The organism is Curtobacterium sp. BRB10 (assembly GCF_031844325.1).
Lineage (GTDB): Bacteria > Actinomycetota > Actinomycetes > Actinomycetales > Microbacteriaceae > Curtobacterium > Curtobacterium poinsettiae_A.
In genome coordinates this window covers 55,934-109,982 of record NZ_JAUZVA010000001.1, presented here as the reverse complement: position 1 = coordinate 109,982, position 54,049 = coordinate 55,934, and the positions used below count along the sequence as shown (strand labels likewise).

60 protein-coding genes (2 of these 60 cut by a window edge) are annotated in these 54,049 nt (G+C 71.3%); 34 read left to right on the top strand and 26 right to left on the bottom strand.

The window, feature by feature from the left end:
• The 7 genes from Q9R26_RS00575 to Q9R26_RS00545 form a co-directional block, all read left to right on the top strand.
• A protein-coding gene (locus tag Q9R26_RS00575) for a hypothetical protein (protein ID WP_209134215.1) crosses the window boundary here: on the top strand, positions 1–149 show its 3' portion. It extends 166 nt beyond the left edge of the window; only the last 149 of its 315 coding nucleotides appear in the window; its start codon lies off the left edge, out of view; the stop codon is at positions 147–149.
• A gap of 9 nt (positions 150–158) precedes the next feature.
• Positions 159–734: a DUF6286 domain-containing protein gene (locus Q9R26_RS00570; protein WP_311226260.1), complete on the top strand. Its 576-nt coding sequence runs from the start codon at positions 159–161 to the stop codon at positions 732–734.
• Positions 731–1,294 (top strand): hypothetical protein, encoded by a 564-nt coding sequence (locus tag Q9R26_RS00565; RefSeq protein ID WP_311226259.1) that lies wholly within the window; start codon positions 731–733, stop codon positions 1,292–1,294. Before Q9R26_RS00570 ends, Q9R26_RS00565 begins: the two co-directional genes overlap by 4 nt.
• 98 nt (positions 1,295–1,392) lie before the next feature.
• Positions 1,393–1,566, top strand: coding sequence for a CsbD family protein (locus Q9R26_RS00560; protein WP_311226258.1), 174 nt, complete (start codon positions 1,393–1,395; stop codon positions 1,564–1,566).
• A gap of 77 nt (positions 1,567–1,643) precedes the next feature.
• Positions 1,644–2,729 (top strand): Asp23/Gls24 family envelope stress response protein, encoded by a 1,086-nt coding sequence (locus Q9R26_RS00555; protein ID WP_311226257.1) that lies wholly within the window; start codon positions 1,644–1,646, stop codon positions 2,727–2,729.
• Entirely contained in the window at positions 2,726–3,142 is a 417-nt protein-coding gene (locus Q9R26_RS00550) for an MFS transporter permease (protein ID WP_311226256.1), read from the top strand. Before Q9R26_RS00555 ends, Q9R26_RS00550 begins: the two co-directional genes overlap by 4 nt.
• Positions 3,143–3,227: 85 nt before the next feature.
• On the top strand, positions 3,228–3,803 hold the full coding sequence (locus tag Q9R26_RS00545; RefSeq protein ID WP_311226255.1) for a gamma-glutamylcyclotransferase family protein: 576 nt from the start codon (positions 3,228–3,230) through the stop codon (positions 3,801–3,803).
• On the opposite strand, the gene Q9R26_RS00540 is transcribed toward Q9R26_RS00545, so the two are convergent.
• The 4 genes from Q9R26_RS00540 to Q9R26_RS00525 form a co-directional block, all read right to left on the bottom strand.
• A complete protein-coding gene (locus Q9R26_RS00540) occupies positions 3,779–4,768 on the bottom strand; it encodes an NAD-dependent epimerase/dehydratase family protein (RefSeq protein ID WP_311226254.1) in 990 nt (329 codons plus the stop codon). The genes Q9R26_RS00545 and Q9R26_RS00540 overlap by 25 nt on opposite strands.
• Complete coding sequence (locus Q9R26_RS00535; RefSeq protein ID WP_311226253.1) at positions 4,765–7,479, bottom strand: alpha/beta fold hydrolase; 2,715 nt, start codon at positions 7,477–7,479, stop codon at positions 4,765–4,767. Before Q9R26_RS00535 ends, Q9R26_RS00540 begins: the two co-directional genes overlap by 4 nt.
• On the bottom strand, positions 7,476–8,549 hold the full coding sequence (locus Q9R26_RS00530; RefSeq protein WP_182064995.1) for a 3-oxoacyl-ACP synthase III: 1,074 nt from the start codon (positions 8,547–8,549) through the stop codon (positions 7,476–7,478). The genes Q9R26_RS00535 and Q9R26_RS00530 overlap by 4 nt, the downstream gene beginning before the upstream one ends.
• A gap of 69 nt (positions 8,550–8,618) precedes the next feature.
• A complete protein-coding gene (locus Q9R26_RS00525; RefSeq protein WP_209135636.1) occupies positions 8,619–9,797 on the bottom strand; it encodes a RimK family alpha-L-glutamate ligase in 1,179 nt (392 codons plus the stop codon).
• A gap of 89 nt (positions 9,798–9,886) precedes the next feature.
• Between Q9R26_RS00525 and Q9R26_RS00520 the strand changes: the two genes are divergently transcribed.
• On the top strand, positions 9,887–10,369 hold the full coding sequence (locus tag Q9R26_RS00520; RefSeq protein ID WP_311226252.1) for a RimK/LysX family protein: 483 nt from the start codon (positions 9,887–9,889) through the stop codon (positions 10,367–10,369).
• Between the two features lie 117 nt (positions 10,370–10,486).
• Here Q9R26_RS00520 and Q9R26_RS00515 read toward each other — a convergent pair whose 3' ends face one another.
• On the bottom strand, positions 10,487–11,380 hold the full coding sequence (locus Q9R26_RS00515; protein ID WP_311226251.1) for an alpha/beta hydrolase-fold protein: 894 nt from the start codon (positions 11,378–11,380) through the stop codon (positions 10,487–10,489).
• Complete coding sequence (locus Q9R26_RS00510) at positions 11,377–11,967, bottom strand: TetR/AcrR family transcriptional regulator (protein WP_311226250.1); 591 nt, start codon at positions 11,965–11,967, stop codon at positions 11,377–11,379. The genes Q9R26_RS00515 and Q9R26_RS00510 overlap by 4 nt, the downstream gene beginning before the upstream one ends.
• A 23-nt stretch (positions 11,968–11,990) precedes the next feature.
• Between Q9R26_RS00510 and Q9R26_RS00505 the strand changes: the two genes are divergently transcribed.
• A complete protein-coding gene (locus Q9R26_RS00505; RefSeq protein WP_311226249.1) occupies positions 11,991–13,232 on the top strand; it encodes an MFS transporter in 1,242 nt (413 codons plus the stop codon).
• Here the strand turns inward: Q9R26_RS00505 and Q9R26_RS00500 are convergent.
• The gene (locus Q9R26_RS00500; RefSeq protein WP_311226248.1) at positions 13,138–13,491 is read right to left on the bottom strand and encodes a YciI family protein; all 354 of its coding nucleotides are present in this window, start codon (positions 13,489–13,491) and stop codon (positions 13,138–13,140) included. The genes Q9R26_RS00505 and Q9R26_RS00500 overlap by 95 nt on opposite strands.
• 216 nt (positions 13,492–13,707) lie before the next feature.
• Between Q9R26_RS00500 and Q9R26_RS00495 the strand changes: the two genes are divergently transcribed.
• The 6 genes from Q9R26_RS00495 to Q9R26_RS00470 all read left to right on the top strand — a co-directional run bounded on the left by Q9R26_RS00495 (position 13,708) and on the right by Q9R26_RS00470 (position 18,503).
• Positions 13,708–14,028: a hypothetical protein gene (locus tag Q9R26_RS00495; RefSeq protein WP_311226247.1), complete on the top strand. Its 321-nt coding sequence runs from the start codon at positions 13,708–13,710 to the stop codon at positions 14,026–14,028.
• Positions 14,025–14,333, top strand: a complete 309-nt coding sequence (locus Q9R26_RS00490; protein ID WP_311226246.1) for a transcriptional regulator — start codon at positions 14,025–14,027, stop codon at positions 14,331–14,333. Before Q9R26_RS00495 ends, Q9R26_RS00490 begins: the two co-directional genes overlap by 4 nt.
• A gap of 82 nt (positions 14,334–14,415) precedes the next feature.
• Positions 14,416–15,690 carry a sensor histidine kinase gene (locus tag Q9R26_RS00485; protein ID WP_311226245.1) on the top strand — a complete coding sequence of 425 codons (1,275 nt, stop codon included), beginning with the start codon at positions 14,416–14,418 and terminating at the stop codon, positions 15,688–15,690.
• Entirely contained in the window at positions 15,672–16,403 is a 732-nt protein-coding gene (locus Q9R26_RS00480) for a response regulator transcription factor (RefSeq protein ID WP_311226244.1), read from the top strand. Before Q9R26_RS00485 ends, Q9R26_RS00480 begins: the two co-directional genes overlap by 19 nt.
• A 145-nt stretch (positions 16,404–16,548) precedes the next feature.
• Positions 16,549–17,430, top strand: coding sequence for an ABC transporter ATP-binding protein (locus tag Q9R26_RS00475; protein WP_027465984.1), 882 nt, complete (start codon positions 16,549–16,551; stop codon positions 17,428–17,430).
• Positions 17,427–18,503 carry an ABC transporter permease gene (locus Q9R26_RS00470; RefSeq protein ID WP_182064980.1) on the top strand — a complete coding sequence of 359 codons (1,077 nt, stop codon included), beginning with the start codon at positions 17,427–17,429 and terminating at the stop codon, positions 18,501–18,503. Before Q9R26_RS00475 ends, Q9R26_RS00470 begins: the two co-directional genes overlap by 4 nt.
• Before the next feature lie 78 nt (positions 18,504–18,581).
• On the opposite strand, the gene Q9R26_RS00465 is transcribed toward Q9R26_RS00470, so the two are convergent.
• From Q9R26_RS00465 to Q9R26_RS00455, 3 genes are all read right to left on the bottom strand, one after another.
• Entirely contained in the window at positions 18,582–18,812 is a 231-nt protein-coding gene (locus Q9R26_RS00465; protein ID WP_071245067.1) for a helix-turn-helix transcriptional regulator, read from the bottom strand.
• The gene (locus Q9R26_RS00460; protein ID WP_182064979.1) at positions 18,812–19,423 is read right to left on the bottom strand and encodes a hypothetical protein; all 612 of its coding nucleotides are present in this window, start codon (positions 19,421–19,423) and stop codon (positions 18,812–18,814) included. The genes Q9R26_RS00465 and Q9R26_RS00460 overlap by 1 nt, the downstream gene beginning before the upstream one ends.
• Positions 19,424–19,500: 77 nt before the next feature.
• Entirely contained in the window at positions 19,501–20,532 is a 1,032-nt protein-coding gene (locus Q9R26_RS00455) for a putative sulfate exporter family transporter (RefSeq protein ID WP_311226243.1), read from the bottom strand.
• A gap of 56 nt (positions 20,533–20,588) precedes the next feature.
• Between Q9R26_RS00455 and Q9R26_RS00450 the strand changes: the two genes are divergently transcribed.
• From Q9R26_RS00450 to Q9R26_RS00435, 4 genes are all read left to right on the top strand, one after another.
• A complete protein-coding gene (locus Q9R26_RS00450; RefSeq protein WP_311226242.1) occupies positions 20,589–21,272 on the top strand; it encodes a hypothetical protein in 684 nt (227 codons plus the stop codon).
• The gene (locus Q9R26_RS00445; protein ID WP_311226241.1) at positions 21,269–21,934 is read left to right on the top strand and encodes a hypothetical protein; all 666 of its coding nucleotides are present in this window, start codon (positions 21,269–21,271) and stop codon (positions 21,932–21,934) included. Before Q9R26_RS00450 ends, Q9R26_RS00445 begins: the two co-directional genes overlap by 4 nt.
• 101 nt (positions 21,935–22,035) lie before the next feature.
• Positions 22,036–22,857: an alpha/beta hydrolase gene (locus Q9R26_RS00440; protein ID WP_311226240.1), complete on the top strand. Its 822-nt coding sequence runs from the start codon at positions 22,036–22,038 to the stop codon at positions 22,855–22,857.
• Between the two features lie 146 nt (positions 22,858–23,003).
• Entirely contained in the window at positions 23,004–23,348 is a 345-nt protein-coding gene (locus Q9R26_RS00435; RefSeq protein ID WP_182064974.1) for a hypothetical protein, read from the top strand.
• 97 nt (positions 23,349–23,445) lie between these two features.
• Here the strand turns inward: Q9R26_RS00435 and Q9R26_RS00430 are convergent, their stop codons facing one another.
• Positions 23,446–24,825: an MFS transporter gene (locus tag Q9R26_RS00430; protein WP_311226239.1), complete on the bottom strand. Its 1,380-nt coding sequence runs from the start codon at positions 24,823–24,825 to the stop codon at positions 23,446–23,448.
• Between the two features lie 198 nt (positions 24,826–25,023).
• Positions 25,024–25,194: a hypothetical protein gene (locus tag Q9R26_RS00425; RefSeq protein WP_164941189.1), complete on the bottom strand. Its 171-nt coding sequence runs from the start codon at positions 25,192–25,194 to the stop codon at positions 25,024–25,026.
• Between the two features lie 169 nt (positions 25,195–25,363).
• Here Q9R26_RS00425 and Q9R26_RS00420 point away from each other — a divergent pair, with 169 nt between their 5' ends.
• The 4 genes from Q9R26_RS00420 (at position 25,364) to Q9R26_RS00405 (ending at position 28,019) form a co-directional block, all read left to right on the top strand.
• Positions 25,364–26,143: a 5-oxoprolinase subunit PxpA gene (locus tag Q9R26_RS00420; protein WP_311226238.1), complete on the top strand. Its 780-nt coding sequence runs from the start codon at positions 25,364–25,366 to the stop codon at positions 26,141–26,143.
• A complete protein-coding gene (locus Q9R26_RS00415) occupies positions 26,140–26,772 on the top strand; it encodes an allophanate hydrolase subunit 1 (RefSeq protein ID WP_182064971.1) in 633 nt (210 codons plus the stop codon). Before Q9R26_RS00420 ends, Q9R26_RS00415 begins: the two co-directional genes overlap by 4 nt.
• Entirely contained in the window at positions 26,769–27,653 is an 885-nt protein-coding gene (locus Q9R26_RS00410; RefSeq protein WP_311226237.1) for a biotin-dependent carboxyltransferase family protein, read from the top strand. The genes Q9R26_RS00415 and Q9R26_RS00410 overlap by 4 nt, the downstream gene beginning before the upstream one ends.
• 63 nt (positions 27,654–27,716) lie before the next feature.
• A complete protein-coding gene (locus Q9R26_RS00405; RefSeq protein ID WP_311226236.1) occupies positions 27,717–28,019 on the top strand; it encodes an antibiotic biosynthesis monooxygenase family protein in 303 nt (100 codons plus the stop codon).
• Between the two features lie 52 nt (positions 28,020–28,071).
• Here Q9R26_RS00405 and Q9R26_RS00400 read toward each other — a convergent pair whose 3' ends face one another.
• The 4 genes from Q9R26_RS00400 to Q9R26_RS00385 all read right to left on the bottom strand — a co-directional run bounded on the left by Q9R26_RS00400 (position 28,072) and on the right by Q9R26_RS00385 (position 31,151).
• Entirely contained in the window at positions 28,072–28,254 is a 183-nt protein-coding gene (locus tag Q9R26_RS00400; RefSeq protein ID WP_182064968.1) for a hypothetical protein, read from the bottom strand.
• 62 nt (positions 28,255–28,316) lie between these two features.
• On the bottom strand, positions 28,317–29,378 hold the full coding sequence (locus Q9R26_RS00395; protein WP_311226235.1) for a DUF2891 family protein: 1,062 nt from the start codon (positions 29,376–29,378) through the stop codon (positions 28,317–28,319).
• A complete protein-coding gene (locus Q9R26_RS00390; protein ID WP_311226234.1) occupies positions 29,365–30,447 on the bottom strand; it encodes a DUF979 domain-containing protein in 1,083 nt (360 codons plus the stop codon). The genes Q9R26_RS00395 and Q9R26_RS00390 overlap by 14 nt, the downstream gene beginning before the upstream one ends.
• Positions 30,444–31,151 carry a DUF969 domain-containing protein gene (locus Q9R26_RS00385; protein ID WP_182064966.1) on the bottom strand — a complete coding sequence of 236 codons (708 nt, stop codon included), beginning with the start codon at positions 31,149–31,151 and terminating at the stop codon, positions 30,444–30,446. The genes Q9R26_RS00390 and Q9R26_RS00385 overlap by 4 nt, the downstream gene beginning before the upstream one ends.
• 97 nt (positions 31,152–31,248) lie before the next feature.
• Between Q9R26_RS00385 and Q9R26_RS00380 the strand changes: the two genes are divergently transcribed.
• Positions 31,249–31,893, top strand: coding sequence for a GntR family transcriptional regulator (locus Q9R26_RS00380; protein ID WP_311226233.1), 645 nt, complete (start codon positions 31,249–31,251; stop codon positions 31,891–31,893).
• A 70-nt stretch (positions 31,894–31,963) separates the two neighbouring features.
• Here Q9R26_RS00380 and Q9R26_RS00375 read toward each other — a convergent pair whose 3' ends face one another.
• Together Q9R26_RS00375 and Q9R26_RS00370 are read right to left on the bottom strand one after the other, a co-directional pair.
• Positions 31,964–32,542: a TetR family transcriptional regulator gene (locus tag Q9R26_RS00375; RefSeq protein ID WP_311226232.1), complete on the bottom strand. Its 579-nt coding sequence runs from the start codon at positions 32,540–32,542 to the stop codon at positions 31,964–31,966.
• A 56-nt stretch (positions 32,543–32,598) separates the two neighbouring features.
• On the bottom strand, positions 32,599–33,108 hold the full coding sequence (locus Q9R26_RS00370; RefSeq protein ID WP_311226231.1) for a hypothetical protein: 510 nt from the start codon (positions 33,106–33,108) through the stop codon (positions 32,599–32,601).
• Between the two features lie 198 nt (positions 33,109–33,306).
• Between Q9R26_RS00370 and Q9R26_RS00365 the strand changes: the two genes are divergently transcribed.
• The 4 genes from Q9R26_RS00365 to Q9R26_RS00350 all read left to right on the top strand — a co-directional run bounded on the left by Q9R26_RS00365 (position 33,307) and on the right by Q9R26_RS00350 (position 37,638).
• A complete protein-coding gene (locus tag Q9R26_RS00365) occupies positions 33,307–33,846 on the top strand; it encodes a hypothetical protein (protein ID WP_311226230.1) in 540 nt (179 codons plus the stop codon).
• Between the two features lie 567 nt (positions 33,847–34,413).
• The gene (locus Q9R26_RS00360) at positions 34,414–35,880 is read left to right on the top strand and encodes a DUF6421 family protein (protein WP_311226229.1); all 1,467 of its coding nucleotides are present in this window, start codon (positions 34,414–34,416) and stop codon (positions 35,878–35,880) included.
• On the top strand, positions 35,877–36,560 hold the full coding sequence (locus Q9R26_RS00355) for an SDR family NAD(P)-dependent oxidoreductase (protein WP_311226228.1): 684 nt from the start codon (positions 35,877–35,879) through the stop codon (positions 36,558–36,560). The genes Q9R26_RS00360 and Q9R26_RS00355 overlap by 4 nt, the downstream gene beginning before the upstream one ends.
• A gap of 4 nt (positions 36,561–36,564) precedes the next feature.
• The gene (locus Q9R26_RS00350) at positions 36,565–37,638 is read left to right on the top strand and encodes a low specificity L-threonine aldolase (protein ID WP_311226227.1); all 1,074 of its coding nucleotides are present in this window, start codon (positions 36,565–36,567) and stop codon (positions 37,636–37,638) included.
• Positions 37,639–37,677: 39 nt separating this feature from the next.
• On the opposite strand, the gene Q9R26_RS00345 is transcribed toward Q9R26_RS00350, so the two are convergent.
• On the bottom strand, positions 37,678–39,171 hold the full coding sequence (locus Q9R26_RS00345; RefSeq protein WP_311226226.1) for a CitMHS family transporter: 1,494 nt from the start codon (positions 39,169–39,171) through the stop codon (positions 37,678–37,680).
• Between the two features lie 153 nt (positions 39,172–39,324).
• Here Q9R26_RS00345 and Q9R26_RS00340 point away from each other — a divergent pair, with 153 nt between their 5' ends.
• A complete protein-coding gene (locus Q9R26_RS00340) occupies positions 39,325–41,034 on the top strand; it encodes a sensor histidine kinase (RefSeq protein ID WP_311226225.1) in 1,710 nt (569 codons plus the stop codon).
• Positions 41,031–41,693 carry a response regulator gene (locus Q9R26_RS00335; protein WP_311226224.1) on the top strand — a complete coding sequence of 221 codons (663 nt, stop codon included), beginning with the start codon at positions 41,031–41,033 and terminating at the stop codon, positions 41,691–41,693. Before Q9R26_RS00340 ends, Q9R26_RS00335 begins: the two co-directional genes overlap by 4 nt.
• Before the next feature lie 88 nt (positions 41,694–41,781).
• Here Q9R26_RS00335 and Q9R26_RS00330 read toward each other — a convergent pair whose 3' ends face one another.
• Positions 41,782–43,029 carry an endo-1,4-beta-xylanase gene (locus Q9R26_RS00330; protein ID WP_311226223.1) on the bottom strand — a complete coding sequence of 416 codons (1,248 nt, stop codon included), beginning with the start codon at positions 43,027–43,029 and terminating at the stop codon, positions 41,782–41,784.
• Positions 43,030–43,207: 178 nt separating this feature from the next.
• Here Q9R26_RS00330 and Q9R26_RS00325 point away from each other — a divergent pair, with 178 nt between their 5' ends.
• Positions 43,208–43,459 (top strand): hypothetical protein, encoded by a 252-nt coding sequence (locus tag Q9R26_RS00325; protein WP_311226222.1) that lies wholly within the window; start codon positions 43,208–43,210, stop codon positions 43,457–43,459.
• A 195-nt stretch (positions 43,460–43,654) separates the two neighbouring features.
• On the opposite strand, the gene Q9R26_RS00320 is transcribed toward Q9R26_RS00325, so the two are convergent.
• The 5 genes from Q9R26_RS00320 to Q9R26_RS00300 form a co-directional block, all read right to left on the bottom strand.
• Positions 43,655–45,808 carry a beta-galactosidase gene (locus Q9R26_RS00320; RefSeq protein WP_311226221.1) on the bottom strand — a complete coding sequence of 718 codons (2,154 nt, stop codon included), beginning with the start codon at positions 45,806–45,808 and terminating at the stop codon, positions 43,655–43,657.
• Positions 45,805–46,713 (bottom strand): carbohydrate ABC transporter permease, encoded by a 909-nt coding sequence (locus Q9R26_RS00315; protein WP_262139072.1) that lies wholly within the window; start codon positions 46,711–46,713, stop codon positions 45,805–45,807. The genes Q9R26_RS00320 and Q9R26_RS00315 overlap by 4 nt, the downstream gene beginning before the upstream one ends.
• Positions 46,710–47,657: a carbohydrate ABC transporter permease gene (locus Q9R26_RS00310; protein ID WP_262139074.1), complete on the bottom strand. Its 948-nt coding sequence runs from the start codon at positions 47,655–47,657 to the stop codon at positions 46,710–46,712. Before Q9R26_RS00310 ends, Q9R26_RS00315 begins: the two co-directional genes overlap by 4 nt.
• A gap of 11 nt (positions 47,658–47,668) precedes the next feature.
• Positions 47,669–48,889 (bottom strand): extracellular solute-binding protein, encoded by a 1,221-nt coding sequence (locus Q9R26_RS00305; RefSeq protein WP_311226220.1) that lies wholly within the window; start codon positions 48,887–48,889, stop codon positions 47,669–47,671.
• A gap of 264 nt (positions 48,890–49,153) precedes the next feature.
• Complete coding sequence (locus tag Q9R26_RS00300; protein ID WP_259580269.1) at positions 49,154–50,215, bottom strand: LacI family DNA-binding transcriptional regulator; 1,062 nt, start codon at positions 50,213–50,215, stop codon at positions 49,154–49,156.
• 285 nt (positions 50,216–50,500) lie between these two features.
• Here Q9R26_RS00300 and Q9R26_RS00295 point away from each other — a divergent pair, with 285 nt between their 5' ends.
• Both Q9R26_RS00295 and Q9R26_RS00290 read left to right on the top strand, forming a co-directional pair.
• On the top strand, positions 50,501–51,025 hold the full coding sequence (locus Q9R26_RS00295; RefSeq protein WP_311226219.1) for a hypothetical protein: 525 nt from the start codon (positions 50,501–50,503) through the stop codon (positions 51,023–51,025).
• A 184-nt stretch (positions 51,026–51,209) separates the two neighbouring features.
• Positions 51,210–52,607, top strand: coding sequence for a family 20 glycosylhydrolase (locus Q9R26_RS00290; protein WP_311226218.1), 1,398 nt, complete (start codon positions 51,210–51,212; stop codon positions 52,605–52,607).
• A gap of 74 nt (positions 52,608–52,681) precedes the next feature.
• Here Q9R26_RS00290 and Q9R26_RS00285 read toward each other — a convergent pair whose 3' ends face one another.
• Positions 52,682–53,623, bottom strand: coding sequence for a LysR family transcriptional regulator (locus Q9R26_RS00285; RefSeq protein ID WP_311226217.1), 942 nt, complete (start codon positions 53,621–53,623; stop codon positions 52,682–52,684).
• A 119-nt stretch (positions 53,624–53,742) separates the two neighbouring features.
• On the opposite strand from Q9R26_RS00285, the gene Q9R26_RS00280 reads away from it, so the two are divergent.
• Positions 53,743–54,049: the start of a putative oxygenase MesX gene (locus Q9R26_RS00280; RefSeq protein ID WP_311226216.1), read on the top strand. 668 nt of this gene lie beyond the right edge of the window; 307 of the gene's 975 nt are visible here — the first part of the coding sequence; its start codon is at positions 53,743–53,745; its stop codon lies off the right edge, out of view.

The window sequence follows — 54,049 nt, the reverse complement described above, 5'->3', positions numbered from 1 at the left end:
TCGCCGCGAGCGACGACATCGTCTCCGGGTCGATCCGGATCGCGGACCAGGTCAAGGGCCGCGTGAGCGACCTGACCGGTCGCCGCGTCGGCAGTGCCCACATCGAACTCACCGGGATCGTGCGCGAGCACGGGTCCCGTGCCCGCTAGGAGGCCATCATGAGCAACGGTTCCGTCGAACGACGCATCCGTCGTCGGAGCGTGCACCGCTCCCGCTCCACAGCAGTGGCGGTGGCGCTCGTGGTGCTCGCCCTGGTGGCCGCCTGGATCGGCACCGAGGCGGTGCTCAGCGCGATCGGACGCCCGCCGCTCGTCGCCGACCCCCAGACCGTGGTCGACACGGCGCTCCGCCCGGACGCCGCGTTCGTCACCGTCGTCGAGGTCGTCGCGGGTGCGCTCGTGGTCCTCGGTGTCGTGCTGGTCGTCCTCGCGCTCAAGCCCGGCCGCAAGCACCGATCGGTCGTCGAGCACGAACGCGGTGCGGTCGTCATCGACGCCCGCATCGTCGCCTCCACCGCGGCGAACGCCGCCGGCATGGCGGCCGGTGTCCCCGAGGGGAACGCCTCCGCCACCGCCCGTGGCCGTACCACCGAGGTCCGTATCGTCCCCGTCACCGGAGTGCCGGTCGACGAGGCGAGCGTCCGCGCCGCCGTCGTGGAGCGTCTGAGCGGCCTCGACGAGCGCTTCGGCCGACGTGTCCGCGTCCGGGTCGAGGAGAAGGGAACCCTGGCATGACCAAGAGCAACCGGACCCTCAACCGGATCATCCTGTTCGTCCTCGGCCTCGTCGCCGTCGTCGTCGGCCTCACCATCGGCGCGGGTGTGCTGCCCGCCGTGCAGGACGCGGTGAAGCCCTACGTCGACCTGCCGAGCAACCTGGACGTCCCCGCGTCCTCGCTCTGGATCGTCGCCGTCGCCTGCGCCGTCGTGATCGTGCTCGCCCTCGTCTGGGTGTTCACCCGCGGTGGGGGCGGCACGTCCGTCGCCGTCCGCGAACGCTCGGGTGAGGACGCCGTCACGGTGAACGTCGCCGTCGTCCGCGACGTCGTCGAGCACGAGCTCGCCGGGGTCCGCGACGTCGTCGGCTCCCGCGTCGACACCTACCTGGTGCGCAAGCAGCGTGCCGCTCGCATCCGTGTCGCGGTCCGCCGCGGCGGGGACGCCGTCACCGTGCTCGACGCCGTCGACCGCGCCGTCGCGGTCCTCGACCGCACGCTCGGCCGCCAGGTGCCCGTCCTGGTCCACCTCACCGGTGGTACCCGCTCCGCGCTCGCGAAGTCGACCCGCGTCCACTGACACCCGACAGCCGGACGCGACCCCGGGCCTCCCGGCCCACCGAAGACCCACGCAACACCCACCACCGGGCACACGCCCGACCGATGAAAGGACCCGTCATGGGACTCGACGACAAGATCAAGAACGCTGCACAGGACCTCGCCGGCAAAGCCAAGGAGGCCGTGGGCAAGGCCCAGAACGACGACTCCAAGGTCGCCGAGGGCCAGAAGGACCAGGCCTCCGCGAGCGTCAAGCAGACCGGTGAGGACGTCAAGGACGTCTTCAAGAAGTAGGACGCCCGATGCGTGTCGGGGCACTCGCGACGTCGAGTGCCCCGACGCGTCCCCGCGGACCCGAACGAGGAGGAACCATGCAGCACGACCCCCATGCGCACACGCAGGTCACCGAGGTGGCCCTGCCCGCAGAACTGACGGAGCCGCTGCCCGACGACGCGACCCCCGCGATGCTGATCGCGCGGACCGCGGCGGAGACGGCGCTCGGTGTGCCCGGCGTGCACCACCTCGGCGGGACCGTCTCCCGAGCCGCCGACGAACTGCGGAAGCGGCTCGGCCGCTCCGCCGGCACCGCGGGTGTCCAGGTCGACGACGACGACGACACCTTCGCGGTGCACGTCTCCGTGATCGTCACCTACCCGCGGAATGTCCGCGAGGTCGCCGACGAGGTGCGCCGACAGGTGATCGCTGCCGCCGGTCAGGTCTCGACCGAGCCGACCACGGTGGACGTCCGCGTCCTCGACGTGCACGGACCGTTCGACGACGAACCCTCGCCCGTCGAGCGTGCCGCCACTGCCGTCGGCGACGCGGTGCAGGACGCCGCGAAGGCGACCAGCGACACCACCAAGCGCGTGGCATCCGCCACCGTCGATGCCACGAAGCAGGCAGCGGACGCCACCGCCGAGGCAACGAAGCGCGCCGCGGACGCCACGGCCGACGTGACCAAGCAGGCTGCGGAGGCCACCGCGGACGCGACCAAGCGTGCCGCCGACGCGACGGTCGACACCGCTCGACGCACAGCCGACGCCACCGCGGACACGACGAAGCGTGCCGCTGCCGCGAGCGCCGACGCCACGAAGCGTGCCGCCGACGCGACCGCGGACGCAGCGGAGCGGGCCGTCGACGCGACGGCCGACACGGCTGGCCGTGTGCACGACGCCGCATCGGACGCACTCGACCGGGCGTCGGAGGGCGCCCGGGACGCCGCGGACACCGCCCGCGACGCAGCCGACCGCACACGGACTGTCGCAGCGGCCGACGACACCGCTGCGACCTCCGACCCGGCCGGTGAGACCGCCGCCGACGCAGCGGTGCGTGCCGCCGACTCCGCCGAGGACGCGGCGCAGGACGCTGCCGATGCTGCGGCCGACGCCAGCGAGGCAGCGCGGGCAGCCGCCCGCGACGCCGACCAGCCGACGATGCCGGCCGCGGACCGCCCGTGACCACCGCCTGGTCCGGCGGTCGTCGGCCCCGTGACCGACGGCCCCGTCCACGCGGCGTGTGGATCGCGGGTGGCATCGGCGTGGTCCTGGTCGCCGGGGTCCTGCTCGGGGCGTTCCTGCCCCTGGTCGGCTTCCTCGGCGGCGTCACGGCCACCACCGCGGGCCTCGTGCCCTTCCCGTTCATCCGGGTCACGGTGCTCGCGGCGCTCGGCCTGGTCGTCGTGTTGGCGCTCCTCGCGCTGGCGCTCACCCGGCGGCACACCACCACGGCGACGATCGCCGTGGTGCTCGCCGTGCTGGTGAGCATCGCCGTCACGATCGTCCCCGTGGTGCTGGTGGCCGTCGGCTCCGCCGACCGCGCCGGCGACGTGTGGCCCATCGTCACCGAGCTCTGGCAACGCTTCACCGGCTGAACCGCCAGCGGGCGGTCAGGAGGCCCGGATCACCTGCGCCGATCGGCGCGCGTGATCCGGGCCTCCGGTCCGCTAGCCTCTCGACGTGAAGCGTCTCTCCCCCGGCCAGCGCTGGGTCATCGGTCTCGGCGCGTTCGCACTCGTCTGTCTCGTCGTCGGGATCATCGCGATCGCCGTCGGCGCCGGTTGGGGGATCCTCCTCGTCGTCGTCGGGCTGCTGCACCTCGGCCTGACCGGCCTGGCCGGTGCACTCGTCTGGACCTCGACCCCGGCGATCGCTCCGCGGCCCGTCAAGCGTCCGACGCCGCGCCCCGGCGAGACGCACCGGGTCTTCTCGTACGGCACGCTCCAGCAGCCCCTCGTGCAGGAGTCGCTGTTCGGCGACCACGTCCCCACCACGCCGGACTCCCTGCCAGGCTGGCGGCTCGACTGGGTGACGATCACCGACCCCGACGTCATCCGGACGAGCGGCTCCGACCGGCACCCGATCCTGCGCCGGGGCTCCGCCGGCGACGTCGTCGAGGGTGTGGCCCTGACGCTCGGGTACGAGTGGCAGCTCCGCGCGGTCGACGGCTACGAGGTCGCCGACTACCAGCGCGTACGGGTCACGCTGGCCTCGGGCTGGACGGCCTGGGTCTACGTGGCGGCCGACGAGGCCTGAGCCGCGGCGCGCAGCCGTTCCAGCCCCTCGTCGATCGACACCGACGGGGTCCACCGCAGGTCGCGCCGGGTCCGCCGCTGGTCGAACCAGTGCGCAGTCGACAGCTGCTCGGCCAGGAACCGGGTCATCGGCGGCTCGTCCTCGCCCGGTCGGACCCGCCAGACGGCCTCGACCACAGACCCCGCGGCCCGTGCGACCGCGGCCGGCACGTGCCACTGCGGCGGTCGGACGCCCGACGCCGTACAGATGCCGGCGAGCAGGTCGGCGACCGGGCGGGGCTCACCGTTCGTGACCACGTAGGCGTTGCCGTGCACACCGTCGTCCATGGCGTGTTCGAGCGCCGCGACCATTGCCGTCGCGGCGTTGTCGACGTAGAGCGTGTCGATGAGCGCGGCACCGGAGTCGAGCAGCGGGAGCCGTCCGGCCCGAGCCCGCTCGACGATCCGTCCGACGAGCTGCGTGTCGCCCGGACCCCACACCAGGTGCGGCCGGACCGCCACGACGGCGAAGTCCGGGGCGTCGGCGTCGAGCGCCAGCAGCTCCGCCGCGGCCTTGGTGCGGGCGTAGTCGCCACGGGCACGGGACGGTTCGGCCGGACCGGCGTCGGCCCCCACGAGCGACGACCCGGTGTGCGCGACCGACGGTGACGACACGAAGACGAAGCGCCCGACCCCGGCGGCACGGGCGGCCCGCAGCAGCGAGCGCGTGCCCTCGATGTTGACACGGGCGAAGTCGGCCGGGTCCCCGGCGAGCGACACCTTCGCGGCCAGGTGCACGACCGCCTCGACCCCGTCGACCGCGCGGGCGATCGCGGCGTCGTCCGTCATCGTCCCGGCGACGTCCTGGACGCCCGGCACCCCGGAGGGACGGCGCTGGAAGGTCCGGACCTCGTGCCCGGCGTCCCGCACGGCTGCGGCCGTGGCTTGCCCGAGGAACCCGCTGGCCCCGGTGACCAGGACCTTCACGGACGCACCATCCGGCCGCCGGACAGCACCGAGCCGGCCCAGCGGGACAGCCGGGTGCGGTCGACCTTGGAGTTGTGCCGGATGTCGGTCGGCAGCACGGGCACGACGAGCACCGCGGCGAGCCGTACCCCGGCGGCGGCACGGACCGCTGCGGCGAGCTGCGGCGACGCCAGACCCGGCCGCCGTACGGCGGGGTCGGTCTCCACGACGGCCACCACCTGCTGCGTGCCGACCGGACCGATGCCTGCGACGCCGGCGCGTCCGACACCGTCGACGCCCTCGATCCGCTGCTCCGGACCCACCGGCGTGACGACCCGGTCCGGAGTGGTGAGCACGTGCTGCAGCCGGCCCTCCACCCAGATCCGTCCCGCGGCGTCCAGGTGCCCGACGTCCCCGGTGCGGTGCCCGCGCGGGTCGTCGACGCCGAGGCGCGAGACCCGGTCGGTTCGCCAGAGCCGGTCGTAGTGGTCGCGCACGTGTGGTGCCGCGACGACGATCTCGCCGGTGACCCCGGGCTCGTCCGTCAGGGCTCCGGTCGAGCGCCCGGAACCGTCGAGCGGCGCGATGCGGACGCGGACGTTCGCTGCCGGCACCCCCACGCAGATCCCCTCGTCGTCGGACCGCCCGGCGGCTCGGACCCCGTCGAGGTCGACGTCCGTCATGAGCAGCCCTTCGGTCATGCCGTAGGGGGTGTGCGCGCTGGCGCTCGGCATCAGCTCGGTCGCCGCGGTCAGCAGCGCAGCCGAGACGGGAGCCCCGGCCGACAGGAACAGCCGCACGCCCCGCAGTGCCTGGCGGTCGGCGTCGGTGAGTTCCGAAGCGGTCGCGACGACGTTCGCCAGGGCCGCCGGCGACAGGAACACCACGGTGGCATCAGCCGCGGCGACCGAGGCCGCGACCGCCTTCGCCGTCAGGGTGCGCGGCGCGGTGACGTCCATGTCGGGCGCGACCGACCGTGCTCCGAGGGCCGGGCCGAGCAGCGCGAACGGTGCGAAACCGGCGACGAGCCCGGTGCCGACACCGACGTCGTACTGGGTGGCCAGGGCGTCCCGGACGGCACTGAGCTGCCCGTGCGTGTACACGACGCCCTTCGCCGGGCCGGTCGATCCCGAGGTGAAGAGCACGGCAGCGGGCGCGTCAGACGACGGGGCCGCCGGCAGCGCGGTGCCGTGGGCGAGACGGCGGGCGCCGCGGCGGGCGACGTCGACGAGCGTGTGCTCCACCCGCAGTGCCTTCCGGGCCGGCGCGGGCAACGAGACCGTCGCGATGCGTCGCCCCGGCCAGCCGAGCGCACGCGCGGCACCGAGCCCGGGCAGCGCGCCGATGATCCAGTCCGGTCGGGCTCCGCGGACGGCCCGGGTCAGGCCGCCGAGTCCGAGTCCGGCGTCCGCGACGACGACGACCGCCCCGATCCGCACGCAGGCGTACAGGACGGCGGTCAGGTCAGCGCCGGGGGTCACCAGGAGCGAGACACGGTCGCCGCTCCGGACGCCCAGGTCGTCGAGCCCTGCGGCGATCTCGTCGACCCGTCGGGCGAGCAGCCGCCACGTGATCGTGCGGGGGCCGCCGGCGGCGGCCATCTCGACCAGCGCGGGTTCGTCGCGCTCGCGCAGTTCGTCGAGCCGCGCCCAGAGCGGCGGGGTCGCCTGTGCGGGCGGTCCCGGGTCCACGGCGGACTGGAGGCCCGTGGGGGCCTGGGCAGGACGGCCACCGTCCGGCAGGCGGTCACCGAGCCAGTCGAACACCGCGCCCGTCACGTCGGCGTCCTCGGGCAGCAGGTGCCCGGCGCCCTCGAACCTGTGGACGTCGGCGTGCGGCACGCGTTCGGTCAGGTCATCGAGGTAGCGCTCGAGGAACACCGGGTCGCGCGGACCCCAGAGCAGGAGCACCGGCACGTCGAGCGCGGCGACCCCGGCGGCGATGCGGTCGAGTTCCGGGGCGCTCCGGTGCTGGGCGTCGACGGGGATGTCCGCGACGAAGCCGCCGATGCCCCCGCGTCGGGCGGCACCGCGGTAGGGCGCCCGGTAGCCGTCGGCCGTGGCACGGTCGAGCTTCGGGTGCGCGATGGCCAGGGTGGTCTCGAGGAACGCCGGGGTCACGACCGTCGCGCGGCCGAGCATCCCCGGGCCGAGGGCGAGCCGCAGCGGTGCCGGGATCGGGGCGTCGTCGGGCTGGTGCACGGCGGTGTTGCACGTCATCGCGGCGGCCAGGACGTCCGGGTGGTCGACCGCCCACCCGAGCGACACCACACCACCCCAGTCTTGGCCGAGGGTGACGACCGGTCCGGTCAGCCCGAGTTCGTCGGTCAAGGCCCCGAGGTCTGCGACGCGCTGCGCGAGTCCGCGCTCGACGCCGGTGCGCTCCGAGAACCCCATGTCGAGCTGGTCGACGGCGACCACGCGCCAGGCCGGACCGCCAGCCTGGGCGACCTCGAGCGAGGTGCGGAGCACCGACCGCCACAGGTACGACCAGGTCGGGTTGCCGTGCACGCACAGGATCGTGCCGACCGGTTCCACACCGAGCGCGGCCAGGGCGCCGGCCGTGTCGAGGAGGTGCCACGTGCGCGCGGCGCGATCCGTTCCTCCTGAGCGATCACCGGACCACTCGGGGACCGTGACCAGACGCGACCAGGCCGGGTCGAGGCCGGGCAGGGAGGGCGGCTGCGTCGCCGGAGCCGTGCTCGCGGCGACGCGGGGCAGCCGGGACCTCACCAGTGGAGTTCCATCATCGCCGTGTTGATGCCGGAACCGACGCCACCCAGGAACACGCGGTCACCGCGACGGATGCCGCCGGAAGCGACCTCGTCGGCCAGGGTGATCGGGATCGACGCGGGACCGACGTTGCCGAAGCGCTGGTAGGTGGTGGGGACCTTGTCGCGCGGGATGCCGATCGCCTCGACGAAGGCGTTGGTGTGCACGTCGGAGACCTGGTGCAGCACGTAGCGGTCCATGTTCGCCCAGTCGAAGTGGGCGCGGGCCTCGGTCCAGGCGGCGACGACGAGCTCCATGCCGCCCTTGAGCAGCATCTTCGCGTCCGTGAACATGCCGTCGACGCTGCCGACGCACAGGTCGTACCACTGGGTCGCCGCACGGGTGACGCCGCCGACGATCCGGTGGCCCTCGGGGTGCAGGTCCGCCGGGCCGAGCACGGCCGCAGCAGCGCCGGACCCGAGGGTCAGGCTGGCGAACTCGCTCATGAAGTCCTTGCGGTTCCGGCCGCCCTGGTTGAGGCGGTCGATGGTGTTGAGCTGCACCTGGTCGGCGTCCTCGCCGTCGACGACGAGCGCGTACTTGATCTGCCCGGAGTCGATCATGCCCGCGGCGACGCTCATGGCGTTGACGAACCCGAGGCAGGCGTTCGCGATGTCGAAGTTGATCGCAGACGACGGCAGGCCGAGCCCGTGGTGCAACCGCACGGCGACGCTCGGCTCCAGGTGCGGGCGCGTCACCGAGGTGTTGATGAGCAGCCCGATCTCGTCGGGACGGACACCGGCCTCGGCCATCGCGCGACGTCCGGCGTCGATCGCGGCGTCCTGGAAGGTCTGCCCTTCGCCCCAGTTGCGACGCTCGATGACCCCGGCGACGCGCTCGAGCAGCCCCATCGGCAGACGGAGCCGACGGAGGACCCCGCGGAGCTTGGCCTCGATGTCGGCCGAGGTCGTCACACGCTCCGCCGTGGTGGTCGCCACGGAGAGCAGTGAGACGTTCCGGTGCTTCGCCGTGGCGTTGCCGGGCTGCTCCGGTTCACTGCTCGATGCCTGGTCGACCGGCCGTTCCGTCATGATCGTCACCGACACATACTTCCGCATCTGGCCTGTGTGCGCGATCCGGATGCGCTGGACGGCTCCGGATCAGACGTCCTTCGGCAGCTTCCGCACCTTTGCTCGCCGCTTGCGGCGCTCCGGGATCATCGACCGCATCTCCTCGAGCTTGCCGAAGCAGAGCAGCCGGTCGCCCGGTTCGAGGGCGACGCCGCTGCGCGGGTTCGGGATGACGTTCGAGCCGCGGTGCAGCGTGAGGACCGTGATGTCCCGGTCCCAGAGCCCGGACTCCTTGATCGTCTTGCCGACCAGGTCGGCGTTCGTGTGCACGAGGAGCTCGGCGACGCCGTAACCCGTCGAGACGGACAGCCGCTGGCGGACGTCGATCTCGGGGAACGCGACCTGGTTCGCGATGAAGTCGACGACGGCACCGGCGATGTCGAGGCCGGTGGCACGCTCGACGCCCTCGAGCCCTGGCGACGAGTTGACCTCCATCACGAGGGGCCCGTCGTTGCCCTCGAGCATGTCGACGCCGGCGACCTTGAGTCCCATGATCTGCGCCGAGCGCACGGCCACGGCCTCGTACTCGGGCGAGAGCGTGACCTTCTCGACTGTGCCGCCGCGGTGCACGTTCGAGCGGAACTCGTCACCCGAGGCGGTCCGGCGCATCGCCGCCACCACCCGGTCACCGACGACGAGGGCCCGGATGTCACGACCGCGGCTCTCGGCGATGAACCGCTGGATGAGGACGTTCTGCTTGGTGGAGTGCAGGGTCTCGACGATCGACTCGGCCACCTTCGCCTCGGGTGCCAGGATCACGCCGATGCCCTGCGTGCCCTCCAGGAGCTTGATGACGACGGGCGCGCCACCGACCCGTTCGATCGCGCCGCGCACGTCGTTGCGGCCGGCCACGAAGGTCGTCGCCGGCATGCCGATGTCGTGCCGCGACAGGATCTGGTTGGCCCGCAGTTTGTCGCGCGAGTTCGTGATGCCGTTCGCCGTGTTCGGCGTGTAGACGTCCATCTGCTCGAACTGGCGCACGACGGCGGTGCCGTAGTAGGTGATCGAGTTGCCGATGCGCGGCAGCACCGCGTCGTAGTCGCTCAGCAGCTTGCCGCGGTAGAGCAGGTCCGGATCGTCACCGGACAGGTCGATCGCGAAGCGCAGGGTGTTGAGCACCTTGACCTCGTGGCCGCGGTCGAGTGCCGCCGCTCGGAGGCGCTGGGTCGAGTACGCCTGGGGCGCGCGCGACAGGATGGCGAGTTTCATCGGGGGGGGTTCTCCGCTGGGTCGGATCGACGGCGACGCCCCATCAAAGCATGCGGACGTGGCCACGGAGCATGCGACAGGATGGGCACATGGCGCGAGCTCCGAAGTCCTCCGACAGCGGGCTCGTCGTCGCCGGGTGGCGGGAGTGGGCGGGACTGCCGGACCTCGGCGTGCCGTGGATCAAGGTGAAGCTCGACACCGGCGCCCGGACCTCCGCGTTGCACGCCTTCGACCTCGAGGAACTGCCCGGCGAGCGGGTTCGGTTCTCGCTGCACCCCTGGCAGGACACCGATGCCGACGCCTCCACCATCGAGTGCGACGTGCACGACCGGCGGATCGTGCGCAGCTCGACCGGACACACCCAGGAGCGCATCGTCGTCCGCACGCGGATCGCGTTGGCCGGGCAGGTCGTCGAGTCCGAGGTCACCTTGAGCAACCGGGACCAGATGGGGTTCCGGATGCTCATCGGTCGCGAGGCGCTCCGGCAGGGCTTCCTCGTCGATCCTGCGCGGTCCTTCATGGCCGGGCGGGCTCCGAAGGAGATCCGGCGCCGCAACCGCGGACGCGCCTGAGCGCTCCTGGTCGCGCGACGCGGGCCGTGGGGTGACCGGTCGACGGCCTGGAGGCGCGGTGCGGGGCTGCCACGGGCCTCACGTCCGCCTCGACGCGCGTCTCGGGCGTTGCCCGGGTCAGCGACCCAGGTGGCGGCCGAGGAAGGCGAGCTGCTGGGGCGCCAGGCGGCGCCAGTAGCCGCGCGTGTGGGCGCCGGGTGCGAAGCCCCCGGCCGGAGGCGTGTCGAAGCCGTCGACGTAGGCGTGCACCGCCGGCGCGAACCCGTCGCCGTTGCCGCAGTCGACGCGGACGGCGACGCCATCGAGCGCGCGCTGCCGGCCGAGGACGGTGTTCGCGCGGAAGTCGGCAGCATCGTCGAAGGCGCCCCGGGCGGTGTCGGCGGCCGACTTCCAGAGCGCCGGGCTGATGGCCGAGACGGCTCGGACGCGCTCGGCACCGAGGACCCCGCCGAGCCGGAGCGCTCCGAAGCCACCCATCGAGTAGCCGGTCAGGGCGAGGCGGTCCGTGTCGAATCCGCGGCGGGCGATCAGGGGCAGGAACTCGTCGACGACCATCGCGGCGGGATCGTCCCCGTCGGCTCGTGGGTGCCAGTAGCGGTTGCCGCCGTCGATCGAGGCGATCGCGAACGGGGCTCCGCCGTCGGCGACGTGCGCCGCGAGGAACCGGTCGTAGCCCAGGCTCCGCCCGAAGAACGAGGTGTGGTCGTCGCCGTAGCCGTGCAGGGCGACCGCAACCGGCAAGGGGGCGTCCGACGCCGGGGCCGCGATGGTCCAGCCGACGGTGCGGCCGTTCCGCGCCGCCGACACGAAGGTGCCGGAGGTGGTGGGGACGGGCTCGACGTCGGGGACCGTGCCGTCGGTGCCGTCCAGACCGAGGACCCGGTACAGGGTGGAGCGTCCGGGCAGCAGGCTCAGGTTGATCGCCTCGGCCACGGCTCCCGCGGCGACGACGCCCGTGCCACCGATCAGCAGGGAACGCCGCGTGATCGTGGCAGCACGCGATCGGGTCATGGGGTGGGCGCCGTTCCCTCTGGGGTGGTGTGTTCCCGGATGAGGGACGCGGCGACGGACCGTGCCGTCGTCGTGTCGAGCGCGGGGTCGCGCAACCGCATCGCAAGGGAACCGGAGACGACGAGCAGCAGCTGGTCGGCGAGGGCCTCGGCACGGGGACCGACCACCGGCACCGCCTGTGCCACGAGCCGCCGACGCAACGTGGTGGTCTCGAGGTCCAGCACCTGTCGGACCTCGGCGGGGGCGTCGGCGTACTCGGCGGCGGTGCCGAGGAAGGCGCACCAGCGGGAGCCCGTGGGCGTCGAGCGGTAGTCGTCGAGGGCGTCGAACACCGCCAGGAGTCGGCCCAGGTCGTCCCGTTCGGCGGCGACCGCACGGTCCCAGGTGGCGATCCAGTCCTCGTGGCGACGGGTGAGGGCCGCGGCGACGAGCGACTCCTTGCTCGCGTAGCCGCGGTACAGCGTGGCCGTCGAGACCCCGGCCCGTTCCAGGACGGCGTCGATCGGGGTGGCGGCGATGCCCTGTGAGAAGAAGAGCTCCTCGGCGGCGTCGAGCAGCCGTTGCTCGGTCCCTGGGCGCATCACCATGAGAGCACCCTAGGCTCTGAAAAGTGAAACGATCGTTTTCGTTACGACACCGACTGCTCCTCGTGAGCGGACTCGGCCTGATCGCCGCCACCTACGGGCTGGTGCGCCTGGCGTACGGGCTGTTCCTGCCCGACGTGCAGCGCGACCTGGGGCTCCGGTCCGACGCCGCCGGGTGGGTCTCGTCGGGCGCCTCGGCGCTGTACTGCGTCGGTGCGGTCGCCGGCTTCCTGCTCGCCGCACGGATGCCCCGGGTGCTCGTCGCGGTCTCGACCCTGGTGGCGGGGGTCGGTGCGATCGCCATGGCGGCGGCCGGCGGCTCGCTGGCGTTCGGCATCAGCGCCGTGGTCGCGTCGGCGGGTGCCGGACTCGCGTCCCCCGCCCTCGTCCGGATCGTCGCCGAGCAGGTGCCGTCGGCGCTGCTCGGTCGAGCGCAGGCGATCGTGAACGCCGGTACCGGCCCCGGGCTCGTGGGCGCCGGGGTGCTCGCACTCGTGCTGCTGCCCGACTGGCGGACGGCCTGGGCGGTGTCCGGGGTGTTCGCCCTGGCCGTCGGCGCACTGCTGCTCGTGGCGTCCCGCGGCGGGGCTGCCGCGTCCCGGGCACCACTGCCCGGCGCTCCGTGGTTCGCGGCACACCGAGGGGTCCTCCTGCTGGCGCTGCTGTTCGGGGCAGGCTCCGCCGTCGTCTGGACCTACGGACGTTCGGCGCTGGTGGAGGCCGGCGCATCGGTCGTCGTCTCGGTGTCGGCCTGGATCGCGCTCGGGATCGGCGGAGCGGCCGTCGTGGTCACCGCGCGCTGGACGAACGGGTTGCGCGCCCGGACGCTCTGGGCGGTCACGGCGGGGGCGGTCGCCGTCGCCGTCGTGGCACTGGGGGCAGCGCCGCAGTCGACGGTCGCGGCGCTGCTGGCGTGTGCCGTGTTCGGCTGGGGCTACACGGCGGCGACCGGAGCGCTGATCGCGTGGACGACCGAGATCGATGCCGAGCGGTCGTCGGCGGGCACGTCGATGCTGTTCGTCGCACTCGTGCTCGGGCAGGCTGTCGGTGCGGCGGGTGCCGGAGCGCTCGTCGGTGCGATCGGGTTCGTCGCGACGTTCGTGGTCGGGGCAGGCGTGACCGCGGCGAGCGCCGTGCCCGCGGTGGTCCGTCGGCGGGGTGCCCTCCGTGCGGTCAGAGCAGCGGGCGGAGCTCGATCTTCCGGTTGCACGCCTGCGACGCCTGGTGCGCCACCCGGGCCGCCGTCTCGGCGTCCGGGAGGTCCATGACCCAGAACCCGGCGACGTACTCGTCGGCGCTCGTCGCGGGCCCGGTCGTGGCGTGCCTGGGCGTCGTGTCGTCCGCGTCTCCGCGGGCGTCGACCACTATGGCGTCGGCCGGTGCGGAGACACCGGCGGCGAACACGATCGCGTCGGCCATCCGTTCGTTGAAGGCATCGACCGCAGCAGCTTCGGCGTCGGTCGCGGAGGACGTGTTGCCGACAGCGGCGGCCTGGCCGTCGTCGATGACGTTGACGAGGAACTGCACGGCGTCTCCCCTGCTCGTTGGCGGGAGGCTACTCCTGCCGCGCATCGACGGACGCGTTCGCTGTGAAGCTGCTGCTCCACTGGGACATCCGCGGATGCGGCAGTTTCACGTTTACCATCTGTGAACATGAACACTTCCACTCGAGGAGCTGCAGTCGGGACTCGCCTCAGGCCAGGGCGCGGATGGCAGACGCCGGTGTTCCTCTGCAGTGCCGCCGTGGTCGCGTCCTTCGTGTTCGTGGTCGAGGGGCTGGACGCCCCGCGGCTGCCGGTCCTCGCGGGCGCCGCGGTCGTCGTCATCGCGCTGTGGCTCGTCGCGAGTACCCGGCGGGTCGTCCCCCTCGGAGGCAACCGACTGATGACCGTCGCCTGGGTCGCGACAGGTGTCCTCTACGTCCTCGCCGTCGCCCCGCTCGATGCCGCGCTGCTCCGAGGACTCGACGGGTCGACGTCGGTGGTGGCCTGGGGAGCGACCGCGCTCGTCGTCGCAGCACCCCTCTTCGTGGCGGCGGTGCGGGCTCGGCCGGGGCGTCGATGACGAGCGGCTCCCACCCTCGGCACGAACTCGACGACCGGATCCACTCGCCGGTGCGGTTCTCACTGCTCGCTCTGCTCAGGACGGTGGACGAAGCGGAGTTCGGTGTCGTCCGGGACGCACTCGAGGTCAGCGACTCAACGCTGTCCCAAGCAGCGGCGACTCTGGCAGAGGCGGATTTCCTCCGCATCCGCAGACTTCGCGTCGGGCGGAGCACGAGGAGCTGGCTCGCCCTCACCTGCGCAGGACGAGATGCGTTCGAGCGGCACTTCGCCGCCATCCGGGCGATCGCCGAACCCGCCAGGTGACCGCCGCACCGTGAAGCGAGCGGACGCCGAGCAGCCCAGCGCGGTGGCGACATCGCACCGGGATTCCGCTAGCGTTTCGAAAGTGGGGACGACGGCGGAGTGGTCGCGACTGCCGGTGGGGCGGCACGAGTACCGGCAGGACACGGTGCTCGCAGTCGTGCTGGCCGGCGGGCTCGCCGTCACGACGTTCCTGTACGGGTCGGCCGGTACGTACGGTGACGACCAGGCCGAGTGGTGGGTCTCGGCACTGATGATCGTCGCAAACGCGGCCCCGATCGCGTTCCGCCGCCGGTTCCCGATGTCGGTGGCCCTCGTGTCGGCGGCGGCGTTCGCCGCGACGCAGCTGCTCCAGGTGCCCGAGGTCTTCCTCGTCAACTTCACGCTCTTCATCGCGCTGTACACGGTGGGTGCGTGGTGCTCCGACCGGGTGCGGGCCGAAGCGGTGCGCTGGGTCGTCATCGGCGGGATGTTCGCGTGGCTGTTCGTCGCGATCTCGTTCGGGTGGGCGTCGCCGAACGCGCTGCCGAACGACACCGACTCCCCCGTGGCGCCCTACGTGGCGATCTCGCTGCTCAACATCGTCATCAACGTGATCTACTTCGGCGCCGCCTGGTACGCCGGCAACCGCGCCTGGGCCTCCGCGGTCGCACGGCACCAGCTCGCCGAACGCACCGCCGAACTCGCCGCCGAGCGGGAGCGGTCCGCGGCGCAGGCCGTCACGATCGAGCGGGTCCGGATCGCCCGCGAACTGCACGACGTGGTCGCTCACCACGTCTCGCTGATGGGCGTGCAAGCGGGTGCTGCACGGCGCGTGATCGACCGCGACCCGGCTCAGGCCACCGCCTCACTCGGGGTGGTCGAGGAGAGCGCCCGCACCGCGGTGGAGGAACTCCGGCGGATGCTCGGCACCCTGCGCTCCGACGACGACGCGGACGGCCTCGGGACACCGCAGGGCGACGGTCCGAGCACCGAGGGCATCACGCGGATCGCCGAACTGGCCGAGTCCGCCCGGGTGGCGGGCCACCCCGCCGAGTACGTCGTCGTGGGCGACGAGCGCCCGGTGCCGCCGACGGTGGCCGCGGTGGCGTACCGGATCGTGCAGGAAGCGGTGACGAACATCCTCAAGCACGCCGGACCGACCGCCCGCGCCGACGTCCGGCTGCGGTACCTGGACGACGGCGTCGAGGTGGAGGTCACGGACGACGGGCTCGGTGCCCGTGCCGCCCGGAGCACCTCCGGCAGCGGCCTCGGACACGTCGGGATGCGGGAACGCGTCGCCGCCGTGGACGGACGGATCGAGATCGGGCCACGAGCCCGAGGAGGTTACCTGGTGCGGGCATGGCTGCCGACGACGTGAACGCGACGACCGACCTGACCATCGTGCTGGTCGACGACCAGGAGCTCGTCCGCGCCGGGTTCCGCGTGATCCTGGAGTCCGAGCCCGGGTTCCGGGTCGTCGGCGAGGCCGCGGACGGCGCAGGGGCGGTCGAGGCCGTGCAGCAGCTCCGTCCGGACGTGGTCTGCCTCGACGTGCAGATGCCCGGCGTCGACGGGCTCGAGGCGGCACGACGGATCGCGGCACTGCCGGACCCACCGGCGGTGCTCATCCTCACCACGTTCGACAGCGACGACGCGCTGTTCCAAGCGCTCGAGGCGGGGGCGAGCGGGTTCCTGCTGAAGAACGCCTCCCCCGAGCGGCTGATCGACGCGGTGCGGACCGTCGCCGCCGGGGACGCCCTGCTCGCGCCGGACGTCACGCGCCGGGTGATCAGCCGGGCGACGGCGTCCGCTGCGGCCCAGTCCTCGGCGACCACCACCGCGACGACTGCGACGACCGACACGACGACCACGACGGGCGACGACGCACTCGCCGCGGCCGGGCTCACCGAGCGGGAGACCGAGGTGCTGCGACTGCTCGCCCGCGGCCTGAGCAACGCGGAGATCGCCGCCGAGCTCTACGTCGGGGACGCCACCGTGAAGACCCACGTGTCGAACGTGCTCCAGAAACTCGCACTGCGCGACCGGATCCAGGCCGTCGTCTGGGCGTTCGAGCACGGCGTCGCCGGCTGACCGGACCGGACCGACGCGCGCTCCTCCCCCACGTGGTGGAGCCGGCCACCCACCGGAGTCCCGTCTGGCGGCGGAGGCGGGGCGTGCCTCCCGGCCAATAGCGTCGGGGACAGCGACGACGAGCGTCGCGACGAAGGGGAACGACATGCTCACCATCGAAGGGGTGACCAAGCACTTCGGCGACCGCCGCGTGCTCGACGACGTGGGGTTCACGGTCGGCAGCGGCCGCCTCACCGGCTTCGTCGGCGGCAACGGTGCCGGCAAGACCACCACCATGCGCATCATGCTCGGCGTGCTCCAGGCCGACGCCGGCTCGGTCTCGATCGACGGCACCGCGGTCCGTCCCGCCGACCGCCGCCGCTTCGGCTACATGCCCGAGGAACGCGGCCTGTACCCGAAGATGCCGGTGGCCGAGCAGATCACCTACCTGGCCCGGCTGCACGGCGTCGACAAGCGCGCCGCGACGACCCGCACCGGCGAGCTGCTCGAGCGCCTCGAACTCACCGCTCACGCCGGCGACCCCGTCGAGAAGCTCTCGCTCGGCAACCAGCAGCGCGTGCAGATCGCAGCGGCGCTGGCACACGACCCCGAGGTGCTCGTGCTCGACGAGCCGTTCTCGGGCCTCGACCCGATGGCCGTCGACACGGTGCTCGGCGTCCTGCGCGAGACCGCGGCCCGCGGCGTCCCGGTGCTGTTCTCGAGCCACCAGCTCGACGTGGTCGAGCGGCTGTGCGACGACGTCGTCGTCATCGCCGGCGGCACGATCCGCGCCGCCGGTCCGCAGGAGGAACTCCGCAAGCAGGCCGGTCCGGCCGCCTGGGAGCTGCTGGTCGACGGGGACGTCGCCTGGCTCCGGGACGAGCCGGGGGTGGCCGTGCGGGAGTTCGACGGCGGGTACGCGGTCTTCGAGGCCGACGCCGCCACCGCCCAGCGCGTCCTGCAGCGTGCCGTCCAGCACGGCACCGTCGGGTCGTTCTCGCCGCGGGTGCCGCGGCTCAGCGAGGTCTTCCGGGAGGTCGTCCGATGAACAACTCATTCGTGCAGGCCGTGCGGCTCGTCTCCGCACGTGAGATCCAGGCACGTATCCGCAGCAAGGCCTTCGTGGTCTCGGCACTCATCCTGATCGGCATGGTCGTCGCATCGATCGTCGTCGGCGGGATCGTGAGCAAGGCCACCGCCGACGACACCACCCCGGTCGCGGTCGTGGACGGCGTCTCACTGCCGACCACCAGCGGACTGGACGTCACGAAGGCGGCATCGGTCGACGACGCCGAACGGCTCGTGACCGAGGGCGACGTCGACGCGGCGATCGTGCCGTCGGACGACCCGCTCGGCTACGAGGTCGTCGGACTCGACGAGGCACCGTCCGAGGTCGTCTCGGCGTTGAGCGTCGCCCCGCGGATCGAGCTGCTCGACCCGGACGCGTTGCCCGGTGGCCTGGTCTACCTCATCGCCATCGCGTTCGGCGTCGTGTACTTCGCGTCGGCGGTCACGTTCGGCCAGTCGATCGCGCAGAGCGTCGTCGAGGAGAAGTCGACACGGGTGGTCGAGATCCTGATGTCCGCGATCCCGGCCAGGGCGCTGCTCGCGGGCAAGGTCCTCGGCAACAGCATCATGGCCTTCGCCCAGATCGTCGCGGTGGCCGTCGCCGCCATCGTCACGTTGGCGGTGACCGGGCAGGACAACATGTTCGCGATGCTCGGCCCGAGCATCCTGTGGTTCATCGGCTTCTTCGCGATCGGGTTCGTGCTCCTCGCGTCGCTGTTCGCCGCGGCGGCCGTGCTGGTGTCACGCCAGGAGGACGTCGGCAGCGTCACCACCCCGGTGATGATGCTCGTGATGATCCCGTACTTCCTGATCATCGTCGCGTACGACAACCCGACGATCCTCGGCATCATGTCCTACGTGCCGTTCAGCGCCCCGATCGGCATGCCGATGCGGATCTTCCTGGGGACGGCCGAGTGGTGGGAGCCGATCCTGTCGCTCGTCATCGTCGCCGCTTCGGTCGTCGCGGTCGTGGTCATCGGCGCCCGCGTCTACGAGAACGCCCTGCTCCGCACCGGCAGTCGCGTGAAGCTGTCCGAGGCGCTGCGCGGCTGACGCCGCAGCCCCGGCGGGTCCGGCCGGGAGGCCCGCCCACGTGAGCAGATCCGCTCACGTCGGGCGGGCCTTCCGTCGTCAGTCCGTGCGCACCGAGAACACGTCGCCCGGTTGGCAGCCGAGCACCTCGCACAGCCGGGTGAGGGTCGAGAACCGGATCGCGCGTGCCCGGTTGTTCTTGAGCACCGAGAGGTTGACGACGGTCACACCGACACGGTCGGCGAGCTCGGTCAGGGTCATTCCCCGCTCGGCCAGCAGGTCGTCGAGGTGGCAGACGACGGCGTGGCCGTCCTCCTGTTCCGGGGGCATCAGACCAGGCCGGCCTGGTCCCGCACCATCCGCTGCGAGGCGGTGAGCGCGAACCGGAAGCAGATGACGACGAGCAGGCCGAGGTACACCGGCAGGAACTGGTGGTCGACCACCGGGGTCGGCAGGTACCCGTCCCAGCCGAGGCCCGACACCACCCAGTTCCACCCCATCCGGCGGACGAACGACGGCAGGAACCCGGCCACCAGCACCGCGCCGGCGAGCCAGTCGAGGATCCGGGTGGTCGAGCGGTCGAAGAGCCCGCCGCGTGAGATCTTCCAGGCCACCGCCGCGACCAGGGCGATGAGGGCGCTGACGAGCAGGACCTCGAGGGCGTCGCCGACGCGGATGTACCCGATCGCGCCGCCCGGCACGTCGGCGACCGGTGCCCGGAGCACGAGCTGGTCGGAGGTGACCGCCGCACCGCCGGGGGGCTGCGGGACGGCACTGGTCTCGCGCATCCGGATCGGCACCGCGACCGTGCCCGAGGTGATCGAGCGGACGAGTTGGTCGACGTACCGCCACACCACGAACACGATGCCGATCGCGCACGAGACGACGTAGGCCAGGTAGGAGTTCCGCCCGCGGGGCGGTTCGTAGACGGGTGTGGTCATGGCTGCTTCCCCTGTCGATCATCGATACCATCGAATTTCGATGCAACGATAAACGATAGGTCCAGTGCCGGCAACCCCTAGAGCAGACCGAAGGCCGCCTGCATGCCGAGGCTCGTCCCCGCCACCAGGACCCAGAGCGCGATCCCGAGCAGCATCGGTCGGAACCCGGCTCGTCGGAGCGCGGCGAAGTCCGTGGAGCATCCGATCGCGGCGAGCGCCACCGTGATGAGGAACGAGGCGGCCGTCGCGAACCCCGGCGCCACGGACGCGGGCAGGACCCCGACCGTCCGGAGCAGCACCACCACGAGGAACCCGATCAGGAACCACGGCACCAGCCGGAACACACGGATTCCCCGACCCGTCCCCGAGGCGGGGTCGAGGTGCTCGCGTGAGGCGCGGCGGGCCTCCAGTCCGGCGAGCCCGATGACGATCGGGATGATCATCAGGGTGCGCACCAGCTTCACGACGACCGCGGTGTCGGTCGCCTGGCGGCCGTAGACCGTCGCGGTGGCGACGACGGACGACGTGTCGTTCACGGCGGTGCCCGCGAAGACGCCGAAGGCGTGCTGGCTGAGGCCCAGGGCGTGCCCGAGCAGCGGGAAGGCGAAGACGGCCGCGATGTTGCAGAGGAAGATCGTCGACATCGCGTAGGCGACGTCCGCACTGACCGCACCGATGACGGGTGTCACGGCGGCGATCGCCGAGGCACCGCAGATGCCGGTCCCGACACCGATCAGGGTGCGGAGTGCGCCCGAGACCCGGAGCAGTCGACCGATCCCCCAAGCGGCCACCAGGCAGACGACGAGCGTCGCGAGCATCACCGGCAGGGTCTCACCGCCGATGCGCAGGACCTCGCCGATGGACAGCTGCGCGCCGAGCAGGACCACGGCGAACTGCAGGACCCGGCTCGACGAGAACTTCACGCCGGGAGCCAGCGCGGCGAGTGTGCCACCGGTGCGACGTCGGACGAGCCACCCCACGACGGCACCGATCAGGACGGCGGGGACGGGGCCGCCGACCACCGGGACGACCCGGCCGACGAGGGTGGCGACGATGCCGATCGCCACGGCGAGGGCGACACCGGGTGCGGCGGCACGGACGGACTGCATGAAGACAGCATGTCGCGCCCGCGGACGATCCGTGCCGTGACGGGCAGGATGGGACGGTGGAGTACTCGGGGGAACGGTGGGTGCAACGGCTGCGCGACGGGGAGATGCCGAAGCGGTGGCCGTTCTTGCTCGGCTTGGCGATCGTGACCGTGGCCGGTGGCACCGGGGTCGTGTTCTCGATCACGCACCTCGACGCCTTCCTGCACTCGGATGCACGCCGTCCGTTCGCCGTTCCGCTGTTCTCGGTGATCCTGCTCGTACTCGGCCCCGTCGCAGTCGTCCTGTCGCGGATGCGCGGCCGGAGCGACCGACGGATCCTCGCGCACATCCGTCGGCACGGCACGACGCCGCGTTTCCACCTGCCGGTCCTGCGCACGGGCGAGTACACCCTCGACGACTTCCCCGAGCCGAGACCCGAGATGTGGACGGTGGACGCCGCCGGGCTGCACGCGTGGTCGCCGGAGCGGGAGACTCCGGTGTTCGACCTGGCATGGCGTGCTGTCGGTTCGTTCGAACTCGCCTCGGCTGAGGTCCGTGGGCAGCGGGCGGACACCGGCATCTGGATCATCACCGAGGCCGTCGGACGGTTCGCCGTGCAGCCGCGGCCAGCGATCGGACGGCCCTTCGGAGCCAGCGCGACGAAGATCCACATCGAGTTGCAGGTGCTCCGGTCACTGCACCGGCAACTCGGGTCCCAGCAGGACGCCGGGCGTCCTGGTCAGACACGGACCGAGCGATGAGCCCGGCGGACGAGCCGTGGGTGCAACGGCTGCGCGACGGGGAGATGCCGAAGCGGGGGCCGGTGCTGCTCGCAGCCGTCGTCACCACGGCGGTGGGGGTCGCCGCACTGGTCGCCGAGTTCGCGTTCCCGGACTTCCTGCGCGGCATCGACAACGCGCGGACACAGGGGTCGTTCGTGCTGTGGCCGATGCTGGTCGCCGGGTTCGGGGTGCTGCTGGCCGTGTCGACACTGTCCGCCGGGCGAGGCGACCGCCGGACGCTCGCGCACATCCGAGCGGGGCGGGCACCCCGATTCCACCTGCCCGTGCTGACGTCCGGCCTGCGCACCTCCGACGACTTCCCGAAGCCCCGCCCCGAGGTCTGGACCGTCGACGAGTTCGGCCTGCACGCGTGGGCACCGTCACGGGACGCGCCGGTGTTCGACCTGCCGTGGGCGCGCATCCGGCGGTTCTCCGTCGCGACGAGGGAATCCCGCGGTCAGCGCGCCGACTTCGGCGTCTGGATCAGCACGACCGACGGTGACGACGTGGTCGTGCAGCCGCGGTCTGCCCTCGGACGCGGGTTCGAGGCCGGACCGGACAAGCTCGCCTCCCTCGTGCGGGTCCTCCGCACACTGCAGCGGCAACTCGGTGTGGCCTCCGCGCCAACTGACCCTCACTGAGCGGGTGGGGTATCGCCCGTCATCTCGACCCGGCCGGTCTCGTCGTTCCAGGTGAAGGTTGCGATGGTGCGGCGTGCTGCGACACTGCTCCCATGCGGGGGATGCACCAGGACACGATCGAGGTCGCGGACGACCGGATCGACGGACCACACGGACCGGTCCCCATCCGGCGGTACCGACCTCGGGACCGGAGCGCCGGCAAGGGATCCCCGACCCTGGTCTGGGTGCACGGTGGCGGGTTCTTCCGGGGCGACCTCGACCTGCCGGAGTCCCACGCCGTCGCTCGGGCACTCGCCGAGCGCGGCCTGCCGGTCGTGACCGTCGACTACCGCCTCGGACCGCTGCCCGGACTGCCCTGGCTCGGCCGGGGAGGACCGCGAGGGCGACGCCGGGCACCGCACGCGCGGGACGAGATCGTCGCAGCGCTCCGGCACCTGCAGGACGAGGCGCCCGCCGGCCTGCTGCTCGGCGGAGCGAGCGCGGGTGCGTGCCTGGCGGCAACCGCGGTCGCGACCGCCCCGCCGCTGGTCGGCCTCGCGCTGACCTACGGGTTCTTCCACGCCCGGCTCCCCCGTGACCCGGCGGTGCGGCGACTCATCCGAGGGCACCGGCGGCTCACGCACGCACCGCTGCTGCTCGACCTGAACAACCGGGCCTATGCGGGCGGCCGCCCCGCTGCGGTCCACCCGGCGTCCGACGACCTCGGCGGGTTCCCCCGCACCCTGCTGATCGACGCCGAGCGGGACGTGATGCGCGCCTCGGGCGAGCGCTTCGCGAACGAGCTCGAGGCCGCGGACGTCGAGGTCGAACGACACGTCCTGCCGGGCAGCCGTCACGCGTTCCTCAACCGACCCGGCACGCGGGACTTCGACGACACGATCGAACGCGTCGCGGAGTGGGCTGACCGGACGCCCATCCGCTGAGCGCTCATCCGCCTGCGAAGGGCGGACATCCGGGAACGGCAGGCACACCGCGGACGTACTCTGGAATCGGAAGCAACGGCGGTTCCGAATCCCCTTCGCCACGCTCCCAGCCGTGGCGCCTCACCACCGTGACGAAGAGTTCCATCGTGACCGAACACCTCATCGAGTACGTCGCCCGTGACCGCACGGGCATCACCGCCGTCGTGACACCGACCGGTGTGATCGACGTGGACACCGTGATCCAGCACATCCGCGCCGGCCACGCGGGCTACTACGTGGCTGCCGACTCGTGGAAGCGCACGCCGGTCCGGAGCATGTCGTTCATCGGCGGGACCTACCTGTTCGCCAACTGGGACGGATCGAAGCGGAACATGCTGCACGACCTGGCATTCCGCTCACCGACCCGCTCGATCGAGACGCCCCACGAGCCGGAGTCGCGGTTCTCGCGGTTCCTCGACGCGGTGTTCGGCAGGCGCACACCGCAGCTGTGACCCCCACCCACCGGGTGGGTACGCGTGGTGCAGGGGACCGCCTGGAGGCGCGGCGTGCGTCACGGACGCGGGTCGCGCCTCCAGGCGGTTGCGTCGGTCAGCGGACCGACTTGATGGGCAGGATCACGAGGGCGCCGAGGATGACGGCGACGCCGGCACCCCAGAGCATGAGGGTGTAGTTGCCGCCACCACCGATGCCGAGCAGGAACAGGCCGACGGCGGGGGCGAGCGACTGCGGCAGGGCGTTCGCGATGTTGATGACTCCGAGGTCCTTGCCGGGGCGCTCCGGGTCGGGCAGGACGTCGACGATCAGGGCGGTGTCGATGGCGGCGTAGATGCCGAAGGCGAACCCGAGGACGATCTCGGCGAAGTAGAACCCGCCGACGGTGTCGACGTGGGCCAGGATGACCAGGCCGACGGCGGTCATGGCCGTCGACCCCCAGACGAAGGCCTTGCGACGCTGGATCCGGTCGGAGACCCATCCGGACAGGGCGGCACTCACGAGCAGAGCGATCGTGTACAGCAGCACACCGAACGCGACGACGCCGACTGCCTCGGACTGCGGGAGGCCGATCTGGTCCTCCATGTACAGCAGGCGGTACGTGGTGAACATGAACGTGCCGAAGGTGATGAGGAAGCGCCCCCACCACGCGAGCCCGAAGTCGCGGTGCTTGATCGGGTTCGTCCAGAACGAGCTGATGAGGTTGATCCAGCTGAACGGCTTGAACGGTGTCGTCGGCAGCTCGTCACGGGCCACGATCGAGTAGACGACGATCGCGACGATCGCCAGGACACCGGGTGCGATGAAGAGCAGCGGCAGGTTGCCGACCAGGTAGACGGCGAGGTACAGGCCCGCGAGGATCGCGATGTTCTGCGCGAGGGCGATCGCGCTCGACGCCTTGCCGCGCTGGAACTCCGGCACGTTGTCGGCGAAGCTCGCGGTCAACGTCGCGAGGACCGCGTTCGCCGAGACCTGGGCGAGCACCCACGCGAAGGTGAGCTGCAGGACGTCCGAGGCGAAGGCGAGCCAGGCGAGGGCGACGACGAAGACGAGGACTCCGCCGACCATCCAGGGGCGGCGACGGCCCCACCGCGTGCGGGTGCGGTCCGAGATCGCACCGAACAGCGGGTTGGCGAACAGCGCACCGAGGGCACCGAACGGCAGGACGGAGCCGACGACGGTCTCGGGGCTCGACGGGTTGAGCTCGGTCGCCTTGATCGACATGCTGACGAACACCGGCGTGAGCAGGGCGAAGAAGAGGCCGAACTGGCCGAGGCTGAGCGCCCAGAGGTACCCCTTGCCGACGCGGAGCGTGGAGACCGACTGGGTGATGCCCTCGACCGAGAAGGCGCGGGACGCCGCGGCCTCGGACGTGGTCGACCCCGAGGTGGCGGTGGCGGGCGGGACCGCTGTGGCACCCAGGCCGCCCAGGGGTTCCTTGGGGCCGGGTTGGTTGTTCGACGTCGGTGTCGGCATGACTCCTCCTCGAGTCATCGGGGGCTACCGCCCTCTCAATCCCTAGTCCTACTAGGTGATCGGGACAGTAACACCGAAAACCGTTTTCCGTAAGGTTTCTGACGTGATGTTGCGTGGATCGCGCGGGCGCAGCACGACGCCCCCGCTGCCGTGTGACGACGGGGGCGTCGTGGCGCGTCAGCCCGCCGGCCGGGGCGCCTAGTGCTCGCCGTCCTCTTCCGGGTTGAAGTGGGAGTCGTCACCCGTGTGTCCCGCAGCCAGGCCGTCCGGGTTGTTCGGGATGGTGTTGTCGTCGCCGAGGCCGCCCGGCTTCTCGGTGCCCTCGGAGTCGTTCTTCGGGGCGTCGTGCGTGTTGTCACTGTCGGTCATGAGCTGCTCCAGTGCAGAGATCGATCCGGCAGCACTGCCGCCGGTGGTACTGAGGACTCGGACAGTACGTGGCGCACCTCGGAAACCGCCGTCCGACCGGAGGAAGCGGATGACAGGGACCGGGGCGATCGGTAGATTGTTCAACAACCCGCGAGGACAGGGAGCACCCGTGACGACGATCGACCTGAACAGCGACCTGGGCGAGGGCTTCGGCGCCTGGACCATGGGCGACGACGCCGCGATGCTCGATGTCGTCTCGAGCGCCAACGTCGCCTGCGGGTTCCACGCCGGCGACCCGACGATCATGCTCGCCACCGCCCGCGCCGCCGCCGAGCGTGGTGTGGCGATCGGTGCACACGTGGCCTACCGCGACCTGATCGGGTTCGGCCGCCGGCCCGTGCACGTCACACCCGACGAGCTGTACGCCGACGTCGTCCACCAGCTCGGCGCGATGGCCGCCACCGCGAACGTCGCCGGCACGGCCGTCACCTACGTCAAGCCGCACGGCGCCCTGTACAACACGGCCTGCGCCGACCCGGTGCAGGCCGAGGCCGTCGTCCGTGCCGTGACCGACGTCGACCGGTCCCTCGCCGTGCTCGCGCTGCCCGGGTCGGAGCTGCTGCTGGCGGCCGAGCGGCACGGGCTCCGGGCGGTGAGCGAGTCCTTCGCCGACCGCGCCTACGAACCCGACGGCTCACTGGTGTCACGGAAGCAGCCGGGCTCGGTGCTGCACGACCCGGACGAGGTCGCTGCCCGGGTGCTCCGCATGGTCACCGACGGGGTCGCGACCGCCGTCGACGGGTCCGAGGTCGCCGTGCGTGCCGACTCGGTCTGCGTGCACGGCGACTCCCCCGACGCGGTCGCGATGGCCCGAGCCATCCGGACGCTGCTGACCGAGCACGGCGTGACGATCGCGCCGTTCGCACCGTCCCCGCCGCTCGCGCCGTGACGGGTCCCGAGGTCCGCTCCGCCGGCGGCACTGCACTGCTCGCGACGTTCGAGACCCTCGCCGACGTCGTCGCCTTCCGCGCCGGGCTCGCACAGACCACCCTGCCGGGGCTGACCGAGGTCGTCTCCGGCGCCCGGACACTGCTGCTCCGGTTCGACCCGACCACGACGGACGCCGGGCGCCTCCGCTCGGAGCTCATCCAGGTCGCCCCGGTCAGCGCCACGCTCGACACGCACGAGACCGAGCCGCTCGTCATCCCCGTCACCTACGACGGCGAGGACCTCGACACCGTCACCGAGCTGACCGGCATGCGGCGGGACGAGCTCGTGGCGTGGCACACCGGGCAGCTCTGGACGAGCGCGTTCTGTGGCTTCGCACCCGGCTTCAGCTACCTCACCGGCAGTGATCGACCGCTCGACCTGCCTCGCCGCAGCACCGCCCGGACGGCCGTCCCGAGCGGGGCCGTGGCGTTGGCCGGCGAGTTCAGCGCCGTCTACCCGCGGACATCGCCCGGCGGCTGGCAGCTCATCGGCCGCACCGACGTGCCGATGTGGTCGCTCGACCGCACGCCCCCGGCACTCGCGCCCGCCGGAACCCTCGTCCGCTTCGTCGTGGCGAGTGCGGCATGACCGCGCTGACCGTCCTGCAGGTCGGCTACGGCGCGACCACGCAGGACCTCGGGCGCCCCGGCTTCAGCGACATGGGCCTCGGGGCGGCCGGGGCCGCCGACCGCGGCTCCGCAGCACTCGCCAACCGGCTGGTCGGCAACCGTCCCGACGCGGCCGTCCTGGAGGCCCTGCTCGGCTCCGTCACGCTCCGCGCCGACGCGTACGTGGTCGCGGCCACCACCGGCGCGGCCTGCCCCGTCGAGGTCGAGCGGGCGGACGGATCGGTCCGCGGTGCCGCCTCGCACGAGGTGCTGCTGCTGGCCCCGGGCGACACGCTCCGGATCGGCTCCGCGACCGTGGGCCTGCGCACCTACGTCGCGGTCCTCGGGGGCTTTGCGGTCGCCCCGGTGCTCGGCAGCCGCTCGTGGGACTCCCTCGCGCGCCTCGGTCCGCCGCCGCTGTCGGCCGGTGACGTCCTGCCCGTCGGCGACGCCCGGGTGTCGTGGCCGATCGTCGACGCGGTGCCGCAGCCCGAAGCCCGGTGGTCCGACGAGCCGGTCGTGCTCGACGTGGTGCCCGGACCGCGCGACGACTGGTTCACCCCGGAGTGGCGTGCGACCCTGACCGGTCAGGACTTCTCCGTCAGTGCGGACAGCGACCGCGTGGGGGTCCGCACCACGGCCGAGACGCCGCTCGTCCGCGCCGTGGCACGCGAGCTGCCGAGCGAGGGCGTCGAGACCGGTTCACTGCAGGTGCCACCCGAGGGCTTCCCCGTGCTGTTCCTCGCCGACCACCCGGTGACCGGCGGGTACCCGGTCATCGCCGTCCTGACGCCGTCGTCGGTCGACCTCGCGGCGCAGCTCCGTCCGGGCGATCCGCTCCGGTTCCGCATCCTCGGATGACCGATCCGGAACACGCGGAGGGGGTCAGGAGTTGGCTCGGACACCGCTGACGAAAGGTTCCCCATGTCGATGACCGTCCTGCTCGAGGTCCAGTTCCAGAGCGACGCCCCCGCCGCTGCCGTCCAGACGGCGATCCGCGAGACGCTCGAACAGACCGCATCGTTCCACGGCCTGGAGTCGCTCGAGGTCCTGGTCGACGACGCCGACCCGAACACGATGGTCGTCGTCGAGTCGTGGACGACCGCCGCGGACCACGACACCTACGTGGCGTGGCGGGCGACCCCGGAGGGTGCAGCGGCCATCGGCCCGCTCCTGGCGGCCGCGCCGATCACCCGCACCTTCGGCCGGACCGTCCCGCTCGACTGAGACGGCATCCGCGCCGGGGCCGCAGCACCGCGTCGGCGCCGGACGCGATCGCTCAGATGGTGTCGTCGTCGGTGTCGAGCGGCACCGGTCGGTCGTCGTCGGGGAGCACTTCGTCGTCCGCGTCGTCGACCACCGGCAGGTCGTCGGGGTCGAGCACGGTCGGCTCCGGTTCGTAGTCGGTCTCCTGCGCCTCGCGGAAGTCGTCGAGGGTCTCGTCGTCCTTCGGATCGCTCATGGCCCCGAAGGTACCTCCGGATCCTCGACGTGTCCGCAGACGATCAGCGCTCCCGACGACGATCAGCGGGCAGCGTGCTCCCGGGCCTCCATGGCGTCCCAGGCGAAGCTCGCCAGCCAGTGGGTGGAGTAGTACTCCTCGCCCACGCTCGCCGCGAGCCCCGAGGCCAGCAGCCGGTCGGCCGCGTCGTCGAGCAGGTCGGCGATCCCGGTGCCGGAGTCGTCCGGACCGTCGGCGCGGAGTGCGTCCGCGATGCGTCGGGCCGACCCCGCCCGCGACAGGTCGAGTCCGAACAGGTGCACCTGCTGCGGGTCGTTCTCGTCGCGGACCACCGTCGACCGCAGGATCGCGTCGCCCGGCTGCACCGCGGCGAAGAAGCCGCGCGCCCACGTGGCGAACTCCGGGGCGGGCAGCGCCGTCCGCATCAGGTCGGCTTCGGCGAGGCCGGCGGACAGGAAGTCGTGACCGCTCCGCTCCCAGGCGAACGGCCACACGGCGTCCGCGCCGAACCAGTCCTGCGCAGCCCCCTCGACCGCTGCCGCCAGGGCCGGCCGGTCGAGGGACCGAGCGGCCTCGAGCACGAGCAGCAACCCGAACGCGGAGTTCGAGTGCACACCGTGCCGGACCGGGTGCGCAGCGCCGTCGATCCACCGGACGACCAGGTCTTCGAGGACGTCGACGACGGGCGTGAACCCCGGCGCCAGTGCCCGGACGGCGGGCACCTCGGATGCCGACACCTCGGCGGCGAGCCGCGCGAGCCAGGCCCAGCCGTAGGGGCGCTCGTAGTGCGGCGTCTCGCGCAGGTAGGCCGCCTCGGTCGCGAGGTGATCCGTCGTGAGGTGCGCCTGCAGGATCGAGGTGAGCCGGGCCTCCAGGTCGGTGGGCAGGCCGTGCGCGACCAGGCGCGCCGCGAGCCAGTGCATGTGCACCGACGAGTGCCAGTCGTACGACGTGGCGAAGGCGGGGTGGAGTTCGACGGGCAGCGCCCGGTCGTCCGGTCCGGACGTCGCGTGGTGCGCGGCGTACGGGTACTCGCGGGTCGTGTTGTCCGCGGCGACAGCCGCGAAACGGTCGGCCCAGGCGGCCCTGGTCAGGTCGATCGGGGCGGCATCAGAATGCGACAAGGTACATGACTCCCATGTTGACGACGAGCAGGATGGCGGCGGTGGGGATCTGCGCCTTGATCGGGCCGTACTTGTCCCGCATCTCGAGCAGGGCGGCCGGTACCAGGTTGAAGTTCGCGGCCATCGGGGTGACGAGCGTCCCGCAGAAGCCGGCCAGCATGCCGATCGCGAAGATCGCGGCGGGGTTGCCGTCGAAGCCCTGCACCAGCACCGGCCAGCCGATCGCGGCCGTCATGATCGGGAACGCGGCGAACGCGTTGCCCATGATGATCGTGAACAGCGCCATGCCCAGGCAGTAGATGACCACGGCGGCGAGCAGCGAGCCGTCCGGCAGGACCGACTTGATGATCGTGCCGACGGCGTCACCGACCCCCGCCTGGGTGAAGACGATGCCGAGCGTCGAGAGCATCTGCGGCAGCAGCGCTGCCCAGCCGATCGCCTGCAGCAGGCGACCGCCCTCGCGGATCGGGGTGGCGATCTTCGGCGGGCGCAGGACGAACACGGCCACGACCACGGCGAGCACGGAACCGATGCCCAGGCCGGTCAGGGTCGCGCTGCCCTCGGCGAGGAGCGGTTCGCCGCCGAACGAGACGAGGGGGCCGAGCGTCGCGACCAGCACGGCGACCACCGGCACCACGAGGGCCGGGATGAAGAGCCGGTTGCCGTACTTCGTCGCGAACGCGGCACGCTCGTCCGGGCTGGTGGTGGCGAGCACACTCGTGCTGCCGCTGCCGGCGTTCGTGATCTCCTGCGTGACGCCGGTGGGTTCGGCGGGGCCGGTCTCGGCACCCGTGCCGGCGCCGGGGATGCTCGCGACCCGGGTGCGGCTCGTCGTGCCGGTGAAGCCGAGTCCGGCGAGCGCGACCATCACGAGGACGGCGATCCCGAGCGTCCAGGCCGGCACGGTGCCGGCGGCGACGAAGGTGCCGTAGAAGAAGGACAGCCCGAGGATGCCCCAGAACGCCGCGTTGCCCAGGCGCTTCGCGTGCGCGGTGTCGGTGACGATCAGGACGGCGACGGCGATGAAGAACGCGCCGATGAGCCAGTAGAGCCATTCGCTGGTGATCACGATGCTGCCCCCAGGGTCGGGGCGTCGGCACGGGCGTCCGCCGCCATCTTGTCGAGTCGGCGGTCGAACAGCAGCAGGCGTCCGCCGTGCACGATGAGCGCCGCGATGCCCGTCGGGATCGCCCACAGGGCCAGGTCGATCGGTTCGAGCGACAGCCCGTAGGTCGAGTCGACGAACGTCGTGATGAGCAGGATCGAGCCGACCGCGACGAAGACGTCCTCGCCGAAGAACACGCCGACGGTGTCCGACGACGCGGAGTAGCCCTTGATCTTCTCGCGCATGCGGTCGTCGATCCGCCCGTACTTCTTGGTCGCCGCACCCTCGGCCATCGGGTAGACCAGCGGGCGCACGGTCTGCGCCGGGCCACCGATGCTCGTCAGGCCGACCGCGGCGGTGACCTGCCGGATCACCAGGTACCCGGCGAGCAGACGACCGGTCGTGAGCTTGTCGAGCTTCGCGATCAGACGCTTCGCCTGGTCCTGCAGGCCGTAGCGCTCGATCAGACCGATGACGGGCAGGACGAGCGCGAAGGTCGTGACGGACCGGCTCGAGGCGAACCCGTTGCCGAACGCGTCGAGGATGCCGACGGGACCGATCCCGCCGATGGCCGCGGTCACGATGCCCGCGACCGTGACGACGAGGAGCGCGTTGATGCGCAGCGCGAAGCCGACGATGACGACGGCGACGCCGATGAGGACGAACATGCGGGACAGTCTGGACCGCATTGTTCAACAATCGCAAGAGCCGGTTCTGCTCTGTAACACGCCCTTCACAAACGCCACCCGTGCCAGGATCGGTGCCATGACCCGAACCGTCGGCGGCGCTGACTCCACGGCCACGCGGTTGCGCACCATGATCGCGTCGGGTGGGTTCTCCCCCGGGGCGCAGCTGTCCGAGGAGCGGTTGAGCGACCAGCTCGGGGTGTCACGGAACACCCTGCGCGAGGCCTTCCGGCTGCTCGCCCGCGACCGTCTGGTCGAGCACGTGTTCAACCGCGGGGTCTTCGTCCGCCGGCTCTCCGCCGCCGACGTCACCGATCTCTACGCGGCTCGGCGAGTGCTCGAGGAGGCAGCCGTCCGCGCCTGCACCCCCGACGCACCGGCACTCGCCGAGGCCGCCGCAGCGGTCGCCGACGCCCGGGCAGCAGCGTCCGCGGGCGACTGGGGCGCGGTCGGCACCGCCGACATCCGGTTCCACTCCGAACTCGTGCGCGCGGTGCCGAGCGAGCGGATCCACGCCCTGATGGACGGTTTGCTCGCCGAGATGCGGCTCGCCTTCCTGACCACCGCAGACCCGGCCTCGTTCCACGCCGACTTCGTCGAACGCAACGGCGCGATCGTGTCCGCGTTGCGCGGTGGCGACCAGGACGCCGCCTCGGCGCTGCTCGCCGACTACCTCGACGATGCGGAGCGGACGCTGCGGGTGGCGGCCGGCGCAGCCGACTGAGGGACGGCCAGGAGGCCCGGCGCGGCTCCGTCGGACGCGCTCGGTCCCAGCGTGCTCGCGCTGGTACCGCTCAGGCTCTCCCGCCGAGCAGCGCCGTGACCGCGTCGACCACGACCTGGCGACGCCGCGGCGGGGTCACCGCCTGCACCAGCGGCTCGTACTCGGGAGCGATCGCGCTCCAGAGCTCCGCGGTGTGCAGGACGAGTCCGAGCAGCACGGCCGGCCGGAACGCCCGCGGCAGGACCCCGGCGCGCTGGGCGTGCTCGACCTCGGCCACCGCGTCGGCGTAGCTCGTCGCGACGGACTCGAGCGGGACGTCGGCGCGCTCGAGTCGGTGCCAGGTCGCGAGCCGCTGTGCCCAGGGGCGACGGACGTACGAGTCGTGCACCCGGCCGGCCCAGGCGGCGAGGTCGGCGGTGTCGAGCGGGGCGTCGGCAAACGTCTCGGTCATGGTCTCCGCGACGAGGGCGTCGAACAGGCCCTCCTTGCTGCCGAAGTAGTGGAAGACCTGCGCCTTGTTGCTCGATGCCGCGGCACCGATCCGTTCGACCCTGCCGGCGGCCAGTCCGACCGCGGCGAACTCGTCCCGCGCGGCGAGCAGGAGCCGGGCGCGCATCGCGTCAGCGGCCGGGGGCGTGAATCGGGCCATGGCGACCACCGTACCGATCACGCGGCCCCGCGGAGCTGGAGTGCACCGCAGCAGCTTCAGGCTCGCTGTCTCCGCACAGCGCTCCCGAGGACCAACGCGAGCGTCAACAGGACGCCGGCGACCACGGCCCCCTGGACGAGGTCGGCGAAGCCGCGCTGCAGATCGTCACCGGTGACGAGGATCGCGACGACCAACGCCGCCGTCACCGCGAGCACGATCGACCGGGCTCGCAGACTTCCGTACGAGCTGTTCACGGCGGCGTGGATCGCCACGAACGGGACCGGGAAGAGCGCGGCGAAGGCAGTCGAGCCGTCGAAGAAGAGGAGTCCGACGAGCAGCCCTGCCCCGAGACCGATCGACAGCACCACCCAGTCCGACGTGGAGATCCCAGCCCTTGAGTCGCCTCTGCGCCGACGCCGACCGGGCAAGAGCGACAGGGCGCAGACGGCGCCTCCGACGAGCAGGAACGCCCCCGGATTCCATGACGCCTCGTTCGGAGCGCTCAGCATCGAGGCCCCGAGCGCCATGCTGGCGAACGGGATCGCCCGGACCCCGCTCTGCCCCACGCGCCCAATCGTCCGCCGCTGATGTTCCACATCTCGACTCTACTGACCCAGCGCTGCTTCCGCCGAAATACAAATTGCTTGTTCTACGTGCTGGAAGATCAGTAGGGTGAGATCCTCGGCACGGGCCGGGACCGACATGGGGAGATGACGTTGTCCCGCAATTTCACCGGACGATCTTCGGTAGCGCTCGGAGCGTGTTTGCTCTTCGTGGCGGCTCTTGCCTCGCCAGCAACGGCGGCACCGAACGTCGCGGAGCCAGTCGCCGACGTGGACGTGCACGAACAGGCACGGAAACTGGCTGACCTTTCGCACGCATACGACTCGAATCAGGCCGGCGGGGGCAACACGGTCAACGGAGGGTTCGCGACGTCACCAGTTGCGTCCTTCCGCTGGAGCTACCGAGGCGTGACGATCGTCGTACCAGCGGGGTGCTTCCTCAACATGTCCGTTCGAGGTTCGGGGCTGCGGGTCACTGGGTCGACGACCGCGGTCGAGTGCTACGGCCTCGCTGCGGTCGCTCCGGGGATGTTCTGCAACTGGAGCGGCGTCTACCGCTTCAAGGACGTCAACGGCCGGCAGTACGCGCAGGAGACGACGTCGGTGCGTTCAGGCTGCGGACAAGCCGTCTTCAACATCCCCAGCGTCAAGAAGCACACGTTGCGTCCGGGGAGCATGTGCGTCGATTTCCGGAACAACGGCGAAGTACGTGGCCGAACGTGTATGGCGATCTACCGTTGACCGTTCCGGAGCGAGCAACGCCGGCTCGTCTCCGCCGCGGGCTCAGCAGGGTGCTCGCAGCGTGCGCGGTCTTGCTCGGCGTCGCTTCTGTCGTGCTCGTCGTCAATCGATGGCCGCTCTCGGTCGCAACCGGAGCAGCCGGCCTGAGTGCCTCGGGCATTGCTGGCATGGTGCACCCGAAGAGCAGGGCAGCACCGGTTGCGTTCCTGGTCTGCGTCGCAGCGATCGGTGCCGCGCTCGTCCTCAACCAGGTACTCGCGTAGTCCGACCGCACGACGACAGTTCCGACCGCCCATGCGTCCGGAGGCCCGTGGGTGCGTGTCCGTCCGACGCCTCCGGCGTACGTCGGACAGTGGACGCAAAGAGGTCGCGACACCGGACCGCGCCATGGCCGCACGAACCGTGCGCGCAGCAGTCAGATCCCCGCGCCGGCACCACGACGACGCACGATTCCACCGCAGATGGGCAACTTTGCGTCCCCCGAACTTCCCTAGGCTCGAGACGATCCGGTAACGCGCACCACTCGTCCGCAGATCCGCGGCCGACCCCGATGACGGGAGGTTCGACATGTCCCAGTTCGCCCAGAAGGTCTCGCACGACGCCATCGTCGGAGAGCCCGAGGTCGTCGAGGACCACCTGTCGGTGCGCGAGATCGCCGCCCACCCCGCCTGGCTCCGGCTCAAGCGCGCGGTCGTCGCCCTGCAGGCCCTGCAGACGCGGGACGGCTCCGTCCCCGAGCCGTCCGACCACGCCGCTGCCGCCGACCACGTCGCGGTGATCGTGCCGGCCGTCGCCGAGCTGGCGCCGCACTTCCCGCACGACGCCGCGTTCCTGCAGGTGTTGCAGCTCGACTTCGCCCGCTGGCAGGAGCAGGGCTTCGGGGTCCCCGACTTCCTCGACTCCCTCACCGCGTTCCAGCCGCAGGAGCACCGCGTCGACGGGCTCGGCCACCTCGTCGTGTTCCCGATGGTCACGCAGAACGGCAGCACCTCGCGGTTCGTCGAGGCGGTCCTGGTCGAGGTCATCTGGCCGGAGTTCATCGCCGAGCTCGAGGCCGGCGACCACGGCAACGCGTTGTTCGTCGCGCTGCGGTTCGTCGACTTCACCCCGGGGTACGACACGAACTCGGCGGTGCTGTTCCCCGAGACCGTCGCGATGCGCTCGATCCCGGCCTTCACGTGGGGCGCGATCTTCCAGGACCGCGAGGCCGCCCGCTACCGCCGGGTCGTCCGTGCCGCCGCCGACGTCACCAAGCTCGAGCTGCCGGCCGAGGCCGCTGCGATGCTCGACGACCAGCAGCTGACCGAGCGGGTCTTCGTGATGTGGGACATCATCCACGACCGCTCGCACATGCGCGGGGACCTGCCCTTCGACCCGTTCATGATCAAGCAGCGGATGCCGTTCTTCCTCTACTCCCTCGAGGAGCTCCGTTGCGACCTGACGGCGTTCCGGGAGTCCGTGCGTCTGGAACGCGAGCTGTCCTCCGGACCCGACACGGGCCTCCAGGGCGCGCAGCGCGCCATCCGCGACCACGCGCGCCTGGTGCAGTACGCGGTCGTCTTCGACCGCATCTTCCGCTTCGCGATCACCGGCAGCCGCGTCCGCAACTACGACGGACTCGGCGGCCAGCTGCTGTTCGCCTGGATGCACCAGCACGGCGTCCTGCACTGGACGGACACGCAGCTGACGATCGACTGGCCCGAGGTGCCGGACGTGGTCATCGCCCTGAGCGACGAGATCAACGAGCTCTACCGGCGCTCGATCGACCGGCCGAAGTCGGCGCACTGGCTCGCCGCGTACGAGATGCTGACCCGCACGCTCACGCCGCACCCGGCGTCGAAGTGGGCGCGTGGCCTGCCCGACGAGACACTCGCCGGACCGCCGCGCGGCTACACCGACGCGGTGCTCGACGACGAGTTCCCGCTGTCGATGTTCTACGAGGCGCTCGACAAGAAGATGGCGACCGTCATCGCGTCCACGGCCGGCATCACCGGCACCACGGACGCCGAGCTCGTCGGCGAGGCCGCCGCGTGACCGACGGCTCGGTGGCCGGTCGCCTGGTGCTGATCGCCGGTGCGACCAGTGCCAGCGGCGCGGCAGTCGCGCGCGCACTCACCGCCGCCGGTGCGTCCGTCGTCGCGGTCGGCACCAGACCCGACGCCCTGGAGACCCTGCGCGCGTCCGTCCCGGGCGTCACGACCCGCACGTGCGACCTGTCGAACCTCGGTGCGGTCACCGCGTTGGCCGACGACGTCCACGCGGACGCCGGCCGCGTCGACGGACTGGTCCACCTGGTCGGCGGGTGGCGCGGCGGTGGCAGCATCGTCGGCCAGTCCGACGCGGACTGGGACTTCTTCGACCGCGCCTTCCGGACCCTGCGGAACACGACCCGGGTCTTCCACGACGACCTGGTGGCGTCCCCTGCCGGACGGCTCGCGTTCGTGTCGTCCACCGCGGTCGACTCCCCCACCGCCGGCGCCGCGAACTACGCAGCCGCGAAGGCCGCATCGGACGCCTGGGTCCGGGCCGTCGCGCAGGGGTTCCGGAACGAGGCGCCGGAGACCGCCGCGGCCGCCGTGTTCGTCGTCGGCGCGCTGTCCGGCCTCGAGGAGCGGCTCGGCGCCGAGGTCGTCCGGCTCTGGGACACCGCACCGGCCGACGTCAACGGTGCCCGCATCCCGCTCACGGCGCCCGATCCCTCGAACCTAGGATGAACGCGTGACCCTCACACTGCACGACCTGGACCTGCGGGGCTTCGCCTCGGACAACTACGCCGGCGTCCACCCCGAGATCCTGTCCGCCATCGCCGCGGCCAACGACGGCCACCAGATCGCCTACGGCGAGGACGTCTACACGGCACGTCTCAACGAGGTGATCCGGGAGCACTTCGGGTCGCAGGCCGAGGCGTTCCCGGTGTTCAATGGCACGGGCGCGAACGTCGTCGGGCTGCAGTCGATGCTGCCGCGGTGGGGAGCGGTCGTGTGCACCGCGACCGCGCACATCCACACCGACGAAGCCGGTGCGCCCGAGCGCGTCGCCGGCATCAAGCTCCTGCCGGTCGAGGCGCCCGACGGCAAGCTCACCCCCGAGCTCATCGACCGCGAGGCCTGGGGCTGGGGCGACGAGCACCGCGCCCAGCCGCTCGTCGTGTCGATCACGCAGACCACCGAGCTCGGCACCGCGTACACGGTGGACGAGGTCCGGACGATCGCCGACCACGTCCACTCGCTCGGTATGAAGCTGCACATGGACGGCGCCCGCATCTCGAACGCCGCGGCGTCCCTCGGGGTGCCCCTGCGCGACTTCACCACCGACGCCGGTGTCGACGTGCTGAGCTTCGGCGGCACGAAGAACGGCATGCTCTACGGCGAGGCGATCGTCGTGCTGAACCCCTCGGCGTCCGAGGGGTTGCACTACCTGCGCAAGATGAACATGCAGCTCTCTTCGAAGATGCGGTTCGTCTCCGCCCAGCTCATCGCCCTGCTCAGCGACGACCTGTACCTGCGCTCCGCCGGGCACGCCAACGCCATGGCCGCCCGACTCCGCGGTGCGCTGGAGGCCGGCATCGCCGACGGCAGCATCCGGGGCGTCGGCTTCAGCCAGCAGACCCAGGCGAACGGCGTCTTCGCGACCCTGCCCGCCGGGGTGGCCGACCGACTGCGGAAGCACTTCCGGTTCTACGACTGGGACGCCAGCCGCAACGAGGTGCGGTGGATGTGCGCGTACGACACCTCGGAGCAGGACATCGACGACTTCGTCGCGGCCCTGACGCGGGAGCTCGACGCCGCCTGAGCCGGCCCGGCACGCGCCGGGCCGGCACCGGCGGTCGACTCATCCGAACGGGATGACCCGCACGACGATCGCCACCACGAGCATCGCCATCGCGACCACGGCGGCCCGCCACAGCACCTTCCGGTGGTGGTCGCCGAGGTTCACGTTGGCCAGCGACACCAGCAGCAGGATCGCGGGGACGAGCGGGCTCTGCATGTGCACCGGCTGCCCGACGACCGAGGCCCGCGCCATCTCGGCCGGGGTGATCCCGTACGCCGCGGCGCTCTCGGACAGCACCGGCAGGATGCCGAAGTAGAACGCGTCGTTGCTCATGAAGAACGTCAGCGGCATGCTCAGCACACCGGTGATGCCCGCCAGGTACGGGCCCATCGAGTCCGGGATCACCGCGACGAGCCAGTCGGCCATGGCCGCGACCATCCCGGTGCCGTCGAGCACCCCGATCAGCACCCCGGCGGCGAACACCATCGAGACGACGCCGACGATGCTCGGGGCGTGCGCGACGATCTGCCCGGTCTGCTGCTTGAGCTGCGGGAAGTTCACGAGCAGGGCGATCGCCGTGCCGATCATGAACACGAAGTGCAGCGGCAACAGGCCGAGCACGAGCGCCACCATCACCGCGACGGTCAGCGCCAGGTTGAACCAGATCCGCCCCGGCCGCAGGGTCGGACGGTTCGGGTCGAGCATCGTCTCGGCCATGGTGCCGGTCCCCGTGCTGTCGTCCCCCGACCCGACGCCGTCCACGCCTTCGCCGTCCGCACGCCGACCGTCGGCCTTCCCGCCGCGCAGTCCGAGCGCGACCGTGGGGCTCGTGAACATGCCGCCGCCGGTCCCGCCGACCGCCGCGAGCACCCGTGAGCCCGCCCCGGCGTTCGCGCGCTCCGGTACCCGTGCACCCCGCGAGGCCTCGGTGAACTCGATCAGGCCGAGCCGCTTGCGCTCCCGCAGCCCCATCGTCCACGCGAACGTGAAGCACAGCAGCAGCCCCACGACGAGCGACGGCACGAGCGGCACGAAGATGTCCGTCGGGTCGATCTTCAGCGCTGCGGCGGCACGGGCGGTGGGACCGCCCCACGGCACGATGTTGAGCGTGCCGTTCGTCAGCCCGGCCACGCACGTCATCACGACCGGGCTCATACCGAGCTTCAGGTAGATGGGCAGCATCGCCGCAGTGACCACGATGAAGGTCGTCGAGCCGTCCCCGTCGAGCGAGACCGCCCCCGCCAACAGGGCCGTCCCGAGCACGATCTTCGCCGGGTCGTTGCCGGTCACCCGCAGGATGAACCGCACGAGCGGGTCGAACAGGCCGACGTCGATCATCAGCCCGAAGTACATGATCGCGAACATCAGGAGCGCGGCCGTCGGCGCCAGTGTGCCGATCGCCTCGGTCACCATGTCGCCGAGTCCCAGGCCCGCCCCCGCGAACAGTCCGAACACGGTCGGCACGATGATCAGCGCGAGCATGGGCGACATGCGCTTGGTCATGATCAGGACCATGAAGGTCAGGACCATCGCGTACCCGAGGATGACGAGCATCAGGACTCCTTCGTCCGTGTCTGGCAGTCCGGGCACGCTACGACCCGGCCTGGAGGCGCGGCGCGCTTCTGCACATTGGCGCACCATCGCGCGTTGACCGCTTTCTGCGCATTGTGCGCAGGCACGTCGGCTCGCCCTCCGTACGCTGGGGTCGTGACCGACGACCGTTCACGGCGCCCCAGGCTCCGCTTCGCCACCGAGGTGCTCGTGCTGCAGCTCGCCGTGGTCGTCGCCGTCGTCGCCCTGACCAGCGCCGTGTTCGTCCGGATCGAGGTCACCCGGCTCGAGCGTGCTGCCGAGGGGACCGCACTCGCGATCGCGCAGAGCGTCGCCGCGCAGTCCGACGTCCGGGCCGCGGTCGCCCGCTTGAGCGTCGACGGCACCGACCTCGACCCCGCGGTCCTCGCCGACGGACCTGTCCAGCGGGCGGCCGTCGCGGCCCAGCGCCGGACCGGAGCACTCTTCGTCGTGGTCACCGACGACCGGGGCATCCGACTGGCCCACCCCGACGTCGATCGGGTCGGCGAGATGGTGAGCACCTCCCCCGACGCCGCACTCGCGGGCCGGGAGACCGTGTCCTGGGCGCGCGGCACGCTCGGTGAGTCGGCGCGGGCGAAGGTGCCCGTCTCCGCGCCCGCGGCCAGCGGGGCGGAGACGAGCCGGGCCTCCCGGCAGTCCGCCGTCGTCGGCGAGGTGAGCGTCGGGTTCAACCGGGCACGCGTCTACGACACCCTGGTCGAGGACAGCATGCCGGTGATCGGTGCCGGGCTGGCGGCCGTCCTGCTCGCGGTGATCGCCTCGGTACTGATCCGGCGGCGACTGGTGCGGCTGACGCTCGGGCTGCAGCCGGAGGAGCTCGTGACGCTCGTGCAGAACCAGCAGGCCGTGCTCGGCGGGGTCGGTGAGGGCGTCATCGCGCTCGGGCCGTCGGGGGTCGTCACCGTCTGCAACCCCGAGGCCGTGCGACTGCTCGGGCTGGTGGACCCGGTCGGCCGTCCGGTGGCATCGCTCGACCTGCCCTCGCCGCTCGGGTCGATGCTCGACGTGACCACCGCGGCTCCGGCGAGCGCCACGATCGTCGCCGGGCACCGGGTGCTGCTCGTCGACGTCCGCACGGTGTTCCGCGACGGACGCGACCTGGGCCGGGTCGCCGTCCTGCGCGACCGCACCGACGTCGAGGCCCTGACCCGGCGGCTCGACGCCGTCGGCGCGATGAGCACGGCGCTCCGTGCACAGCGCCACGAGTTCGCGAACCGACTGCACGCGATCTCTGGACTGCTCGACATCGGCGAGACCGTCCGGGCGCGCGCGTACCTGGCGGACGTGCAGGAGCGCGGGCCGCTGCGCTACCCGGTGCAGCACGCCGACCGGTTGACCGAGCCGTACCTGCAGGCGTTCCTCGGGGCGAAGGGCGTCGAGGCCGCCGAGCGGGGCGTGCTGCTGCGGATCGGGGCGGAGACGCTCGTGCAGGGGACGATCACCGAGCCGGGTGACGTGACGACCGTGCTCGGCAACCTGGTCGACAACGCGGTGTCGGCGGCCCTCGACGGGGACGAGCGCACGCGCGGCGGCCGCTCCCCGTGGGTGGAGGTCGAGGTGCTCGACGACGGGTCCACCCTCCACCTGTCCGTGATGGACTCGGGGCCAGGCGTGCCGGCCGACGCCGCGGACTCCCTGTTCACCCGGGACACGGACCTGCTCGCATCGCCGCCCGACGTCGAACGCGTGCACGGGCTCGGGATCGGGCTGCCGTTGTCGCGGGAGATCGCCCGGCGGCACGGTGGTGATGTGTGGCTCGCCTCCCCCGGCGGTGACGACCACGGCGCGGTCTTCTGCGCCCGACTGGAAGGAGTGGTGTCGTGAGTTCCGTCCACACCGTGCTGGTGGTCGACGACGACTTCCACGTCGCCGACCTGCACCGGCGGCAGGTCGACGAGGTACCGGGGTTCCGTGCGCTCGAACCAGTCGGGACCCTCGCGGCCGCCCGCTCCGCGCTGGCGAGTGGGACCGTGGACCTGGTGCTCGTCGACGTGTACCTGCCCGACGGCAGCGGCCTCGAGCTGCTGCGCTCGATCGACACCGGCACCGACGCCTTCGTGCTGAGCGCCGCCTCGGACTCCGGCACCGTGCGCCGGGCGATGCGGAGCGGGGCACTCGCCTACCTGATCAAACCGTTCGCCGCCGGGGTGCTGGCCGAACGACTGCAGGCGTACGCGAGGTCGCGGAACGTGCTCGACGAGCGGTCGACGCTCGACCAGGAGGCCGTCGAGCGGGCGTTCCGGATCCTGCACGCCGGCGACAGCGGTGGGGCGTCGCCGTCCCGGGCGGCCACGGCGGCGCTGGTGCTCGAGCAGCTCGGCGCCGGCGAGGAACGATCCGCCGCCGAGGTGGCTGCGGCGATCGGGGTGTCGCGGGCCACGGCTCAGCGGTACCTGGCGCAGCTCACGGCGGACGGAACCGTTGCGATGCAGTTGCGGTACGGGGCTGCGGGACGGCCGGAGCACCGGTACCTGCGGCGGTGACGGGAGCGTGGTGGTCCAGCCCGCGCGACCAGGTGACGGAGGGGAGGCGCGGGGCGGGGTCGCGTCGGGCCTCCCGTCCGTCAGGTGGTCACGTGACGATCCGCACCTGCGTGGGGACGTCGGTGACGGCGAACGGGGCTGACGTGCCTCGCACGTCGACGCGGTAGTCGCCACGGAAACCGCGGACCTGCACCCGACCACGGTCGTCGGTACGCAGCGCCGTCGGGCCGAGCCACCACTCCTCCTTGACCAGGCGGCGGAGTGCGTCGTAGGACGGCTTCGGGGTGCCGTCGGCGCGGACGAGTCCGATCGGGGCGCCGAGCCAGGCGCCGGCGTCGGTGATGCCCCAGTAGGTGATCGCCTCGACGGAAGGGTGCCCCACCAGGCTCCGGTAGTGCCGTTCGATGTCGTCGGCCTGGCGCGCCTCGCCTTCGGGCGTCGACGGCCACGAGGCCACCTGGTGGTCGTTGAGGTCGACGATGTGCGCGGGCATGAGGTCACCGGACACGAGCGACGTCTCGGTCAGGTGCAGCGGCAGGCCGTATCGAGCGAACCGGTCGACCATCGCGAGCATCGTGTCCTCGCCCCAGTAGCCCTGGTGCATGTGGGTCTGCAGCCCGATGGCGTCGATCTGCACGCCAGCCTCGAGCACACCCTCGATCAGGCACTCGTACGCACTCGACAGGTCGAAGTCGTTCAGCAGCAGGGTGGCGTGCGGATTTGCAGCGCGGGCTTCCTCGAAGGCCATCCGGATCATCGGGATGCGGCCCTTGGCGCGGGCGAGCGGGGTGATCGCGTTGTCGCCGTTGTCGAACACCGGCATGATGACGACCTCGTTGATGGCGTCCCAGGTGTCGATCGTGCCGGCGAAGGCGGAGACCTCGCGGCGGATGCGCTCCCGCTGCAGCTGCTCGACCTCGTCCAGCGGGAGCCCGAGCAGCCAATCGGGCTGCACGGTGTGCCAGACGAGCGGGTGACCCTTGAGGGCGATGCCCCGTTCACGGAACCACTGCGCCGTCGTCAGGAGTCTGGCGGTGTCCGGGGCTCCGCGCTCGGGCTCGAAGCGGCCCCAGTAGAACGGGAGTGTCGCGGTGTTGAAGACGTCGGTGTAGAGGTCGGCGAGGTGCTCGGTGCCTGCTTCGTCCTGCGCTTCGGCGTTGGCTTCGCCGGTCGCTTCGCCGTTGGCCAGTCCGATGAAGTCGAAGCCGATGTTGCCGAAGGCGAAGGCATGGCGGGTCTGCTCGACGGTGATGTCGGCATCGGGGATGGGATTGCCTTCGGCATCGACGATCGTCAGGGTCGTCTCGCCGAAGCGGTGCTCTGGTGCGTGCGTCATCGCGCGTCCTCCGACGTCGTCGTCCGGGATTTGTTGTGCGCGCAAACATAGCAGCGGGAGCTGGCGGCGTCACGCCGTAGATTGATGGTGTGAACTCGCAGAAGCATCGCGCTCGACGCACCTCACGGTGGACGCCGGTGCTCGTCTGGACCTCGAGACCGCCGTCCGGTCAGCGGACGTGATCCTCACCGACGGTCCTGGCGAGCACGCCCGAGCGCTCGAACCATTCCGGATCACCGCGGCCCTGCTCGACCTCGCGCCGACAGGGGTGCTGCTCAACCCGTGTCCACCCTTCGTGCGCGGCCGGGAGGTCAGCGCCGATGCGCTCGAACACCCTGCCTTCGTCGGCCACGCCTTCAAGGCGGCCCTGCTGCCAGTCCAGCAAGCCGTCATGGCGCCCTGCCTCGAACTGCCGTCCGCGACGCCGTAGGTCGGCCCGTCGACCTCCCGCTCATCGATTGCCGGATGCTCCCCTGGCAGGACCAGGGCCGTCAGGACCGACTACTGATGTGCGTCACTGTCGACGGGTCGGACCTACGCGGCTCGTGTTCCGCGCCCACACCTGCGCACTGACTGTGGGAGCAGGCGGACCGTCCGACCCGACGGCCCGCCTGCTCCGGTCTCGCTACGCGACGACGACCACCCGGACGTCCCACGGCCCGAGCTCGAGCACGGCGTCCGCGTCGAGCGCCGTGCCCTCGAACAGGTCCTCCGCGGCGACCGGCACCGCGTACGTGCTCGGTTCCCACGACCAGTTGTGGATGACGTGGACCGTCTCGCCACGACCGTTGACCGAGCTCGCGACCGACTGCGTGTCGACCTGCGGCTGCCAGCTCGGCGACCCGCTGCCCTGCGCGACCACCCACTCCGTAATCGCCGCGGCGAGCGCCGGATCCGGGACGGTCCCGACGTAGGTGACGCGGCCGGCGCCGTGCGACCGTGTGGTCACCGCCGCGAACCGACCGTGGTGCGGGTGGTCGTACCCGACGAGCACGTCGGCGTCGTCGACGAGCAGGCCGTCCGCCCACCGTGTGGCCGTCGCACCGGCCGGCACGGTGAACCCGTGCTCAGCGGCAGCGGCTCCGGCGGACACCGGGATGCGTCGGCCGAGGTTGCTGAACTCGTCGTAGTGCACGCCCGCGGGCACGTCGAGGAACGCGGGCTTCCGTTCGAGCCGCGCACGGGCTTCTTCGTCCTCGTACCCGGTGCGGATGCCGACGACCAGGTGACCGCCTGCCTCGGCGTAGGCGGCGAGCCACCGCAGCTGGGCGTCGGTCGCGATGGTGAACGCGGCAGCGACGAGCACCGGACGCTCCGCGGCGAAGGACGCCGGCTCACGGTCGAAGACCTGCGACGGGTGCACGGTGTTCGCCTGCAGTCCCGCATCGAAGACCCCTCGGGCGAAGGCGTCGTGGATCGTCTGCCACGAGCGCCGGTCGGGCTCCATGCCGTCGCCGAGTGCCGGGTGCTCGTTCAGCGCCCACTTCGACTCGTTCGAGAACAGCAGGGCGACGTCGGCGTGCGGGCGGAGACCGGCGACCCGGTCCCCGGCGTTCGCGAACTCCGCGCCGATCCGGGCGATCTCCTCGTAGGTGCGACCGGGCTGCTGCGAGTGCGGCAGGACGCCGCCCCAGTAGGTCTCGACGCCGTAGTGCAGCGTGTGCCAGTGCCAGTACTCGATCATCGACGCGCCTCGGGACACGAGCGCCCAGGCGGCCTGGCGCCACTGCCCTTCGTACGCGGGTTCGTTCATCCACGAGAACCCGATGGCCTGCGCGTTGGTCTCGGTGACCAGGAACGGTGCCTGCTTCGAGCCGTACATGCGGTCGCCCGAGGCGAAGATCGACCAGGCACCGGACGAGGTCCAGAACTGTGCGGGTTCCTCGGTGCTCGGCAGCTCGAGGGCGTCCTGCATCCGGTAGTACGGGTTGCCGGCGGTGACGTCGAGCGTCCGGGTGAGCACCTCGTCCTCGACGGTCGGCCGCTCGTAGGCGATGCACGTGGTCACGAACTGGTCCGAACGCGAGTACTCCCGCACGACCGATGCCTGCCAGGCGATGAAGTCCGTCGTGATCGAGGCCTGGAACCGCCGCCACGCCAGGTCGTACTGCGGCTGCGCGTTGCCGTCCGGCGTCCACAGGTCGGCCCAGGTGGAAAGTCGGTGGGACCAGTACGTCAGTCCCCACTCCTCGTTGAGCCGCTCGACGCTGCCGTAGGTGTGGCGCAAGTGGTCGACGAAGCGCTGGAACACCTCGGGGTTCGCGATGAGCTCGTTGCCCGGTTCGTTGTCGACCTGGTACCCGATCACGGCGGGGTGCTCGGCGTACCGGGCGACGATCTTCCGGATGACCCGCTCGGCGTGGAACAGGAACGCCGGGTGGGCGTAGTCGATCTCCTGCCGAGCACCCCAGCCCATCGCCTCGCCGTCGGTGCGGCGGCGGACGTTGATCTCCGGCACGATGCGGGCGAGCCACATGGGCACGGCGTAGGTGGGCGTGCCGAGGATCACCCGGATGCCGTGTTCGTGGGCGGCGTCGAGCACGGGCGCGAGCCACTCGAGGTCGAAGCGGCCGTTCTCCGGTTCCCAGGTGCTCCACACGGATTCGCCGACGCGGATGACCGAGAACCCGGCCTCCTGCATCAGGCGCATGTCCTCGTCGAGCCGAGGGGTCGGCTGGTACTCGTGGTAGTAGGCGGCGCCGAAGAGGACGCGGTCGTGCTGCATGGTGCTGGGTGCTCCGTTCGAGAAGGATCGGTGGTGGGTGCGGGTGTCGGTCATCCCTTGACCGCCCCCGCGGTCAGCCCGTCGAGCAGCTGCTTGCGGAGGAGCAGGAACACGAGGATCGTCGGCACGCTCGCCAGCACGGCCCCGGCGAGCACCAGGTCGTACGACCGGTTCTCCGACGCGAAGATCGCGTTGAGGCCGAGGGGCAACGTGTACTGGCTCGAGTCGGACAGCAGGACCAACGGCCACTGGAACGAGTTGTAGCTCTGCAGGAAGCTCCACACCGCCAGGGCGCCGAGCGACGGTCGGAGCAGCGGGAGCACGACCCGGCGGAACGTGCCGAACTCGGAGTTGCCGTCGATGCGGGCCGCCTCGATGAGTTCGTCGGGGATCGCCTGCACGATGAACTGCTGCATCATGAAGATGCCGAACGCCGGCGCCACCCACGGGACGACGAGCGAGAACCAGGGGTTCGTCAGCCCGGACTTCACCACCAGGATGAAGAGCGGCACGAGGATCACCGCGAACGGCACCGAGAGCGACGAGAACATCACGGCGAACAGGATCCGCTTGCCCCGGAACCGGAACTTCGCGAACCCGTACCCGGCCATCGCGCAGACGAACACGGACACGACGGTCGCGATCAGGGCGGTGCCGACACTGATGCCGAACCAGGCCCAGAACGGCTGCGTCGCGAGCAGGTTCGTGTAGTTCTCCCCCGTCGCCGGATTCGGGATGAGCGTGGGCGGCGTCGCGAAGATGTCGCCACGCTGCTTGAACGAGCCGGACAGCGCCCAGAGCAGCGGGAACACGAAGACCGCCAGCAGCGCCACGAGTGTGGCGTAGAGCAGACCGCGGCGAGCGATCCAGCCCCTGGTACGGGGCGGGCCGGACCGGGGTGCCCGGCTTCCGGCGGTCGTGACGGCCCGGGTGTCCGGACGGTCGGTGGTGGCGGTCATGCGTCCCTCCCGATGGCGAGTGCGCGGTTGAGGATCTGGCTGACGCCGAACACGACGACGAACAGCACGACTCCGGCGGCTGCCGCGTACCCGAACTGCTGCCGTTCGAAGGCGGCGCGGTAGATGAACATGGCGACGGAGAGCGTGGCTTCGCCCGGGCCGCCCTTGGTGAGCAGGTAGGGCTCGTCGAACAGCTGCGCGGCACTGATGAAGCTCGTCACCACGACGAACGCCGTGACCGGTCGGATCGCCGGGAGCGTCACGTTGGTGAACTTCCGGAAGGTGCCTGCCCCGTCGAGCGACGCGGCTTCGTACTGCTCGGGCGACACGTTCTGCAGTGCTGCCAGGAAGAAGATCGTCAGGTACCCGACCGTGCGCCACAGGAGCACGAAGCCGATGGCGACCTTCGCGAGCGTCGGGTCGCCGAGCCAGTCGGTGTTCGGCAGTCCGAACAGTGCCTTGAGCGTGGCGTTGAGCAGACCGTAGTTCGTGTCGAACACCAGGCTGTAGATGAGCGCGATGACGATCGGCGACAGCACCATCGGGATGAAGAACGTCACCCGGAACAGGTCTCGGGCGCGGAGCCCCTTGGCGTTGAGCGCCTGCGCGACCAGGAGCGAGCACGGCACGATGACGAACACGGCGATGAGTGTGTAGATCAGCGAGTTGACCAGGGCGGTGCCGAAGCTGGTGTCCCGGAACAGGTTCGCGTAGTTGGACAGGCCGATCCAGTTCGGCGTGCCGAGGCCGACCCACTCGGTGAGTGACAGGTACACGGCGGCGAGGACCGGCACGATCATGAAGAGCCCGTACAGCACGTAGAACGGTGCGATGAACAGGTACGGCGCGCTGCCCCCGTTCGTGTTCAGGCGTCGGCGACGAGCGGGCGGATCGGTCGTGGTGGTGGCGGACACCGGGATGCCGGTGGCGGTTGATGTGGACAACGTCGTCCTCCTCAGGCGCGGGTCTGGCCGCGGAAGTCGGCCGCAGCGGCGTCGAGCGCCTGCTTCGGGGATATCTGGCCCTTGTAGGCCTTGATGAGGTAGCCGCTCAGGACGGTCTGCAGGATCGAGGCATCGGCGCTCTGGTGCTGCGAGGGCACGTCGTCGACGACCGACTTGTAGACGCCGAACAGCTGCTGCCCGCCGAAGTACGGGTCGCTCAGCGCCGCGAGCCGCGGGTCGTCGTAGACCGATCGGAGCGTCGGCAGGTAGCCGAGGTCCTGGTAGCGCTTCACCTGCTGGTCCGGATCGAGGTACGCGGCGAGCACCAGGTCGATCCCGGCCCTCGTGAGCGGCTTGTCGCGGAGCACCGAGAACCCGGTGCCGCCGCCGACGCTCGTCGTGCTGCCACCACCCGCGAACCGGGGCAGGTTCCGCACCTTCCACTTGCCCTTCTGCTCGGGCACGTTCGGCTTGATGCCGTAGCTGGCGTACCAGGAGGGCATGTCGACGGCCAGGATCGTGCCGCCCTTCAGCCCGGACTGCAGGCTCGGTCCGTACATGTCGGCGACCGTCGCGATGGCACCGGACTTCACACCGTCGACCAGGAACTGCAGGGTGCGTTCGGCCTCCGGCGTCTGGATGTCGATGCCGCCGTCCTCGTCGTACAGGTCGCCGCCCCGCTGGAGCAGCAGGATCTGGTAGCTCTGCAGCGTGCCGCCCGGATCGGTGACCGCCACGGCGTGCAGCGAGACACCCTTGCTCTTGTTGAGCTTCGCGCCGACGTCCATGTACTCCTCCCACGTCGTCAGGTCGTCGGGGATGCCGAGGGCCTCGAACTGGTCGGCTCGGTGGTAGTAGACGCACAATGGCGTGTCCGAGTCGAGCGCGTAGAGGTGCCCGTCCTTCGAGAACGGCGTGAGTCGCGCAGCGATGAGGTCGTCCTTGCGCGAGGCCACCGACGGCGACAGGTCGCTCAGCAGCTCTGCAGCGATGTCACCGCGGAGCATCCGGCAGAACGCCCCGATCTCGAGCCCGGCGACGTCCGGCGTCCCCGTGCCGGCGACGGCCTGCGCGATGAGCTTGGTCGGGATGTCCGCCGCGGCGATCGTGGTGATGTTGAGCGCGAAGTCGAAGTCGGACTTCCGGTCCGCGACCGGCAGCGCCTCGGTGAAGAACTTCTCGTAGCCGGGGTCGTGCGTCCAGAAGGACAGGTCGGCGCGTCCGGAACGCACGGCTGCGGTGGACTGTGGAGAGCAGCCCGCGAGCAGCGCGCCGAGGGCGATGCTGCCTCCCGCGGCGGCGCCCCACCGGAGCAGGTCGCGTCGGCTCGGTCCACGGCCTGGAGGCACAGGTGGCGCAGGTGGGGAGAGTCGCCTGGGTACTGGGGTCACGAAGGTCTCCTGACGTCGTCGTCGAGGTGCGTGCGGAAGTGGCGGTGAGCGCGCGTGAGCGCTCACTCACGGGACGGACGCGGGCCGCGCCTCCCGTCCGGGGGTTCAGTCGGCGGGGCGGAGGTGACGCCGCTCAGCGGACGGCGGCGCGCTGGTGGCGCGCGTGATCAACTGGCCGGGCAGCATCCGGTGGCGCTCGGCCGGCGGGTGGCCGTCGAGTGTGCGGAAGAGGCGGTGCATCGCGAGGCGGGTAGCCTCGTCGAAGTCCTGGCGGATGGTCGTGAGCGGCGTCGGCAGGTAGGCCGAGATCGGCATGTCGTCGAAGCCGACGATGCTGACGTCACCTGGCACGGACAACCCGCGCTGCTGGATGGCGGCCATCGCGCCGATCGCCATCTGGTCGTTCGCGACGAAGACCGCCGTCAGGTCCGGGCGGCCGAGCAACGAGCGCATGGCCTCGTAGCCGCTCTGCGGCGACCAGTCTCCCTCGGCCGGTGCGTGCTCGGCGACGCCGGCGTCCTGCAGCGCCGCCCGCCACCCCGCCAGCCGGCGCGAACTCGAGGTCCAGTCCGCCGGACCCGCGATGTGCCAGACGGTCTCGTGCCCGAGGGCGAGCAGGTGATCGGTGGCCGCGAAGGCGGCGCCGCTCTCGTCGAGACCGACCGCAAGGGTGTTCTCGCGGTCGGCGACATCCGGCGGCCCGAGCGTCAGCACCGTCACGCTCTGGGGCAGGCGGAGCTGGTCCATCTGGTTCTCGACCGGCTCCGAGAAGACGATCGCCTCGACGTCCTGGCCGACGAGCGAGTCGACCGCCGGCTGGAGCTCGGATGCGGTCGCCGCGACGGTGCGGACGATGGCCAGGCTGTACCCGTTCGTGCGGCACGCCTGCTCGACGCCGGTGAGCATGGCGGTCGGGCCGTACAGGTTCGTGCCGATGGTGATGAGACCGATCCGGCGGGAGCGCTGCGACTTGAGGGAGCGCGCAGCGGCGTTCGGGCGGAAATCCAGCTCGTCGATCGCTTCGAGGACCCGGGCGCGGACCGCCTCGGTGACGTGCGGTTCGTCGTTCACCACGCGGGAGACGGTCTTCTGGGAGACGCCCGCCAGGGTCGCGACGTCGGTCATGGAGGCCGGACGGAGGCGATGAACCGATGCGTTGCCGCTCATCGTCAGCTCCTTCACTGCTCCGGGGGACCGGCCGGGACCGGGTGTGGGAGCAAGACAACCACGGCATTGTCTACGTAGTCAAGAGCGATTCCGCGGTGGTCATCGCAGTTGCGAGGTTGTGGCTCGCATTGATGTGCAGCATTCTGGATCGGTTGGCCGTGCCGAGGCGCGAACCGAGAGGAAGAACATGAAGAAGACCCGGGTCGCATGCCACGCGGGCGGAGACAGGCGGTGAGGGCGTCAGGCACCTGGCCCTCCGTGCGCAGAGGTGCCACCGCCGCCCTGATGGTCGCCACCACCGGCGCCTCGCTGCTGGCGGTCGACAACCTGCTCGGCTTCATCGGAACGCATCTGATCGCAGCAGGGCCAGTGTTGCTGATCGCTGCGATCTCGGTGCCAGCAGGAGTCGTGGCCGCTGCCGGTGCTGCGCTCGCTCGCGACGCCGTGCACCTCGTCTTCGCGGCCGCCACCGCCGTCTTCGTGAGCGCTCTGTCGCCGGCGACCAGCAGCCAGCTGTGGCTCCCCATCGCGGTCGTCCTGCAGGCGCTCGTCCCGTTGGGCTTCGCAGCCGCCGGGCTGCTGGTCCTTCGCGGTTCGGGGAACTTCACCGCGGTGCGGGTCCTCGCGGTGATGCTCGTGGGGTTCGCCGCCGCCTGGATCGTCACCGCGTTCATCCCGGTGGCGCTCGTGGCGTTCCTCCTCGCGCAGGCCGGCACGCTGGTCGTCGGCGCTGTCCTCAGCCTGCAGCCGGTTCTTCGCCGCGGCCGGAGTCTTGCGCGTGAGCTGTGGGCGAGCGCGGAGGTTCGTTGAGGAGCCCCTCTGCACGTCGCTGACGGTGTGCGTTCGACGCGGTGCGGATACGATCGTGCGCGCATCCTGATCCAGCGAGGACAACGGGGTGTTCGAGGGGGAGAACGTCGTCGTGCGTCAGCAGAGGAACCTGGTCCCCGGACCGCTGGCCAGACGCACGCTTGCAGTTGGTCTGGCGATCGCCGTGTCGGCCGCAGCTCTGGTCGGCATCCGTGCAACGGCAGGATCAGCGGACACCGCAGCCTCGGCGGTGACGGTGACGAAGGTCACGGCGACGACCACCGCCACCTCGACCGGCACCGCTGTGCGCACCACGCTGAAGGTGAAGAACACCGCCGCGGTGCGAAAGCCAGCTTCCTCCGCGTGGCTGTACCTGTCCGCCGGCACCAAGAAGTACACGCTCGGCCGGGTCGCGGTGAAGGCACTCTCCGCTGGTTCGAGCACCTCGGTCACCGCAGTGCGCGGCACGCCTTCCCGTGCTGCAGCCGGCAAGTACTCGGTCTTCGCCTGCACGGGCGCCTACTCCGTCGACAAGTGCCGCACGTCAACGGGGACCGTCACCACCAAGCCGACCAAGCGCGCGCGTCCGGAGACGGGCGTGATGCTCGACGTCGCTCGCGCCTACTACCCCGTGGCGTTGGTCAAGCGGTACATCGACCTGCTCGCCGACGACGGCGGCCGCTTCCTGCACCTGCACCTCACCGACGACCAGAACGTCGGGATCGAGAGCACGGTCCTCGGCCAGACCCTTGCGAATGCCGATCTCGACCACGGCGTCTACACGAGCCGGGTCACCCATCGCCCGTTCCTGAGCGCCGCGCAGGCGCGCACGATCGCCGACTACGCGGCGAAGCGGGGCATCGCGGTCGTGCCGGAGATCGACACTCCCGGCCACATGGCCGCCGCGTTCGCCCTGCTCGAGGCGCAGCACGGCACGAAGTGGGTCGACCGCATCCGTTCGGGTGAGAACGAACTCGACACGTCGGTGCCCGAGAGTCTCGCGCTGGCGAAGAAGCTCTACGCCGAGGTGCAGCGGACCTTCCCCTCCAGCCGCACCGTGCACATCGGCGGCGACGAATGGGGCGACGACGTCACCGCCGCCCAACGCGTCGCCTGGATGAACGCGATGGCGGCCGCACTCGGCGACCGCGAGGTCTGGGCCTGGAACGACGGGATCGATCGGGTCACGTTCGGGCGACTCGACCCCCGCATCCACGTCACCTACTGGAGCTTCGACGGCGACACCGAGGACGCAGCGGAGCGCCGCGAACGCCGAGCGCGGCGGGCCAGTGCGGCCGACCTGCAGAAAGCCGGCATCGACCTGCTCAACTACAACTCGTACTACCTCTACGAGGTGCCGACCGACCTCGACCCAGCCGACAGCGAGTACACCGTCGCCGACCTCCGCGAGAACTGGTCACTCCGGGCGTGGGACGGCGACTCCGGTTCACTGCTCGCTGCTCCGATGTCGGGCGCGGCCGTCGCGATCTGGGGAGAAGACCTGGAGGCTCCGCCCTCTGACGCGCTCCTGCGGTGGAGCGCGCCGCACGTGACGGCGATGCTCGAGACCGCAGCCTCCTGACGGACGCGGGGCGGGCCTCCAAGCCGATCGCTGCAAGCGCCGGATCCGCCGGAACCGCCGGAACCGCAGCCCGCCTACCCGAGCGGCTCGACGCCGTAGCCGGCGACCACCGCACGCAACTCGTCCAGGTAGGTCTGCGCCTGCACCGTGAGCGGCACCGAAGCGTGCGCGATCCAGCCGATCTCGATGCGTTCGTCGACGTCGAGGGGGATGGCGACGATCTCGGGGTCGAGGTCGTCACTGATGAGCCCGGTCGAGATCGTGTACCCGCCGAGGCCGATCATGAGGTTGAAGATCGTCGCCCGGTCCGACACACGGATCTCCCGCTTGCTCGACATCGTCGACAGGATCTCCTCGGCCAGGTAGAAGGAGTTGTTCGCGCCCTGGTCGAAGGTCAGGCGGGGCAGGTCGGCGAGGTCATCGAGCGACGCGCGTTCCCGTGCCGCGAGCGGGTTCCGCTTGGCGACGAAGATGTGGGGCTGGGCGACGAACAGCGGGGTGAACACGACTCCGGCGTCCCGCAGCAGCTTGCCGAGCACCTGCGTGTTGAAGTCGTTGCGGTAGAGGATGCCCACCTCGCTGCGCAGGGTGCGGACGTCCTCGATGATGTCCCAGGTGCGCGTCTCTCGGAGCGAGAACTCGTACTCGTCCGCAGCCGCCGCCTCGACCATCCGGACGAAGGCCTCGACCGCGAACGAGTAGTGCTGGGCGGACACCCCGAGCAGACGACGCGACCGTTGGCCGCCGACGTACCGCTGCTCGAGGAGCGAGACCTGCTCGACGACCTGTCGGGCGTAGCCGAGGAACTCGACGCCGTCGACGGTGAGCACGACCCCTCTGGCCGAGCGGGTGAAGAGCGGGCGGCCGATCCGCGTCTCGAGGTCCTTCATCGCCGCGGACATCGTCGGCTGCGACACGTAGAGCAGATCGGCCGCTGCGCTGATCGAGCCCTCCGTCGCGACCTCGATGAAGTACCGGAGCTGCTGCAGGGTGATGTCGTTCGAGACACGGACCATAGGCCGAGGCTATACCGGTGCATAGCGTCTCGGTATTACCTGATGGCTCACCGTTCCCGCCATGATCGAGGCACCCCTTCCCCAGCGCCCGTGGGCGCTCGACGAACAGATTGCCGACCATGGCGAACGACTTCACCTTCAGCATCACCCGGACCCGGTTCGACGAGGACTACTCCCCCGCGGACAGCTCCCGGCTGACCACGAACTTCGCGAACCTGGCGCGCGGCGAGCGTCGGCAGGAGAACCTGCGTGCAGCGCTGGCGATGATCGACGGGCGCGCGAACGACCTCGCGGGGGCTTCTGCTGACGGTGCCGGTGACCGCTACCGCCTGCAGCTCGACATCGTCTCGGTGGCGCTGGAGTTCTCCGACGGCGGGGCGGACGCGGAGTTCCCGCTGCTCGAGATGCTCGACGTCACGATCGTCG

Bases quoted from the DNA above. Each gene is read 5' to 3' on its own strand.
- Q9R26_RS00570 (WP_311226260.1), top strand. From the start codon at position 159: ATGAGCAACGGTTCCGTCGAACGACGCATCCGTCGTCGGAGCGTGCAC.
- Q9R26_RS00565 (WP_311226259.1), top strand. From the start codon at position 731: ATGACCAAGAGCAACCGGACCCTCAACCGGATCATCCTGTTCGTCCTC.
- Q9R26_RS00560 (WP_311226258.1), top strand. From the start codon at position 1,393: ATGGGACTCGACGACAAGATCAAGAACGCTGCACAGGACCTCGCCGGC.
- Q9R26_RS00555 (WP_311226257.1), top strand. From the start codon at position 1,644: ATGCAGCACGACCCCCATGCGCACACGCAGGTCACCGAGGTGGCCCTG.
- Q9R26_RS00530 (WP_182064995.1), bottom strand. From the start codon at position 8,549: ATGACGGAACGGCCGGTCGACCAGGCATCGAGCAGTGAACCGGAGCAG.
- Q9R26_RS00525 (WP_209135636.1), bottom strand. From the start codon at position 9,797: ATGAAACTCGCCATCCTGTCGCGCGCGCCCCAGGCGTACTCGACCCAG.
- Q9R26_RS00520 (WP_311226252.1), top strand. From the start codon at position 9,887: ATGGCGCGAGCTCCGAAGTCCTCCGACAGCGGGCTCGTCGTCGCCGGG.
- Q9R26_RS00515 (WP_311226251.1), bottom strand. From the start codon at position 11,380: ATGACCCGATCGCGTGCTGCCACGATCACGCGGCGTTCCCTGCTGATC.
- Q9R26_RS00510 (WP_311226250.1), bottom strand. From the start codon at position 11,967: ATGGTGATGCGCCCAGGGACCGAGCAACGGCTGCTCGACGCCGCCGAG.
- Q9R26_RS00490 (WP_311226246.1), top strand. From the start codon at position 14,025: ATGACGAGCGGCTCCCACCCTCGGCACGAACTCGACGACCGGATCCAC.
- Q9R26_RS00480 (WP_311226244.1), top strand. From the start codon at position 15,672: ATGGCTGCCGACGACGTGAACGCGACGACCGACCTGACCATCGTGCTG.
- Q9R26_RS00475 (WP_027465984.1), top strand. From the start codon at position 16,549: ATGCTCACCATCGAAGGGGTGACCAAGCACTTCGGCGACCGCCGCGTG.
- Q9R26_RS00470 (WP_182064980.1), top strand. From the start codon at position 17,427: ATGAACAACTCATTCGTGCAGGCCGTGCGGCTCGTCTCCGCACGTGAG.
- Q9R26_RS00465 (WP_071245067.1), bottom strand. From the start codon at position 18,812: ATGCCCCCGGAACAGGAGGACGGCCACGCCGTCGTCTGCCACCTCGAC.
- Q9R26_RS00460 (WP_182064979.1), bottom strand. From the start codon at position 19,423: ATGACCACACCCGTCTACGAACCGCCCCGCGGGCGGAACTCCTACCTG.
- Q9R26_RS00455 (WP_311226243.1), bottom strand. From the start codon at position 20,532: ATGCAGTCCGTCCGTGCCGCCGCACCCGGTGTCGCCCTCGCCGTGGCG.
- Q9R26_RS00445 (WP_311226241.1), top strand. From the start codon at position 21,269: ATGAGCCCGGCGGACGAGCCGTGGGTGCAACGGCTGCGCGACGGGGAG.
- Q9R26_RS00440 (WP_311226240.1), top strand. From the start codon at position 22,036: ATGCACCAGGACACGATCGAGGTCGCGGACGACCGGATCGACGGACCA.
- Q9R26_RS00430 (WP_311226239.1), bottom strand. From the start codon at position 24,825: ATGCCGACACCGACGTCGAACAACCAACCCGGCCCCAAGGAACCCCTG.
- Q9R26_RS00425 (WP_164941189.1), bottom strand. From the start codon at position 25,194: ATGACCGACAGTGACAACACGCACGACGCCCCGAAGAACGACTCCGAG.
- Q9R26_RS00410 (WP_311226237.1), top strand. From the start codon at position 26,769: ATGACCGCGCTGACCGTCCTGCAGGTCGGCTACGGCGCGACCACGCAG.
- Q9R26_RS00405 (WP_311226236.1), top strand. From the start codon at position 27,717: ATGTCGATGACCGTCCTGCTCGAGGTCCAGTTCCAGAGCGACGCCCCC.
- Q9R26_RS00400 (WP_182064968.1), bottom strand. From the start codon at position 28,254: ATGAGCGATCCGAAGGACGACGAGACCCTCGACGACTTCCGCGAGGCG.
- Q9R26_RS00385 (WP_182064966.1), bottom strand. From the start codon at position 31,151: ATGTTCGTCCTCATCGGCGTCGCCGTCGTCATCGTCGGCTTCGCGCTG.
- Q9R26_RS00380 (WP_311226233.1), top strand. From the start codon at position 31,249: ATGACCCGAACCGTCGGCGGCGCTGACTCCACGGCCACGCGGTTGCGC.
- Q9R26_RS00375 (WP_311226232.1), bottom strand. From the start codon at position 32,542: ATGGCCCGATTCACGCCCCCGGCCGCTGACGCGATGCGCGCCCGGCTC.
- Q9R26_RS00360 (WP_311226229.1), top strand. From the start codon at position 34,414: ATGTCCCAGTTCGCCCAGAAGGTCTCGCACGACGCCATCGTCGGAGAG.
- Q9R26_RS00345 (WP_311226226.1), bottom strand. From the start codon at position 39,171: ATGCTCGTCATCCTCGGGTACGCGATGGTCCTGACCTTCATGGTCCTG.
- Q9R26_RS00330 (WP_311226223.1), bottom strand. From the start codon at position 43,029: ATGACGCACGCACCAGAGCACCGCTTCGGCGAGACGACCCTGACGATC.
- Q9R26_RS00320 (WP_311226221.1), bottom strand. From the start codon at position 45,808: ATGACCGACACCCGCACCCACCACCGATCCTTCTCGAACGGAGCACCC.
- Q9R26_RS00315 (WP_262139072.1), bottom strand. From the start codon at position 46,713: ATGACCGCCACCACCGACCGTCCGGACACCCGGGCCGTCACGACCGCC.
- Q9R26_RS00300 (WP_259580269.1), bottom strand. From the start codon at position 50,215: ATGAGCGGCAACGCATCGGTTCATCGCCTCCGTCCGGCCTCCATGACC.
- Q9R26_RS00295 (WP_311226219.1), top strand. From the start codon at position 50,501: ATGGTCGCCACCACCGGCGCCTCGCTGCTGGCGGTCGACAACCTGCTC.
- Q9R26_RS00285 (WP_311226217.1), bottom strand. From the start codon at position 53,623: ATGGTCCGTGTCTCGAACGACATCACCCTGCAGCAGCTCCGGTACTTC.